This window comes from Streptomyces sp. JHA26 (assembly GCF_002005565.1).
In the GTDB taxonomy this organism is placed as follows: domain Bacteria; phylum Actinomycetota; class Actinomycetes; order Streptomycetales; family Streptomycetaceae; genus Streptomyces.
The window spans coordinates 54569-111250 of the sequence record NZ_BDJC01000009.1 but is presented as its reverse complement, the minus strand read 5'-3'; the positions used below and the strand labels follow the sequence as shown (position 1 = coordinate 111250).

The 56682-nt window shown below is 73.7% G+C and carries 51 protein-coding genes and 1 pseudogene (2 of these 52 only partly in view); 26 read left to right on the top strand and 26 right to left on the bottom strand.

The genetic code is table 11. The annotated features are described in order from the left end of the window. A protein-coding gene (locus JHAT_RS08245; protein ID WP_077797397.1) for a lycopene cyclase family protein crosses the window boundary here: on the bottom strand, positions 1-209 show its beginning. The gene continues 994 nt to the left of window position 1, outside the view; 209 of the gene's 1203 nt are visible here — the first part of the coding sequence; the start codon lies at positions 207-209; its stop codon lies beyond the left edge, outside the window. Positions 210-611: 402 nt separating this feature from the next. On the opposite strand from JHAT_RS08245, the gene crtI reads away from it, so the two are divergent. Genes crtI through JHAT_RS08225 form a run of 4 tightly spaced genes read left to right on the top strand, consistent with a single transcriptional unit; the run spans position 612 to position 4611 of the window. Beyond that, positions 612-2114, top strand: a complete 1503-nt coding sequence (gene crtI, locus JHAT_RS08240) for a phytoene desaturase family protein (RefSeq protein WP_077797396.1) — start codon at positions 612-614, stop codon at positions 2112-2114. Beyond that, positions 2111-3103: a phytoene/squalene synthase family protein gene (locus JHAT_RS08235; RefSeq protein ID WP_077797395.1), complete on the top strand. Its 993-nt coding sequence runs from the start codon at positions 2111-2113 to the stop codon at positions 3101-3103. The genes crtI and JHAT_RS08235 overlap by 4 nt, the downstream gene beginning before the upstream one ends. Next, complete coding sequence (locus tag JHAT_RS08230; RefSeq protein ID WP_077797394.1) at positions 3100-4110, top strand: DUF5914 domain-containing protein; 1011 nt, start codon at positions 3100-3102, stop codon at positions 4108-4110. Before JHAT_RS08235 ends, JHAT_RS08230 begins: the two co-directional genes overlap by 4 nt. A gap of 18 nt (positions 4111-4128) precedes the next feature. Beyond that, on the top strand, positions 4129-4611 hold the full coding sequence (locus JHAT_RS08225) for an MSMEG_6728 family protein (RefSeq protein ID WP_077797393.1): 483 nt from the start codon (positions 4129-4131) through the stop codon (positions 4609-4611). A 55-nt stretch (positions 4612-4666) separates the two neighbouring features. Here the strand turns inward: JHAT_RS08225 and JHAT_RS08220 are convergent, their stop codons facing one another. From JHAT_RS08220 to JHAT_RS08200, 5 genes are all read right to left on the bottom strand, one after another. Next, a complete protein-coding gene (locus JHAT_RS08220; protein ID WP_171990804.1) occupies positions 4667-6154 on the bottom strand; it encodes an MFS transporter in 1488 nt (495 codons plus the stop codon). 479 nt (positions 6155-6633) lie between these two features. Continuing rightward, positions 6634-8703 (bottom strand): iron ABC transporter permease, encoded by a 2070-nt coding sequence (locus JHAT_RS08215; protein ID WP_077797391.1) that lies wholly within the window; start codon positions 8701-8703, stop codon positions 6634-6636. Between the two features lie 7 nt (positions 8704-8710). After that, on the bottom strand, positions 8711-9691 hold the full coding sequence (locus tag JHAT_RS08210) for an iron-siderophore ABC transporter substrate-binding protein (protein WP_077797390.1): 981 nt from the start codon (positions 9689-9691) through the stop codon (positions 8711-8713). After that, the gene (locus tag JHAT_RS08205) at positions 9688-10548 is read right to left on the bottom strand and encodes an ABC transporter ATP-binding protein (protein ID WP_077797389.1); all 861 of its coding nucleotides are present in this window, start codon (positions 10546-10548) and stop codon (positions 9688-9690) included. The genes JHAT_RS08210 and JHAT_RS08205 overlap by 4 nt, the downstream gene beginning before the upstream one ends. A gap of 77 nt (positions 10549-10625) precedes the next feature. Beyond that, positions 10626-11816, bottom strand: a complete 1191-nt coding sequence (locus tag JHAT_RS08200; protein ID WP_077797388.1) for a spore photoproduct lyase family protein — start codon at positions 11814-11816, stop codon at positions 10626-10628. Positions 11817-11996: 180 nt separating this feature from the next. Here JHAT_RS08200 and JHAT_RS08195 point away from each other — a divergent pair, with 180 nt between their 5' ends. Next, positions 11997-12173: a hypothetical protein gene (locus tag JHAT_RS08195; protein ID WP_171990795.1), complete on the top strand. Its 177-nt coding sequence runs from the start codon at positions 11997-11999 to the stop codon at positions 12171-12173. 175 nt (positions 12174-12348) lie between these two features. On the opposite strand, the gene JHAT_RS08190 is transcribed toward JHAT_RS08195, so the two are convergent. From JHAT_RS08190 to JHAT_RS08170, 5 genes are all read right to left on the bottom strand, one after another. Further along, positions 12349-14388, bottom strand: a complete 2040-nt coding sequence (locus tag JHAT_RS08190; protein WP_077797386.1) for an RICIN domain-containing protein — start codon at positions 14386-14388, stop codon at positions 12349-12351. Between the two features lie 127 nt (positions 14389-14515). Further along, positions 14516-16561, bottom strand: a complete 2046-nt coding sequence (locus JHAT_RS08185) for a beta-galactosidase (protein ID WP_077797385.1) — start codon at positions 16559-16561, stop codon at positions 14516-14518. Between the two features lie 88 nt (positions 16562-16649). Beyond that, complete coding sequence (locus JHAT_RS08180; RefSeq protein WP_077797384.1) at positions 16650-17990, bottom strand: ABC transporter substrate-binding protein; 1341 nt, start codon at positions 17988-17990, stop codon at positions 16650-16652. A gap of 96 nt (positions 17991-18086) precedes the next feature. Continuing rightward, the gene (locus JHAT_RS08175) at positions 18087-19031 is read right to left on the bottom strand and encodes a carbohydrate ABC transporter permease (protein WP_077797383.1); all 945 of its coding nucleotides are present in this window, start codon (positions 19029-19031) and stop codon (positions 18087-18089) included. A gap of 7 nt (positions 19032-19038) precedes the next feature. Next, positions 19039-19965: a carbohydrate ABC transporter permease gene (locus JHAT_RS08170; RefSeq protein WP_077797382.1), complete on the bottom strand. Its 927-nt coding sequence runs from the start codon at positions 19963-19965 to the stop codon at positions 19039-19041. A gap of 191 nt (positions 19966-20156) precedes the next feature. Here JHAT_RS08170 and JHAT_RS08165 point away from each other — a divergent pair, with 191 nt between their 5' ends. The 3 genes from JHAT_RS08165 (at position 20157) to JHAT_RS08155 (ending at position 24285) form a co-directional block, all read left to right on the top strand. Continuing rightward, the gene (locus tag JHAT_RS08165; RefSeq protein WP_077797381.1) at positions 20157-21224 is read left to right on the top strand and encodes a LacI family DNA-binding transcriptional regulator; all 1068 of its coding nucleotides are present in this window, start codon (positions 20157-20159) and stop codon (positions 21222-21224) included. A 110-nt stretch (positions 21225-21334) separates the two neighbouring features. Beyond that, positions 21335-23137 (top strand): thiamine pyrophosphate-requiring protein, encoded by a 1803-nt coding sequence (locus JHAT_RS08160; protein WP_077797380.1) that lies wholly within the window; start codon positions 21335-21337, stop codon positions 23135-23137. Further along, positions 23134-24285 carry an SDR family oxidoreductase gene (locus JHAT_RS08155; protein WP_077797379.1) on the top strand — a complete coding sequence of 384 codons (1152 nt, stop codon included), beginning with the start codon at positions 23134-23136 and terminating at the stop codon, positions 24283-24285. Before JHAT_RS08160 ends, JHAT_RS08155 begins: the two co-directional genes overlap by 4 nt. A gap of 78 nt (positions 24286-24363) precedes the next feature. Here the strand turns inward: JHAT_RS08155 and JHAT_RS08150 are convergent, their stop codons facing one another. Beyond that, positions 24364-25164, bottom strand: coding sequence for a ribonuclease BN (locus JHAT_RS08150; RefSeq protein ID WP_077797378.1), 801 nt, complete (start codon positions 25162-25164; stop codon positions 24364-24366). 364 nt (positions 25165-25528) lie between these two features. Here JHAT_RS08150 and JHAT_RS35835 point away from each other — a divergent pair, with 364 nt between their 5' ends. Together JHAT_RS35835 and JHAT_RS08140 are read left to right on the top strand one after the other, a co-directional pair. Further along, on the top strand, positions 25529-25906 hold the full coding sequence (locus JHAT_RS35835; protein WP_077797377.1) for a thiamine pyrophosphate-binding protein: 378 nt from the start codon (positions 25529-25531) through the stop codon (positions 25904-25906). After that, positions 25906-27048 (top strand): enolase C-terminal domain-like protein, encoded by a 1143-nt coding sequence (locus tag JHAT_RS08140; protein WP_077797376.1) that lies wholly within the window; start codon positions 25906-25908, stop codon positions 27046-27048. The genes JHAT_RS35835 and JHAT_RS08140 overlap by 1 nt, the downstream gene beginning before the upstream one ends. Before the next feature lie 33 nt (positions 27049-27081). Here JHAT_RS08140 and JHAT_RS08135 read toward each other — a convergent pair whose 3' ends face one another. Next, the gene (locus tag JHAT_RS08135) at positions 27082-27486 is read right to left on the bottom strand and encodes a hypothetical protein (RefSeq protein WP_077797375.1); all 405 of its coding nucleotides are present in this window, start codon (positions 27484-27486) and stop codon (positions 27082-27084) included. Positions 27487-27772: 286 nt separating this feature from the next. Between JHAT_RS08135 and JHAT_RS08130 the strand changes: the two are divergent. Beyond that, positions 27773-28647, top strand: a pseudogene (locus tag JHAT_RS08130) (universal stress protein); the annotation flags it as partial. An 11-nt stretch (positions 28648-28658) separates the two neighbouring features. Here the strand turns inward: JHAT_RS08130 and JHAT_RS08125 are convergent. Continuing rightward, on the bottom strand, positions 28659-29303 hold the full coding sequence (locus JHAT_RS08125; protein WP_077797374.1) for a response regulator transcription factor: 645 nt from the start codon (positions 29301-29303) through the stop codon (positions 28659-28661). Next, positions 29300-30466: a sensor histidine kinase gene (locus tag JHAT_RS08120; protein ID WP_077797442.1), complete on the bottom strand. Its 1167-nt coding sequence runs from the start codon at positions 30464-30466 to the stop codon at positions 29300-29302. Before JHAT_RS08120 ends, JHAT_RS08125 begins: the two co-directional genes overlap by 4 nt. 245 nt (positions 30467-30711) lie before the next feature. Between JHAT_RS08120 and JHAT_RS08115 the strand changes: the two genes are divergently transcribed. Next, the gene (locus JHAT_RS08115) at positions 30712-31797 is read left to right on the top strand and encodes an ABC transporter permease (protein WP_077797373.1); all 1086 of its coding nucleotides are present in this window, start codon (positions 30712-30714) and stop codon (positions 31795-31797) included. Beyond that, a complete protein-coding gene (locus JHAT_RS08110) occupies positions 31794-32477 on the top strand; it encodes an ABC transporter ATP-binding protein (protein WP_077797372.1) in 684 nt (227 codons plus the stop codon). Before JHAT_RS08115 ends, JHAT_RS08110 begins: the two co-directional genes overlap by 4 nt. A 12-nt stretch (positions 32478-32489) precedes the next feature. Here the strand turns inward: JHAT_RS08110 and JHAT_RS08105 are convergent, their stop codons facing one another. Further along, positions 32490-32921: a hypothetical protein gene (locus tag JHAT_RS08105; RefSeq protein WP_077797371.1), complete on the bottom strand. Its 432-nt coding sequence runs from the start codon at positions 32919-32921 to the stop codon at positions 32490-32492. Positions 32922-33070: 149 nt separating this feature from the next. On the opposite strand from JHAT_RS08105, the gene nsrR reads away from it, so the two are divergent. Both nsrR and JHAT_RS08095 read left to right on the top strand, forming a co-directional pair. Continuing rightward, on the top strand, positions 33071-33517 hold the full coding sequence (nsrR, locus tag JHAT_RS08100; protein WP_077797370.1) for a nitric oxide-sensing transcriptional repressor NsrR: 447 nt from the start codon (positions 33071-33073) through the stop codon (positions 33515-33517). A gap of 72 nt (positions 33518-33589) precedes the next feature. Then, positions 33590-34786 carry a globin domain-containing protein gene (locus tag JHAT_RS08095; RefSeq protein ID WP_077797369.1) on the top strand — a complete coding sequence of 399 codons (1197 nt, stop codon included), beginning with the start codon at positions 33590-33592 and terminating at the stop codon, positions 34784-34786. 86 nt (positions 34787-34872) lie between these two features. Here the strand turns inward: JHAT_RS08095 and JHAT_RS08090 are convergent, their stop codons facing one another. Further along, on the bottom strand, positions 34873-35223 hold the full coding sequence (locus JHAT_RS08090) for a hypothetical protein (protein WP_077797368.1): 351 nt from the start codon (positions 35221-35223) through the stop codon (positions 34873-34875). A gap of 308 nt (positions 35224-35531) precedes the next feature. On the opposite strand from JHAT_RS08090, the gene JHAT_RS08085 reads away from it, so the two are divergent. Further along, positions 35532-36155, top strand: coding sequence for an adenosylcobinamide amidohydrolase (locus JHAT_RS08085; protein ID WP_375603554.1), 624 nt, complete (start codon positions 35532-35534; stop codon positions 36153-36155). 70 nt (positions 36156-36225) lie between these two features. On the opposite strand, the gene JHAT_RS08080 is transcribed toward JHAT_RS08085, so the two are convergent. Both JHAT_RS08080 and snpA read right to left on the bottom strand, forming a co-directional pair. Further along, positions 36226-36486: a hypothetical protein gene (locus JHAT_RS08080; RefSeq protein WP_077797366.1), complete on the bottom strand. Its 261-nt coding sequence runs from the start codon at positions 36484-36486 to the stop codon at positions 36226-36228. A gap of 141 nt (positions 36487-36627) precedes the next feature. Further along, positions 36628-37311 (bottom strand): snapalysin, encoded by a 684-nt coding sequence (snpA, locus tag JHAT_RS08075; RefSeq protein ID WP_077797365.1) that lies wholly within the window; start codon positions 37309-37311, stop codon positions 36628-36630. Between the two features lie 195 nt (positions 37312-37506). On the opposite strand from snpA, the gene JHAT_RS08070 reads away from it, so the two are divergent. Together JHAT_RS08070 and JHAT_RS08065 are read left to right on the top strand one after the other, a co-directional pair. Next, a complete protein-coding gene (locus JHAT_RS08070) occupies positions 37507-38496 on the top strand; it encodes a LysR family transcriptional regulator (RefSeq protein ID WP_077797364.1) in 990 nt (329 codons plus the stop codon). A gap of 78 nt (positions 38497-38574) precedes the next feature. Continuing rightward, a complete protein-coding gene (locus JHAT_RS08065; RefSeq protein WP_077797363.1) occupies positions 38575-39327 on the top strand; it encodes a PepSY domain-containing protein in 753 nt (250 codons plus the stop codon). A gap of 87 nt (positions 39328-39414) precedes the next feature. On the opposite strand, the gene JHAT_RS08060 is transcribed toward JHAT_RS08065, so the two are convergent. The 3 genes from JHAT_RS08060 to mdlC all read right to left on the bottom strand — a co-directional run bounded on the left by JHAT_RS08060 (position 39415) and on the right by mdlC (position 43847). Continuing rightward, positions 39415-40668: an aromatic acid/H+ symport family MFS transporter gene (locus JHAT_RS08060; RefSeq protein ID WP_077797362.1), complete on the bottom strand. Its 1254-nt coding sequence runs from the start codon at positions 40666-40668 to the stop codon at positions 39415-39417. Between the two features lie 61 nt (positions 40669-40729). Further along, positions 40730-42184 (bottom strand): benzaldehyde dehydrogenase, encoded by a 1455-nt coding sequence (locus JHAT_RS08055; RefSeq protein ID WP_077797361.1) that lies wholly within the window; start codon positions 42182-42184, stop codon positions 40730-40732. A gap of 82 nt (positions 42185-42266) precedes the next feature. Beyond that, on the bottom strand, positions 42267-43847 hold the full coding sequence (gene mdlC, locus JHAT_RS08050) for a benzoylformate decarboxylase (protein ID WP_077797360.1): 1581 nt from the start codon (positions 43845-43847) through the stop codon (positions 42267-42269). A gap of 94 nt (positions 43848-43941) precedes the next feature. Here mdlC and JHAT_RS08045 point away from each other — a divergent pair, with 94 nt between their 5' ends. Continuing rightward, a complete protein-coding gene (locus JHAT_RS08045; protein ID WP_077797359.1) occupies positions 43942-44880 on the top strand; it encodes a LysR family transcriptional regulator in 939 nt (312 codons plus the stop codon). A 101-nt stretch (positions 44881-44981) separates the two neighbouring features. On the opposite strand, the gene JHAT_RS08040 is transcribed toward JHAT_RS08045, so the two are convergent. Further along, positions 44982-45722: an SDR family oxidoreductase gene (locus JHAT_RS08040; RefSeq protein ID WP_077797358.1), complete on the bottom strand. Its 741-nt coding sequence runs from the start codon at positions 45720-45722 to the stop codon at positions 44982-44984. Positions 45723-45877: 155 nt separating this feature from the next. On the opposite strand from JHAT_RS08040, the gene JHAT_RS08035 reads away from it, so the two are divergent. The 3 genes from JHAT_RS08035 to JHAT_RS08025 all read left to right on the top strand — a co-directional run bounded on the left by JHAT_RS08035 (position 45878) and on the right by JHAT_RS08025 (position 49173). Next, positions 45878-46306, top strand: coding sequence for a hypothetical protein (locus JHAT_RS08035; protein ID WP_077797357.1), 429 nt, complete (start codon positions 45878-45880; stop codon positions 46304-46306). A 236-nt stretch (positions 46307-46542) separates the two neighbouring features. Continuing rightward, on the top strand, positions 46543-48183 hold the full coding sequence (gene pgm, locus JHAT_RS08030) for a phosphoglucomutase (alpha-D-glucose-1,6-bisphosphate-dependent) (protein ID WP_077797356.1): 1641 nt from the start codon (positions 46543-46545) through the stop codon (positions 48181-48183). A 549-nt stretch (positions 48184-48732) separates the two neighbouring features. Then, a complete protein-coding gene (locus JHAT_RS08025) occupies positions 48733-49173 on the top strand; it encodes an ATP-binding protein (RefSeq protein WP_077797355.1) in 441 nt (146 codons plus the stop codon). A 62-nt stretch (positions 49174-49235) separates the two neighbouring features. Here the strand turns inward: JHAT_RS08025 and JHAT_RS08020 are convergent, their stop codons facing one another. Next, a complete protein-coding gene (locus JHAT_RS08020) occupies positions 49236-49787 on the bottom strand; it encodes a GNAT family N-acetyltransferase (protein ID WP_077797354.1) in 552 nt (183 codons plus the stop codon). A 166-nt stretch (positions 49788-49953) separates the two neighbouring features. On the opposite strand from JHAT_RS08020, the gene JHAT_RS08015 reads away from it, so the two are divergent. The 4 genes from JHAT_RS08015 to JHAT_RS08000 all read left to right on the top strand — a co-directional run bounded on the left by JHAT_RS08015 (position 49954) and on the right by JHAT_RS08000 (position 55096). Next, the gene (locus tag JHAT_RS08015; RefSeq protein ID WP_171990794.1) at positions 49954-51849 is read left to right on the top strand and encodes a SpoIIE family protein phosphatase; all 1896 of its coding nucleotides are present in this window, start codon (positions 49954-49956) and stop codon (positions 51847-51849) included. A gap of 402 nt (positions 51850-52251) precedes the next feature. Continuing rightward, entirely contained in the window at positions 52252-52959 is a 708-nt protein-coding gene (locus JHAT_RS08010) for a hypothetical protein (protein ID WP_077797352.1), read from the top strand. A gap of 106 nt (positions 52960-53065) precedes the next feature. Further along, positions 53066-53788 (top strand): class F sortase, encoded by a 723-nt coding sequence (locus JHAT_RS08005; RefSeq protein WP_171990793.1) that lies wholly within the window; start codon positions 53066-53068, stop codon positions 53786-53788. 147 nt (positions 53789-53935) lie between these two features. Beyond that, positions 53936-55096, top strand: a complete 1161-nt coding sequence (locus tag JHAT_RS08000) for a SchA/CurD-like domain-containing protein (protein WP_077797350.1) — start codon at positions 53936-53938, stop codon at positions 55094-55096. An 81-nt stretch (positions 55097-55177) separates the two neighbouring features. Here JHAT_RS08000 and JHAT_RS07995 read toward each other — a convergent pair whose 3' ends face one another. Next, entirely contained in the window at positions 55178-56209 is a 1032-nt protein-coding gene (locus tag JHAT_RS07995) for a methyltransferase (protein WP_077797349.1), read from the bottom strand. Between the two features lie 49 nt (positions 56210-56258). Next, a protein-coding gene (locus tag JHAT_RS07990) for a nitrous oxide reductase family maturation protein NosD (protein WP_077797348.1) crosses the window boundary here: on the bottom strand, positions 56259-56682 show its 3' end. Its footprint extends 653 nt past the window's final position; 424 of the gene's 1077 nt are visible here — the last part of the coding sequence; its start codon lies beyond the right edge, outside the window; the stop codon is at positions 56259-56261.

The window sequence follows — 56682 nt, the reverse complement described above, 5'->3', positions numbered from 1 at the left end:
TCCCACGACGCCGTCACCGCCCGGTCGAAGCGGCCGGGGCCCGTCTCCCAGAAGCACCAGGTGCGCCGCGGCGGTCGCAGCGCACCGGCGGGCGGCTCGATCAGGACGACGGAGGGCGCCGGACGGCGGTGCGTGCCCGCCGGGAGCCGGTGCGCCAGGGACAGGCCCGCCGCCCCGGCCCCGACCACGACGATGTCCGCGTCGACCACGGCGCCTCCCTTCCGTCCGCCCCGCCTGCCGGCCGCCCACCGCCCGCCTGTCCGCCGCCCGTGTCTCCGGCGTGCGGGGCGGCGGGGACGTGACGGCAGGGCCCCGGCGGAGTATCCCGCCTGCGCGCCGCCGAGTGAAGCGCGGCGCGCGGGGCACCCGGTGCGGGTGCCCGCCGGGCGGGTGACCGCCGTACGTGAACGGACCAAGGCGGCATCGTGCCGGGCCCGGCGGGGGAAGGCATGACGCCGTGTCACGCCCCGGCCGGACCCGCGGGAGCCGCCGAGGCGGCCGGCGGGACCCGCCGGCGGAACCGACGAGGAGAGGACCCGGATGCGCGTCAGCACGGCCGGCGACGGCAGACGAGGGCTCTGGGGCCCGCCGCCCACCGGGGAGGGGCGCCGGTGACGCGCACGGTGCCCGGCCGCACCGGCCACGTGGTGGTCGTCGGGGCCGGACTCGCGGGCCTGTCCGCCGCCCTGCACCTGCTGGGCACGGGACGGCGGGTGACGGTCGTGGAACGCGACCCGCTGCCCGGCGGCCGTGCCGGACGGCGCGAGCTCGGCGGCTACCACCTCGACACCGGCCCGACCGTCCTGACCATGCCCCACCTGGCCGACGAGGCGTTCGCGGCCGTCGGCGAGCGGCTGCGCGACCACGTGGACCTCCTGCCCCTGCACCCCGCCTACCGGGCGTGCTTCGCCGACGGCACCGCACTGGACGTGCACACCGACGCCGCCGCGATGGAGGCGGAGGTGGAACGCTTCGCCGGACCCAGGGAGGCGGCCGGGTACCGGCGGCTGCGCACCTGGCTCCAGCGGCTGTACGCCGTGCAGATGCGCCGGTTCATCGACGCCAACTTCGACTCGCCGCTCGGCCTGCTCACCCCCGACCTCGCCCGGCTCGCCGCCCTCGGCGGGTTCGGCCGGCTGGACGCGCGCATCGGCCGCTTCCTCACGGACGAGCGCCTCAAGCGCGTGTTCTCCTTCCAGGCCCTGTACGCCGGTGTCGCACCGGCCCGCGCCCTGGCCGCCTACGCCGTCATCGCCTACATGGACACGGTGGCCGGCGTGTACTTCCCGCGCGGCGGCATGCACGCCCTGCCCCGCGCCATGGCCGCCGCCGCCACCGCCGCCGGGGCCGACCTGCTCCTCGGACGGGACGTCACCAGCCTGGAACGGTCCGGCAGCCGCGTCACCGCGGTCGTCACCGCCCACGAGCGCATCCCCTGCGACGCCGTCGTCCTCACCCCCGACCTGCCCGTCGTCCACCGGCTGCTGGGCCGCCGCCCGCGCCGCCCACTGCGGCTGCGCCACGCGCCGTCCGCCGTCGTCCTGCACGCCGGCACCACCCGCACCTGGCCGCACCTCGCCCACCACACGCTCTCCTTCGGCGCCGCCTGGCGCCGGACCTTCGACGAACTGACCCGCACCGGCGCCCTGATGACCGACCCCTCCCTGCTCATCACCCGGCCCACCGCCGGCGACCCCGCCCTCGCCCCCGCCGGCCGCCACCTCCACTACGTCCTCGCCCCCTGCCCCAACACCGACATCGGCCCGGGCGCCGAGGCCTGGAGCGACCTCGCGCCCCGCTACCGCGACCGGCTGCTCGCCACCCTCGAACGCCGGGGACTGACCGGGATCGCCGCCGCAGTCGAGGCGGAGTGCCTGGTGACGCCCGCCGACTGGACCGCCCAGGGCCACGCCGCGGGCACGCCGTTCTCCGTCGCCCACACCTTCGCCCAGACCGGGCCCTTCCGGCCCCGCAACCTAGTGCGCGGCACGGACAACGCGGTCCTCGCCGGCTGCGGCACCACCCCGGGCGTCGGCGTGCCGACCGTGCTGATCTCGGGGAAGCTCGCCGCCGCCCGCATCACCGGCACGGCCCCGGGGGGCGGACGCCGATGACCCGCCGCGAACTGGACGCCGCCGGCATCACCGACCCGGCGCTGCGCGCCGCCTACACCCGGTGCCGGAGCCTCAACGCCCGCCACGGGCGCACCTACTTCCTGGCGACCCGCCTGCTGCCCGCCGACCGCAGGCCGGCCGTTCACGCGCTGTACGGCTTCGCGCGGTGGGCCGACGACATCGTCGACGACCTGGGAGCCGGCGCGGCACCCGCCGAGCGGGCCGCCGCGCTGACCCGCCTCGAGGAACGCCTGCGGCACGCCCTGGACGGCGGCCGGGCCGACGGGGAGCCCGTGGTCCTCGCCGTGGCCGACACCGCCGCCCGCCACGCCATCGACCCGGCGTACTTCACCGCCTTCATGGCCTCCATGCGCAGTGACCTCACCGTCACCGACTACGCCACCTACGACGACCTGCGCGCCTACATGCACGGCTCGGCCGCGGTGATCGGCCTGCAGATGCTGCCCGTGCTCGGCACCGTGACCCCGCGCGAGGAGGCCGCCCCGCACGCCGCCGCGCTGGGCGTCGCCTTCCAGCTGACCAACTTCCTGCGGGACGTCGGGGAGGACCTCGACCGGGGCCGCGTCTACCTTCCCGCCGACCTGCTCGCCGCCCACGGCGTGGACCGCTCCCTGCTGCACTGGAGCCGGCGCACCGGCCGCCACGACCGGCGGATCACCGCGGCGCTGCGGACCGCCGAGGACCTCACCCGGGCCGTGTACCGCGACGCGGCGCCGGGCCTCGCGATGCTGGACCCCGTCGCCCGGCCCTGCATCCGCACCGCGTACGTGCTCTACCGCGCCATCCTCGACGCCGTCGCGGACGGCGGGTACGCGGTACTGCACCGGCGCGCGGTGGTCTCCCGCGGACGGCGAGCGGCCGTAGCCGCCGACGGACTCGCCCGGGTGCTGGCCGCGCGGCTCGGATCCCGGGGGACGTCCCCGGCACGACCGCCGACGGCGCCCCACGAGGCGGAGGAGGTCCGATGAGCCAGGAATCCCGGCCCCGCCGGGGCCGGTACCCCCTGCGGCTGCGCCGCCGCCCCGTCCCCTGGTCCCGGCAGCGCCCCACCTGGCGCGAGGCCCGGCCGGCCGTCATCGCCGGGGCCCTCGCACGCGCCCTGGCGCGGCCCTCGGGCAACTGGTACGTCGTCGGCGCCACCACCGGCGTCCGCCCCGACCGTCCGCTGGCCGCCACGGTCGCCGGCGTCGAGGTCGTCCTCTGGCGGGACGCGCACGGCCGCCTGGTGGGCGGCCCCGGTGCCTGCCCCCATCTCGGCGCCCCGCTGGCCGACGGCCCGGTGCGGTGCGGCACGCTCGTGTGCCGCTGGCACGGACTCGCCCTGGACGGCACCCCGTTCGCCGGCTGGGAACCCTTCCCGGTGCACGACGACGGCGTCCTGGTGTGGGCACGACTGGACGCCGTGGGGCAGGAACCGCCGACCCCGGCCCCCGCGGTGCCCGACAGACCGGACCCGGCGACGGCGCTGACATCGGTCTGGCGCGGCACCGGCGCCTGCGAGCCGGAGGACGTCGTCGCCAACCGCCTCGACCCGTGGCACGGCGCCTGGTTCCACCCGTACTCCTTCGTGGACCTCACCGTCGTACGGGCCCCGGACGGCACCGACGCCGACGACCGCTTCCTCGTGGACGTCTCCTTCCGGCTCACCGGGCGCCTCGTCGTCCCCGTGCGGGCCGAGTTCACCGCCCCCGGACCGCGCACCGTCGTCATGCGCATCACGGACGGCGAGGGCGCCGGGTCGGTCGTGGAGAGCCACGCCACGCCGCTGGCCCCCGACGGCCTCGGCCGGCCGCGCACCGCGGTCACCGAGGCCGTGCTCGCCACCTCGGACCGGTCCGGGTTCCTCGTGGCCCGCCGCCTGGCACCGGCCCTGCGCCCGCTGATGCGCGCCGCCGCCGGCCGCCTGTGGCGCGACGACCTCGCCTACGCCGAACGGCGCCGGGACCTGCGCCGGCGCGGCGTGTTCCCCGGCTGACCGGAGGAGGACACCCCCGTGCAGACCTTCCTGCCCCACCCCGGCTTCCGGGAGACGGCGCTCGTCCTGGACCGCCGCCGGCTGGGCAAACAGCGGGTCGAGGCGCTCCAGGTGCTGCGCGGCCTCACCGTCCCCGGCTACGGCTGGCGCCGGCACCCCGCGGTGCGCATGTGGACCGGCTACGAGGAGGCACTCGTCCGCTACGGCCTGGAGATCTGCCGGGTCTGGCGCGACCGGGGACACCAGGACAGCTGTGCCGCCCAGCTCGTCGCCCAGCTCGCCGCCTCCCGTCCCGGCGTCCCCGTGCGCGACCAGCCGGAGCTCGCCCGGGCCGGGGAGCTGCCGCCCTGGATCGGGGACGACGCCTTCCATCGCAGCCACCGGTCGGCGCTGGTGCGCAAGGACCCGGACACGTACGCCGGGCTGTTCCCCGGGGTCCCGGACGACCTGCCCTACGTGTGGCCGGCCTCGGACCGCGAGCCGGAGGGAACGGGAACGTGACGGCAGGGCCCGGGGCCGTCGGGACGCCCGGCCGCACCGGGGCCGGTGCGGCCGGTCACCGGCTCGCCGGGCGCTCCTCGGAGAAGGCGTAGAGGTCGGCGGACGTGCTGATCAGCTCCCGCTGCTCGCTCCGGGAACCGACCATGGGCTGCGAGCCGCGCAGCGGCACCTGGGCGCTCTCCGGCAGGAACCTGACCGTCACCAGCCCGATGGCGCCGGCCACCATCAGGTAGTAGGCCGGCATCAGGTCGTCGCCGGTGACGCTCACCAGCGCCTCGGCGACCAGCGGCGTGGTGCCGCCGAAGGCGGCGACGGCGAAGTTGAAGCCGATGCCCATGGCCGCGTAGCGCACGGCGGTCGGGAACAGGGCGGGCAGGGTGGCCGCGCTCGGGGCGGCGAAGCAGGCCAGCAGCGTGGACAGGATCAGAATCCCGAGGACGGGCGCCACGGTGCCGTCCGACCTGAGCAGCAGGAACGCCGGTACCGAGAAGACGATCATGGCTGCCGCGCCGACGGCGTAGAGCGGACGGCGGCCGACGCGGTCGCTGAGCCGGCCGAGGAAGGTGATCAGGACGACGATCCACAGCATGCCGATCAGCACCAGCACGTCGGCGGAACCGCTGGAGCGGCCCAGGGTCTCGGTCTGGTACGTCGGCAGGTAGCCGGTGACCATGTAGTTGGTGACGTTGTAGAGCAGCACGATGCCCATGCACAGGACCAGCGGGCGCCGGTGCTCCTTGACGATGGTCCTGAACTCGGTGCCCGCCGACTCCTGGGCGAGGCTCTTCTCGTGCTCGTCGAGCTGCTGCTGGAAGGCGGGGGACTCCTCCAGCCTGAGCCGCATGTACAGGCCGATGACGCCGAGCGGACCGGCGATCAGGAACGGCAGCCGCCAGCCCCAGGAGAGCATCTGGGCGTCGGTCAGCCACAGGTTCAGGCCGGTGACCAGGGCCGAGCCGAGGGCGTAGCCGACGAAGGTGCCGAAGTCGAGCCAGCTGGACAGGAAGCCGCGCCGCCGGTCGGGTGAGTACTCGGCGACGAAGGTGGTGGCCCCGCCGTACTCGCCTCCGGTGGAGAAGCCCTGGACCATCCTGGCGAGCAGCAGCAGGATCGGCGCGGCGATGCCGATGGTGTCGAAGCTGGGGATCAGGCCGATGCAGAAGGTGCCGGCCGCCATCATGATCATGGTGGTGGCGAGCACCTTCTGCCGGCCGACGCGGTCCCCGAGGGGGCCGAGGACGAGGCCGCCGAGGGGGCGCACCACGAACGCGGCGGCGAAGGTGGCGAACGACGAGATGACCTGGGCGGCCGGGGAGGCGCCGGGGAAGAACACCTTGCCGATGGTGGCCGCCAGGTAGCTGTAGACGCCGAAGTCGAACCACTCCATGCAGTTGCCCAGCGCCGATGCCCCGACCGCGCGTTTGAGCAGGGGCTTCTCGACGACCTGGACGTCCTCCTCGCGGAAGGCCCGCTTGTTGCGGCGGAGCCGGTGGGCCAGTTCCTCCCGTACCTGCCGCGGCAGGGCCGCGACCGTGCTCGGCATCTTGACCCGGCCGTGGGGGCCGGACCGGCCGTCAGGCTTCGCGTCCGTCACGCTGCTGCCTTTCTGTTGCTTCACCACGTTTCGCCTGAGCGAATTCTGCGCCGCAGTGATCGTCCGGCGCATGTCAGGGCTGCTGCCCGGGTTCGCGCGGGTCACACCGGCGGACCGGACGGATCCGGGACGCCGGGGGCCGTGGAGACGACCGTGTCGCTTTGCGGATCCGAACTCATGGGTGCACGCGGGGTGCGAGGCCGCTCGGGGCCGTGCGGGCACGGTCCGGCAGGGGGAACCGGCCGTCCAGCCGGCCGGTGAGCCGGGAGACGGCGGCGCCCCGGTCGGTGAGCGGCGGGGCGGCGTGGTCGAGCGGGCCGCTGCCGACGCCGGGCGGGCTCGGCGCGGGCGGAGCGGTTCGCCGCGGACCGGGGCGCCGTCGGCGCCGTTCGGCGGGCCGTCGTGGTCCCCGGCGAGTGCCCGGCCGGCTACCGCCTGCTGCGTACCAGCAGGTACAGGAAGTACGGCGTTCCGATCACCGCCGTCATGAGGCCCGCGCCGAGCTGGGCCGGGGCGATCACCGTGCGGCCCAGCAGATCGGCCGTGCAGACGAGCGCGGCACCCAGCAGCATCGCCACCGGGACGACCCGCACGTGCCGCCGGCCCACCAGGGCGCGTGCCGCGTGCGGGGCCACCAGGCCCACGAAGCCGATGGTGCCCGCACAGGCCACGGCGGTCGCGCTGAGCAGGACGCTCAGGGCGAGGAAGCCGAGGCGGCCGGGGCCCAACGGCAGGCCGAGCAGACGGGGCGTGTCCTCGTCCAGGGAGAGTAGGTCCAGCTCCGTGCGCCGGGCCACCGCCACGGCCGTGCCGACGGCCAGCACCAGGGCGACGGGCAGCACGTCCGGCAGGGTGCGCCCGTACGTGGAACCGGACAGCCAGGTCAGCGCCTTGGTGGCGTTGAACGGGTCGGTGAGCACGATCAGCAGGCTGATCAGCGCCGTCGTCGCGGCGGCGACGCCGATGCCGACGAGGACCAGCCGGTTCTGCCGGAAACCGCCCCGCGCGGCGAGCCCGAAGACGACGACCGCGGTGACACCGGCCCCCGCGAACGCGGCACCGGCGACGGCCCACCCGGCGGCGACGGGCGCGGTCGTCACCAGGAGCACGGCACCCAGCGCGGCCCCGCCGGAGACCCCCAGGACGCTCGGTTCCGCCAGCGGGTTGCGGGTGACGGCCTGCACCAGCGTGCCGGACAGGGCGAGTGCCGCACCCGCGCACAGCGCGGCGAGCACCCGCGGCACCCGGGTGTCCAGGACGAAGGAGACGGTCCGCCCGGCCCTCCCCTGCGCCCAGTTGGCGACGTCACCGAGCAGCAGCTTGCTGTCGCCCACCAGCACGGCGGCGACGACCAGGCCGGCCAGGACGGCCACGAGGACGCCCACCGTGGCCAGGAACACCGCCCGGCTCGGGATGCGCAGCCGGTCCGGCGCGTCCGCCCCCGCGGTGTCCCGCAGCCGCAGTGCCGTCACGACCAGGAACACGGCGCCGACCAGGCTCGTGACCACCCCCGTGGGCACGGCCACCGACAGGTCGTCCGGCACCAGCGCCCGCAGCAGCACGTCCGACCCGAGCACCAGGGCCGCGCCGGCGAGCGCGGCGGCGGGCAGGGCCGCGCGGGAGCGCGCGTACCCGCGGTACCGGCGGGCGAGCGGGCGCACCAGGGCGGGTGCGGACAGGCCGACGAAGCCGAGGGGACCGGCCAGCGTGACCGCGGCGGCGGACAGCAGCGCCGCCAGGACGACGACCGTGACGCGGGTGGCCCGCACCGGGACGCCCACCCCGCGTGCCGCGTCGTCGCCGAGGGCGAGCGCGTCGACGCGACGGGCGGTCAGCAGCAGCCCCACGAGGCCGATCAGGGCGATCGGGAGCATCTGCAGGACACCGCCGAAGCCGTTCTGGGCGATGCTGCCCTGGTTCCACCGGTAAAGGCCTTCCGTCTCCTGGGGGAACAGCAGGAGCAGCCCCTCGGTCACGGAGTTCAGGCCCAGCATCAGCGCGGTGCCGGCCAGGACGAGCCGGACGGTGCCGGTGCCCGGGCCGGACAGGCCGAGCACGACGGCCGCCGCCGCCAGGCCGCCGGCGAAGGCGACACCGGACGAGGCGATCATCGGCAGCGAGACGCCGGCGGCGCCGACGAGCCCGAGCGCCAGGTAGGAACCCGCGTTCACCGCGAGGGTGTCGGGGGAGGCCAGCACGTTGCGGCTGACCGCCTGGAGCACGGCGCCGGCCGTGCCGAGCACGGCGCCGACCAGGAGGCCGGCGGTCGTGCGGGGCAGCCGGGAGGCGACGACGACGGACGCGTCGCCGGGGTCGGCCCGCCCGGTCAGGGCCTTGAACACCTCGGACGACCCGACGGCGGCGGTGCCCTGGGTGATGTCGACGACCGCGAGGACGGCGACCAGGAGGACGAGGCCGGCCGTCACCGCGGCCGCCCCCGACCGGGGCGCGGGAGCCGACGACGGACGGACGGCGGGCTCGGGCGCGGTGACGGCCATGACCCCGCTACTTCGTCAGCGCGCCGACGACGGCGTCGACGTACGCGGACATGGACGCCGGGCCGCCGAACATCCAGATGCCGTCGTCCAGCCGGTGCACGTCGCCCGCCTTCACGAACGGCAGGGACTTCCACACCGGGTTCCGGGCCAGCGCGCCGGTGAACGGGGTGGCGTTCGGGTCCTCGTCGTTGCCGATGTAGGCGAACCGGACACCCTTCGGCAGGGCGGTCAGGCCCTCGACGTCGGTGGAGCCCAGGCCGTAGGCCTCGTCGCCCGTCACCTTCCAGGCGTTGTTCAGGCCGATCGCCTCGTTGACCTCGCCGATCAGCGACGTCGCCGTGTACGGACGGACGGAGACCTGGTTGGAGGTGACGTAGCCGTCGGCGAAGGCGATCTCCTGGCCGGCCATCCCCGCGCCGGCCAGGGCCTTCCTGCCCTCGTCGAGCTTCGCCTCGAAGTCCTCGCGGACCGTCTTCGCCCTGTCCGTGGTGCCGGTGGCCCTGGCGATCAGGTCGACGTTCTCCAGCATCCGGTCGATCTGGTGGGCGCCGTCGGCGGACGTGACCTCCAGCACCGGGGCGACCTCGCGCAGCTGCTTCACCGCGGCCGGCGGCAGGTCGGTGGTGGCGACGATCAGGTCGGGGGCGAGCGAGGCGATGGTGTCCATGCTCGGCTCGCCGCGCGTGCCGATGTCCGCGGGCTCGTTCTTCAGCGGGGCGGAGGCGTCCCAGGTCCGGTAGCCCTTGACGTCGGCGACGCCGACCGGGTCGACACCGAGCGAGACGAGGCTCTCGACGACGTTCCACTCGGTGGCGACGACCTTGGTGGCCGGCCCGTCGAGCTTCACCTCGGTGCCCTTGCCGTCCTTCAGGGTGATCGCCTCGGAGGTCTTCTTCTCCGTCTTGTCGGCGGCCGGTTCGGTGGTGCCGCAGGCGGCCAGGGTGAGCGCCGCGGCGGTGGCGGCCGCGGTGAGCAGGAGGCGTCTCATGAGGTGGTGCCGAGCCTTTCGGTTCGCATGTGGTGGCGGCCGATCGGGCGGGTGCGCAGCCGGCCGGTCAGGGGGTCGGTGTCGACGTCGATCCGGATGCCGTAGACGGCGGTCAGCCGCTCCGGCGTCAGCACCTCCGCGGGCGGGCCGTCGGCGACGACGCGGCCCGCTTCGAGCAGCGTGATCCGGTCGGCGACGGCCGCCGCCTGGTCGAGGTCGTGCAGGACGACGCCGACGGCGATGCCGTGGTCGTCCGCCAGGTCGCGGACGAGGTCGAGGAGTTCGACCTGGTGGCGCAGGTCGAGGTAGGTCGTGGGTTCGTCCAGGAGCAGGACACCGGTCTCCTGGGCGAGGCAGCTCGCGAGCCAGACCCGCTGCAACTGTCCGCCGGAGAGGTGGTCGGCGCCGCGGTCGGCGAGGCCGTCGACCCCGGTGAGCGCGAGCGCCCGGTCGACGGCGGCCGGACCGTCCGGATCGGGCCGGCCCCAGCGGCCCCGGTACGGATAGCGGCCGAACTCGACGACGTCCCGTACGGTCAGCCCGCCGGGCGTCGGCCTTCCCTGCGTCAGCAGCGCGACGTACCGAGAGAACTGACGGACCGTCAGTGACATGCCGTCGATGTCGCCGTCGATGCCGAGCGTGGCACGGCGGGCCCGCTGCAGCCGGGCGATCGTCCGCAGCAGCGTCGACTTCCCGCTGCCGTTCGGGCCCACCAGGACGGTCACTTCACCGGGCCTGAGCCCGACCGTCGCGTCGTGCACGACGTCGACCTCGTCGTACGACACGGTCACGCCCGTGGCCGACAGCTCGTGGCCCCGCAGGCGCGGGGTGCCGGCTGCGTCTTCACCAGATCTCACACAACGAAGGTTAGCCTAACCTAAGAAGCGCTGGTGGCCGGCGTCGGGTACACCGGCCACCTGACCGGCCGGGGGCGTCAGAAGGCGTACCGGATGCGCAGCCAGGGTGCGTGCGCGTCGACCAGCGCACGGAGCCGGGCGAGGGCGTCGGCCTTGACGCCGTTGCGGTAGCGCACGTTGAGCGCCCCGTTCTCGGAGCGCTTGGCCTGCTGGAGGTCCGGCCGCCACAGGGTCTCCTCCGCCCGCGGATGCCAGCCGCGGTTGACCTCGTGCAGCTCCCGGTTGTGCGTCAGCATGATCACCTCGGCGGCCGCCTGCCGTTTCACCCGCTCCGGCAGGACGTCGTCGAGATGCCGCAGCAACTCCGCCCACGCCTCCTCCCAGCCCGGTCGCACGACCACGGGGGACAGGTTGAAGTGCACCTCGTATCCGGCGTCCAGGAAGTCGCCCGCCGCGGCGATGCGCTCGGCGACCGGGGAGGTGCGCAGGTCCAGCAGCCGTGAGTCGTCCGGCGGCATCAGCGAGAAGCGGATCCGGGTCCGGCCCCGCGGGTCGAGGGCGAGCAGGTCCGGATTGACGAACTTGGTGGCGAAGGACGCCTTGGCCGTCGGCCACTGCCGGAAGGCGTGCACCAGGTCCGCGGTGTTGTCGCAGATCAGGGCGTCCACCGAGCAGTCGCCGTTCTCGCCGATGTCGTACACCCAGGCCTCGGGGTCGCACTGGTTCGGCTCGGTCTTGGGCCCCTGGCGGGCGATGTGCCGGCCGAGGTGGGCGATGATCGGGTCGATGTTGGTGAAGACCGTGACGGGGTTGGCGTACCCCTTGCGCCGGGGCACGTAGCAGTAGGCGCAGGCCATCGCGCAGCCGTTGGAGGCACCCGGCGCGATCCAGTCCGCGGAGCGGCCGTTGGGACGCATGGTCAGCGTCTTCTTCTCGCCCAGCACGAGCGTCTCGCCCTTGACCCGCACCCAGCGCTCGACGTTGCCCTCGTTGCCGTGCAGGCCGGGGACGCGCCAGTGGGAGTCGACCTCGATCAGACGGGCCTCGGGGAACCGGGCGACGACCTGGCGGCCGCGCGGGGACGCCGCGGCGGCCGGCTCGGCGTGGATCTCGCGCACGGGCAGCAGCCGGCGGGCCGCGGCCGAGTCCCGGAAGAGCGGAGCGGGGGCAGGGGCGGGGGGTCCGGAGGCCGGGGAGGCGGGCGACAGGGCGTCGAGGCCGAACAGGGTGCCGGAGCCGTCGTCCGGTGCGGTGGACGGGTCGTGCATGAGAGCTCCGGTGCGCGAGTGCCAGGACGGACCGTTCCCGGCCTCGGCGTGCCGCGGACGGTCCCGGTCCCTCCACTGTACGAAAGCGCGCGGCGCCGTCCGCCGTGTCATGCGTCCCGTCGGGGGCATACGCGTGACACGGCACCGGCCCGGTGCCGCCGATCCGAAGGGGTGTGCACCGTGCTCGCCATCATCGCGGCGGTTCTGTTCCTCCTCGCCTGGCTGATCAACGTGGCGGAGATCTCGACCAACGACGTCTTCACCTCGACCGACGTCATGCTCATCGGCCTCGCCCTGCTGGCCCTGCACGTCGCCGGCATCGGCGGCGGCCGGACGGCGCGCGGACGCCGCCGCTGAGCCACCGCCCCGCGCCCCGGGGCCGGGGGGCGCGCGCCACGTCCGCGTGGACGCCGCCCTCCTCCGGTTCGCGCGCGTCGGCCCGGATGTGGTCCGCGGCCCCGTCCGCACCGCCGCGGCCCCGTCCGCACCGCCGGAGGCCGTGCGGGCGGGGCCGTTCGCGCAGGGGGAGGGATCAGCCGGCGGACACGTCCGTCACCGTCCACCGCTGGTTGGCGCCGGAGTTGGGCGGCCACGTCGTGACGGCCGCGCCCTCGTGCGTCGCCTGGCCGCCGACCTCCAGCAGGCGTCCGGTGGCGGCGTTGACCAGCGTCCAGGTGCCGTCGCCGGTGGTCGACAGGAGCCATTCGGCGGCCGCGTCGCGCCTGCCGGTGTCGGGTTCGGCCACCGGGACGTCGTCGCGCACGGCCAGCCGCGTGCCGCCCCGCGGGTTCGTGAACACGTAGCGGTCGCGGACCCCGCTGTCGGGGCGCACCGCGCTCAGCCGCCACTGCTGGGCCTGCGTGCCGGTCCCGGAGCCGAGGACCAGGCTCGTGCCGTCGCCGGCGACGGTGACGGCCTTGCCGCTCTGCACGCCGGTCAGCGTGTAGGTGTGGCCCTTGCGGAGCGCCGGGGCGTCCTTCGCGACCCCGGAGACACCCTTGATCTCGAAGGACGTCACGGACTGCGCGGGCACGGTGAAGGTGGCCGCGCGGTCGTCGACCCGGATCGGGTCCTGCTTCGCGAGCCTGCCGTCGGCGCTGGTCACGACCGGGGTGACGGTGGCCCTGCGACTGACGTCGCGGAACTTCGACAGGTCGATGGTGACCGTGCGCGGCGCGGTGGTGCGGTTGACGTGGACGAGCGAGGCGCCCTTGCCGTCGCGGGTGACGGCGGCGACGCTGGAGGTGTCGTCCGTCGTGACGAGCCGGTCGCCGGGCTTGATGAAGTGGGTGAAGTTGCGCGCCGTGTCGAACTTGGTGTTCGTCCGGATCGGACAGGTCTCCAGGGTGTCCCCGGCGGTGCAGTCGAACGGTATCTGGATGCTGCCCCAGTTGCCGCCCTCGGCGGACTCCCCGCCCGGCTTCATGTTGTCGTAGTCCTCGACGGGCTGCCAGAACACCCAGGCGCGGGGCTCCAGTTCGCGCAGGTCGTCGACGATCTGCTGGGCGAGGCCGAGACCGGGCCGCATGTCCTCGAAGTCCTGCCCGTCGCCCCAGTCGCCGCCGACCTCGCTCATCCACAGCGGCTTGTCCGCCGCCTTGGCGAGGTCGCGCACGGTGGTGCGCTGACCGGTGCCGTAGGTGTGGACGTTCATCTGGCCGACGAGGTCGCGGTCGGCCGGGGAGTACGCGCTCCAGTTCTTGGCGTAGGTGCCCGGGTTGGTCTCGTCCATCGCCGAGATGTCCGCCCGGACCTTCGCCTTCTTCAGGGCGGGGGCCAGGGCCCGGAGGACCTCGCGCTGGAGCTCGGGACCCATGTGGGCCCCTTCCTGACGGCCGCCGACGGGCTCACCGTCACTGCCCAACTGCGTCCCCCAATAAGGGGTGTTCGGCTCGTTGAACGGGTCGACGGTGTCGACCTCGATGCCCTCGGCCCGCTCCAGCCGCCTGGTCGCGCCCGCCAGGTAGGCGGCGAAGTCGTCGACCGAGTCGGTCCTCAGCTGGTCGGCTGAGGAGTCGAAGCCGCCGGAGACGTAGCCGCTGACGGTCATGAACCACGGCGGCGAGTTGCTGAACGTCTCCCAGTGGTCGATGTCGTCCTTGATGCGCTCGACCCACCAGCGCTGGGTGGCGTCGGCGTCCTCGTTCCAGTCCGCCGGGTCGTCGGCGCTCCACCAGTCGGTGTCGTCGCGGGTGGTGCCCGCGGGCGCCTTCCACCAGCCCTCGACGGCGCCGCCGGGGCGCAGGTAGTCCTCGACGTCCGGAGCGTTGCCGCCGCCGATGTTGTAGCGGGCGATGTTCAGCCCGAGGCCGTCGTCGTCGAACAGGAGCCGGGCCAGCTCCTCGCGGATCTCGGGCGGGTAGTCGCCGGTGGCGTTGGCGAACCAGACCAGACTGGTGCCCCAGCCCTCGAACGCCTCCTGCTGGTACGACGGGTCCGGCCGCACGGTGACGGAGGCGGCGGCCGCGGCGGGCTCGGCCTGTGCGGGGACGCCGGTCAGTGCGGCCCCGGTGGCCAGGGCGGTGAACGCAGCGACCCCGAGGAGGCGTCTGCTGCGGGTACGTCGTGCCATCGTGTGCTCCCAACGGGAAGGTGTGGTCGCTGCGGTGGCCCCTCCCGCCCGTGGGCGGGCAGGAGGGGGCGCCCCGGAGCAGGTGCGTGCCGCTCCGGGGAGTCGTGGTGGTGCGCGGTGGGGAGGGTCAGGCGGCGGGCGTGCGCAGGACGGCGACGCCCCTGGGGCCGAGGACGACGGCGCCGGCCCCGTCGGTGGCGCCGACCAGTACCTCTCCGGGCAGGTCCGGGACGGTGACCGCGTCGTCGGTCCGGTTGACCAGGAACACGAACCGGCCGCCGGGACCGCGGCGCACGGTCGCCTCGACCAGGCCGCGCACCTCGGCGGGCAGCTCGCTCGCCACGCCGGCCGGTTCCAGCAGTCGCGGCAGCAGCGAGGCCAGCCCGTCGGCACCGAGCCGGGTGGAGACGTACGCGGCCGAGCCGCTGCCCGCCGGACGCCGGGTGACGGCCGGGCGTCCCGCGTGCGTGCCGGTGCGGTAGCGGGCGAGGACCTCCGTCTCGGGCGCGGTGACGGTGATCTGGTCGGTCCACAGGCCGCCGGCGGTCGCGTCGTCCAGCTCCACGGTCTGCCCGGCGGGCAGGGGGCCGAACTCCTCGACGCGGATGCCCAGCAGGTCCCGCAGGGCGCCCGGGTAGCCGCCGAGCCAGACGTGGTCGTTCTCGTCCACGACGCCGGAGAAGTACGTGGTGACCAGGTGCCCGCCCTGCTCGGCGTACCGGGTGAGCTCCTTGGCGAGATCGGCGGGGACCAGGTGCAGCACCGGCGCGATCAGCACCCGGTGGCGGCTCAGGTCGGCGCCGGTGGTGACCACGTCGGCGCGGATGCCGAGGGAGAGGAGCGCGGAGTACCAGTCGAGCGCCTCCCGGTGGTAGTCGAGCAGCGAGGTGGGGTGCGAGTCCTGCTCGCTCGCCCACCACGACTCCCAGTCGAAGAGGATGCCGACCCCGGCGGGCTCCCGCTCGCTCCCGGCGACCGGCGCCAGCGTCCTCAGCGTGTCGCCGAGCGCGGTGACCGCGCGGAACAGGTCGCTGTCGGCGCCGGCGTGCGGCACCATCGCCGAGTGGTACTTCTCGGCGCCGGCCGCCGACTGGCGCCACTGGAAGAAGCAGACCGCGTCGGCACCGTGCGCCACGTGGGTCAGCGAGTCCCGGGCCAGGTCGCCCGGCCGCTTCGCCAGGTTGACGGGCTGCCAGTTCACGGCGCTGGTGGAGTGCTCCATCAGGAACCAGGGCCGGCCGCCCGCGATGCCGCTGGTGAGGTTCGCCGAGAAGGACAGCTCGTCACGGTCCTGCGGGTGCGGGACGACGTAGTGGTCGTTGGCGACGAAGTCCACCTCGCCCGCCCAGTCCGCGTAGTTCATGCCCTTGGTGCCCGGCATCACCATGAAGTTGGTGGTGACCGGGACGTCCGGCGTGAGGTCCCGCAGCACCTCGCGCTCGGCCCGCAGGTGGTCCTTCAGGGCGTCCGACGAGAAACGCTTGAAGTCCAGCTGCTGCGTCGGGTTGGGGTGGGAGGCGGCGAGCCGCGGCGGCAGGATCTGCTCCCAGTCGCTGTAGCGCTGCGACCAGAACGCCGTGCCCCAGGCGTGGTTGAGGGCGTCCAGCGTGGTGTACCGGGCGCGCAGCCAGTTCCGGAAGGCACGGGCCGCGTCGTCCGAGTAGTCGTAGACGTTGTGGCACCCGAGCTCGTTGTTGACGTGCCAGGCGACCAGGGCCGGGTGACCGGCGTAGCGGGACGCCATCTCGCGCACCAGGCGCAGGGCGTGCTCGCGGAAGACGGGGGAGGTGGGGCGCCAGTGCTGGCGCGCTCCCGGCCACAGCGTCTCCCCGCGGTCGGTGACCGGGAGGATCTCCGGGTGCGCGGTGGTCAGCCAGGGCGGCGGGGACGCGGTGGCGGTGGCCAGGTCGACGCCGACGCCGTTCTCGTGCAGCAGGTCCATGACCTCGTCGAGCCAGGCGAAGTCCCAGGTGTCCGGGCCCGGTTGGATCCGGGCCCAGGAGAAGATGCCGACGGAGACGATGTTGACGCCGGCCTCGCGCATCAGCCGTACGTCCTCCTCCCACACCTCCCGGGGCCACTGCTCGGGGTTGTAGTCCGCGCCGAAGGCGAGACGGGGGGCGGGCGCGCCGTCCGGTCCGCGCTGCAGGCGGGACAGGAGGGTGGAGATCATGGCGGTCCTTCCGGTGGGATGCGTGCGGCGCGGGAGGCGGCGCGGGTGCCGCGCCGCCCCGTGCGGGCCGCCGCGTCGCGTGCTGGTGCTACTGCTCGACGGTGAAGCCCTGCTCGGTGCCGTACTCGACCGAGGCGTCCTGCCAGGCCTTCAGGCCCTCGGCCAGCGTGGTGCCGGAGACGTAGGCCTTGCCGACGGTGTCGTTGAAGATCGAGTTCGCGTACACCTGGTAGGGCAGGTACGACCAGTCGCCGGCGACGTTCCCGGCCGCCTCGGCGAAGATCTTGTTGGCCTGCTGGCCGCCGAAGTACGGGAACTTCGTCTCCTGGAACGTGCTGGACTGCAGGTCCGCGGTGGTCGCCGGGAAGGCTCCGTTCTCCAGACGGGTCTGCACGCCCTTGCCGGCGTTGGCGTACTCGACGAAGGCGTACGCCAGCGCCTCGTTCTTGCCGAGCTCCGGCAGGGCGAGCGCGCTGCCGCCGTTCTCGGCGCCGGCCTTGTCGCCCGCGGACCACTGCGGCAGCGGGGCGACCCGCCAGTCGCCGGAGGCGTTCTTGACGCCCGACTCCAGGTTGGCGGGCATCCAGGCGCCGGTGGCCAGGGTGGCGATGCTGCCGTCGCCGAGGCCCTTGTACCACTCGTCGGACCAGCTGGTGACGGGGGCGAGGAGCTTCTCGTCGATGAGCTTCTGCCAGACGCCGGTGAACTTCCCGGCGCCCTTGTCGGAGAAGTCGATCTTCACCTCGGTGCCGTTCACCGTGTAGGGGCGCGAACCGGCCTGCCAGAGCATGCTGGTGGTGAAGCCGGCCTCTCCGGTGTCGGCGGTGATGTACGCCTCCGGGTTCTTCCTGTGCAGGTCGCGGGCGGCGGTGAGGTACTCGTCCCAGGTGGTGGGCACCTTGATGCCGTACCGGTCGAAGACCTTCTTGTTGTAGAACAGCGCCATCGGGCCGGAGTCCATCGGCAGGGCGTAGACGCCGTCGCCGCCGGCCTTCACGCCGTTCCAGGTACCGGGCGAGTAACGGGTGGCGAGCTTCTCGGCGCCGAAGCCCTTGAGATCGGTGAGCTGCTCGGTCAGCGCGAACTGGCCCATCGCGTAGTACTCGATCTGGGCGACGTCGGGTACGCCCTTCTTCGCCGACATGGCGTTCTGCAGGGCCGTGTACTGGTCTTTGTTGGTGCCCGCGTTGACCAGGTTCACCTTGACGCCGGGGTGTTCCTTCTCGAAGCCGGCGGCCACCTGCTTCAGCGTGGGCTCCCACGCCCAGACGGTGATGGTGCCGCCCTTCTCCAGAGCGGCCCGGACGTCCGCCTGGGAGACGGACTTCCCGCTCGATCCACCGTCCTCGTCGCCGCAGGCGGTCGCTCCCAGGGCGAGGGCGCAGACGAGACCGATGCCGCGCAGCAGACGGCGCGATTGCTTGTGCATGGGTGAGCTTCCACTTCTTCGTGGCCGGTGACCGGCACAGTCGGGGATCGGGAGGAACGTGGGGGAGGGGGAGCGTGGGGGAGGGGGCCGTCCGGGCTATTCCTTGACGCTTCCGGCGGCCAGTCCGGACTGCCAGTACCTCTGCAGCAGCAGGAACGCGGCGATCAGCGGCAGGATCGTGACGAGGGATCCGGTGACGACCAGGTTGAAGACGGCCTCGCCGCCGGCGGTCTGGGCCTGCTGGTTCCAGCTGTTCAGACCCAGGGTCAGCGGATACCAGTCCGGGTCCTTGAGCATGATCAGCGGCAGGAAGTAGTTGTTCCAGGTCGCGACCATGGTGAACAGCAGGACGGTGACGATGCCGGGCGCCAGCAGTGGCAGCGCGACCCGGAAGAAGGTGCGCACCTCGCCGGCGCCGTCGATGCGCGCGGCCTCCATCAGCTCGGTCGGAACGGCCTCGCTCGCGAACACCCACATCAGGTACAGGCCGAACGGCGAGATCAACGACGGGACGATCACCGCCCAGGGTGTGTCGGTGAGTCCCATCTTGCTGAACATCAGGAAGGTCGGCACCGCCAGCGCCGTACCCGGCACCGCCACCGCGCCGATGACGACGGCGAAGACCCCGCGCCGGCCGGGGAAGTCGAACTTGGCGAGCGCGTAACCGCCGAGGACGGCGAGGAAGGTGGCGCCGCCCGCGCCCAGCCCCACGTACAGCAGGGTGTTGAGCAGCCAGCGGGTGAACACGCCGTCGTCGTAGGTGAACGTCTGCGTGAGGTTGTCCCACAGGGCGAAGTCCCCGTCGAACCACAGGCCGAAGGAGTCCGACAGGCCCTCCTGCGTCTTGGTGGCGCCGACGACCAGCCAGAGCAGCGGCACCAGGCTGTAGAGCACCACCAGTCCGGTGAGCACGGTCAGCAGGACGCTGCGCCGGGGCCTGCCCGGGGTGTGCGGGCGGCGGGGGGCGCGCAGCCGGGGCGCGGTGCCGGGGGCGCCGGAGGGCGCGGGACGGTCGGAGACGGTGACGACAGGACTGGTCATCGCTGCTTCACACTCCCTTGCGCATGCCGCGCAGCTGGACGACGTAGGCGACGACCATGGTGATCAGCCCCATGACGATGGCGACCGTCGCGGAGTAGTTGTGCTGCTGCCCGTTGAAGGACAGCGAGTACGTGTAGAAGTTCGGCGTGTAGTCGGTGGTGATGGCGTTGGGCGCCAGCGGCCGGAGGATGTTCGGCTCGTTGAAGAGCTGGAAGCTGCCGATGATCGAGAAGATCGTCGCGATGACCAGCGCCCCGCGGATGGCCGGCAGCTTGATGGCGGTGATCACGCGGAACTGCCCGGCCCCGTCGATCTCGGCGGCCTCGTACAGCGAGTGCGGGACCACGCGCAGCGCCGCGTAGAAGATCAGCATGTTGTAGCCGACGAACTCCCAGGTCACGATGTTGCCGATGGAGGCCAGCACCAGATCGGCGGAGAGCGGGTCGGGCAGCGAGACGCCCAGCGCGTCGTTGATGTCGCCGACCAGCCCGAAGCGGGTGCCGTACATGAAGCCCCACATCAGGGTGGCCACCACGGCGGGCACGGCGTACGGCAGGAAGATCGAGATCCGGAAGAAGTCCCGTCCGTAGAGGCGGCCGCTGTCCAGGGCCAGCGCCACCAGCAGCGCGATGCCGAGCATGACCGGCACCTGGACGGCCAGGAAGAGCGCGACCCGGCCGAGCGAGGCCCAGAACCGGTCGTCATGGAGGGCCTGCGCGTAGTTGTCCAGGCCGACGAAGGTGGTCCCGCCGACGAGCTGGTCGCGGAAGAGGCTGAGGTACACCGAGTAGGCGATCGGGGCGAGGAAGACCAGGGCGAACACGATCACGAACGGACCGAGGAAGCCCCACCCCGTCCAGGAGCGGCGGTCCCGTCGCGCCGGTGGCGGTGCCGGCCGCGGCTCGGCGGCGGCCGGCGGTTGCAGCGTCGTCATGTCGTTCCTCGCTCGTCCATGTCCTGGGACCTCGCGATGTTTACGCAAACACCGGCCACCGCGAAAAGGTGTCCGGGCTGTTATGTTTACGTAAACATCTGATGGCGGCATGTCTACACTGCCCCGATGACGACGGTCAAGGGTCCTTTCGCACCGGGGCCCGACAGCGACAGAGAGGTGGCTGACGCCGAGTGAGCACGGCTGAGGAAGTCCCGACGGGCGCACCCGCCCGCTCCCGGCGCGGCCGGGAGCGCACGGCCTCCATGGCGGACGTGGCCCGGCTGGCCGGGGTCTCCTCACAGACCGTCTCCCGCGTCTCCAACGGATACGCCGGGGTGACCGAGGAGACCCGGCGGCAGGTCCTGGCGGCCATGAAGGAGCTCGGGTACCGCCCCAACAGCGCCGCCCGGGCGCTCAAACGCGGTGAGTTCCGCACCATCGGCGTCATCACCTTCTCGCTGTCCACCACGGGCAACGTGCGCACCCTGGAGGCCATCGCGACCTCCGCGGCGAGCGAGGGGTACGCGGTGACGCTGCTGCCGGTGGCCGTGCCCACGCAGGACGAGGTGCAGGGCGCGTTCTCCCGGCTGGAGGAGCTCGCCGTCGACGCGGTGATCGTCATCATGGAGGTCCACCTCCTGGACGCGGCCACCGTCACGCTGCCGCCCCACGTCCAGGTCGTGGTGGTCGACTCCGACGCCGGCGACCACTACACGGTCGTCGACACCGACCAGGCCGGCGGCACCCGCGCCGCCGTGCGGCACCTGCTCGACCTCGGTCACGACACCGTGTGGCACCTGGCCGGGCCGGAGGACTCCTTCGCCGCCCAGCGCCGCGCGGACGCCTGGCGCCGGACGCTCGCCGAGGCCGGCCGCACCCCGCCGCCCCTCGTCCGGGGCGACTGGTCCGCGGAGTCCGGTCACCGGGCCGGCCTCGAACTCGCCGGCCGCGAGGGCTGCACGGCCGTCTTCGCGGCCAACGACCAGATGGCCCTGGGACTGCTGCGCGCCCTGCACGAACGCGGTCGGCGCGTCCCGCAGGACGTCAGCGTCATCGGGTTCGACGACATCCCGGAGGCCGGTTCCTTCCTGCCGCCGCTGACCACGGTGCACCAGGACTTCGCCGAGGTGGGACGGCTCTGCGTGCGGGCCGTGCTGCGCAAGATGCGCCAGGACGGCCCGGAGCGGGGGACGACGCTCGTGCCGACCCGGCTGGTGACCCGCGCGAGCACCGCACCGCCCCCGGCGCGCGGACGCTGAGGGCGCGCATCCGGCACGGGTGGCCGAACGGGTGGGCGCCGCCCGGTTTACGAACCGCAGGGGAAGGCACTCCACAACCCACTGTTCTTCACGCGTGCGCAGGAGAGCCCATGACTCAAGTCGCCGACTACGTACTTCAGCGCCTGGCCGAATGGGGCGTCGAAAGGGTCTACGGCTACCCGGGCGACGGCATCAACGGTCTGCTCGGTGCGTTCGACCGGGCGGGGGGCAGTCCGGAGTTCATTCAGGCGCGGCATGAGGAGATGGCCGCGTTCATGGCGTGCGCGCACGCGAAGTTCACCGGCGAGGTGGGCTGCTGCGTGGCGACCTCGGGTCCGGGTGCGGTGCATCTGCTGAACGGCCTGTACGACGCGAAGCTCGATCATCAGCCGGTGGTGGCGGTGGTGGGCCAGCAGAAGCGGTTGTCGCTGGGCGCCCACTACCAGCAGGAGATCGCTCTGGACCGGTTGTTCGCGGACGTGTCGGAGTTCTGCCAGATGGTGGTGCATCCGGGGCAGGTCCGGCACGTGATCGACCGGGCGTTCAAGACGGCGCTGACCACGCGGGGCGTGGCCACGGTCATCATCCCGAACGACGTGCAGGAGGAGGACGCGGTGCCGTCCCCGCCGAAGGAGCACGGTTCGGTCTTCTCCAGCGTCGGCTGGAGCCGCCCCCGGGTCCTCCCCGACCCCGACGAGCTGCGCAGGGCCGCCGACGTGCTCAACGCGGGCGAGAAGGTCGCCATGCTGGTCGGCCAGGGCGCCGCGGCCGCCGAGGCCGAGGTGATCGAGGTGGCCGAACTGCTGGGGGCCGGGGTGGCCAAGGCCCTGCTGGGCCGTGAGGTGCTCCCCGACGACCTGCCGTTCGTGACGGGGCCGATCGGTCTGCTGGGCAGCAAGGCCAGTGACGACATGATGCGGGAGTGCGACACCCTGCTGATGGTCGGCACGAGTTTCCCGTACGCGGAGTGGCTGCCGGACGAGGGGCAGGCCCGAGGCGTGGAGATCGACATCGACGGCCGCATGATCGGCATCCGCTACCCGATGGAGGCCCACCTCGTCGGCGATGCGAAGGAGACGCTGAGGGCGCTGGTCCCGCTGCTGAAGCGGAAGAAGGCCGGCCGCTGGCGGAAGAAGATCGAGAAGGACGTCCGCGAGTGGAACGACCTGTGCGACCGCTGGGCGGACCAGCACTTCGGCGGCCGGATCAATCCGCAGGCGGTGGCCGCCGAACTGTCGCCGAGGCTGCCGGACGGGGTGATCCTGACGGCGGACTCCGGCTCCGGCACCAACTGGTGGGCCCGGCACCTGAAACTCCGTGACGGCATGCGCGCGTCGCTGTCCGGGACGCTGGCGACGATGGGCCCCGGTACGCCGTACGCGATCGCGGCGCGGTTCGCGTACCCGGACCGCCCGGTGATCGCCTTCGTGGGTGACGGTGCGTTCCAGATGAACGGCATGAACGAGATGATCACCGTCAAGCGGTACCTGGACCGGCTCTCCGGGCCGGCTCCGCTGGTCTTCTGCGTGTTCAACAACCAGGACCTCAACCAGGTCACCTGGGAGCAGCGCGCGATGGCCGGTGACCCCAAGTACCCCGGTTCCCAGGACATTCCCGACGTCCCCTACGCCGCCTACGCCGAACTGCTCGGCCTGAAGGGCATCGTCTGCGACAAGCCCAGGAAGGTCGGCGCCGCCTGGGACGAGGCGCTGGCCTCGGACCGGCCGGTGGTGCTGGAGTTCAAGGTGGACGCGGAGATCGCACCGATCCCGCCGCACATCACGACGGAGCAGGGCAAGAAGGCCGCCCAGGCCGCCGTGCACGACCCGGAGCGGGCCGGCATCGCCGCCAAGGGCGTCCGCCAGAAACTCACCGAGTACGCCGGGCACCTCCCCGGCCGGGGCAAGAAGTGACCGGCGCGGGACGGTACGGGCGCGGCGGGCGGCACCGCCGGAAGGACGGCCCCGAGGTGGTGGTCGTGACCGGCGCCACCGCCGGCGTCGGCCGGGCCACGGCCCGCGCCTTCGGCGCACGCGGTGCCGCCGTGGCGCTCCTCGCGCGCGGCGAGCACGCGCTCGAACGGACGGCCGAGGAGGTCAGGAAGGCCGGCGGGCGCGCCCTGCCCCTGGTGGTGGACGTCTCCGACGCCGAGGCGGTGGACGCCGCCGCGACCCGGATCGAGGACGAGCTCGGCCCGATCGACGTCTGGGTGAACGCCGCCTTCACGACCGTCTTCGCCCCCGCCATGGAGGTCCGGCCCGAGGAGCTGAGGCGGGCCACCGAGGTGACCTACTTCGGCTTCGTCCACGGCACCCAGGCCGCGCTCCGGCGGATGGTGCCCCGTGACCGGGGCACCGTCGTGCAGGTCGGCTCGGCCCTCGCCGAGCGCAGTGTGCCCCTGCAGTCGGTGTACTGCGGTGCCAAGCACGCCATCCAGGGCTTCACCGAGTCCCTGCGGTGCGAACTGCTGCACGACCGCAGCGGCGTGCGGGTCACCATGGTGCAGATGCCCGGCCTGAACACGCCCCAGTTCAGCTGGGTCCTCACCCGGCTGCCCCGGCACCCGCGCCCGGTCGCCCCCGTCTACCAGCCCGAGGTCGCCGCCGAGGCCGTCCTGCACGCGGCCGACCATCCGGGCAGGCGCGTGTACTGGGTCGGCGGTTCCACCGTCGCGACCCTCCTCGGCCAGCGGGTCGCCCCGGGCCTGCTCGACCGCTACCTGGCCCGCACCGGCTACGACTCGCAGCAGACCGACGACCCCGTCGACCCGTCCCGGCCGGTCAACCTCTACGAGCCGGTGGACGACGCCGCGCCCGTCGACTACGGCGCCCACGGCCTCTTCGACGACGAGTCGCACCCGCGGAGCCTCCAGTTCTGGTTCTCACGCCACCGCCGCCCGCTCGCGCTGGCCGTGGCGGCCGCCGGAGCCGTCACCGCGACACTGGCCGCCGGGGCGGGCGGACGTGCTCACGCCGGCGGGACCGGGGCGGCGTGGAGGCGGGTCGCACACACCTGCCGGAGCGCGGGTGCGAAGGGCCGGGGCGGGACGCCGCGCGGCTGACGCCGTCGTGCGCCCCGCCTCCCCGGGGAAGCGCCCGGACGGGCCACCGGCCGTCCGGGCGCGTTCGACCGCACCGGATCACCGCTCCCGATCGATGGTCCGCGTCCACCAGTGGTGCTCGCAGAACCAGTGGCCGACCATCGCACCGCCGAAGACGACGAACCCGACCCCGATGAGCCAGGACTCCACCACGAGCACGATGCCGACCGCGCCGTAACTGATCGCGTTGTCGAGGATCAGCGGGGTGAAGACGAGGTAGGAGAAACCGCGCAGGCCGACCAGGCCCACCATGGTGGCCAGCGCCCCCGGCAGCAGGTCCCGCCAGCGGATCTGCCCGCCCAGCAGGAAGTGCTGCCCCCACCAGAAGAAGAGCATGCCGACCGATGTGGAGAGACCGATCCGCACCGAGCCGTGCAGAGCGGTACGGGTCTGCACCTCCTGGTACAGGTACGCGGTCAGGGCGATCACCCAGGTCAGCTGTCGCCAGACCCGGTGCCAGGGGCCGGACGGCAGACCCCAGATGCGTTCGTAGCCGTTCTGCACGCTCGCCGCGAAGGACACGCCGAAGACGGCGAGGGCGATACCGCCCCACACGCTCGTGGTGCCGACCACCTTGGTCGGCGGGCTGATGATGTCCGTCAGCACCTTCGCGGACCGGCCGGACAGTCCCATGCCGTCGGCCAGCCACGACGCGAAGCCACCGTGTCCCAGGGGATCGGCGGCGGCCACCACGATCAGCAGCGGCGCCAGCGTGACCAGGGCCAGCGTGGCGAAGCCCATCGCCCGGTGCATCAGCTCCAGGTCCCGTCCGCGCCGGACCAGCGCGGACGCGGCCAACCGGTCCCACAGACGAAGGAAGGGGCGCCGGTACCGGTTCACGGGTGCTCCTCGGGCGGTCCTCGGACTGGCTCGCCGATGGGGGACTGAGTGACCCGGGGGCCGCGGGACAAACGCGACGCCCGTACGCGCACCCGTCCGCACAGCCCGGAGCCGCGGAAGGAAGGACCTCCGTGGAGAGGCCTCCGTACGGGCGGAACGGACCGGGAGACCCGGTCCGGGGCGGCGAGCCGCAGAACCCGGACGACATCAGGACAGTGATCAGGCTGGACGACGACGCGCTCCGACGCCACCGCACGACCGGCACGCGTGGTGGTTCCCCTCCCCTGTTCACCCTGTTTACGCGTCCCGCCCGTGGGTCACCCGCTGGAGGGGGGCGGCGGGAGTGCCGCCGAAGGAGTACGTGATGACGCTGGTGGCCGACCACGTTCCGCAGCGCCCGGCCGAGTGGGGCGCCGGAAGGGCCCACGGCCGTCCGGGTGACGGCGCCGACGGTCCGCCTGGTGCGTTCGACCGGGCGAGGGGCGGCCCGGAGTCCGTTCAGGGGCGGTACGAGGGGACGGCCGCGTTCCCGGCGTGCGCGCACGCGAGGTCCACCGGTGCGGCGGGTCGCTGTGCGGCGGCCTCGGGTGCGGGTGCGGTGCGTCCGCCGAACGGCCCGTACGACGCGAAGCCCGACCATCGGCCGGTGGTGGGCCGACGGGAGCGGTCGTCGCTCGTCGCCGCCGCGGGCGTCCGCCCAGGACCCGCCGGGGTCACGGAACGCCTCCCCGGGCGCCACTGATGCCGGACGACACGGCGGGACTGGGCGGCTGCACCATCGACACGGTCGACGTCCACGCCTTCGAGGTCCCCACCGACGGGCCGGAGGGCAGGGAGCAGGACGGCACGCTCGAATGGGACTCCACCACCCTGGTCCTGGTCCGGGTGCACGCCGGCGGACGGACCGGGCTGGGGTACACCTACGGGGACACGTCGGTCGCCGCGTTCGTGCGCTCGCAACTGGCGCCGGTGATCGGGGGAGGCCCCGTCTCCTCGCCGCCGGCACTGTGGGAGCGGATGGGCGCACGGATCCGCAACGCCGGTCGTCCCGGTGTCGGGACCATGGCCCTGTCCGCCGTCGACGTGGCGCTGTGGGACCTCAAGGCGAGGCTGCTGGACCTTCCGCTGGTGCACCTCCTGCCGGCCTGCCACGACCGCGTGCCCGTCTACGGCAGCGGCGGCTTCACCAACTACTCGCCGGACCGCCTCGCCGGCCAGCTCGCCGGCTGGGTGGAGCAGGGCATCGGGCGGGTGAAGCTGAAGACCTCGCGGGAGCCGGAGGCCGACCCGCGGCGCCTGACCGCCGCACGCGAGGCGGTCGGCGACGGGACCGAACTGTTCACCGACGCCAACGGCGCGCTCGGCCGCAAGGAGGCCCTGTACTGGGCGCGCAGGTTCCACGACGAGTGGGACGTGCGCTGGTTCGAGGAACCCGTCACCTCCGCCGACCTGGAGGGGCTGCGGATGCTGCGCGACCGGGGACCGGAGCGCCTGGAGATCGCGGCGGGGGAGTACGCCTTCACCGCGCAGGACTTCGTCGGCCTCGTCGACGGCCCCGCCGTGGACTGCCTCCAGGCCGACGTCACCCGGTGCGGGGGCATCACGGGCGTGCTGGAGGTCGCCGGGTTGTCCGCCGCCCGGCACCTCGACCTGTCCGCGCACTGCGCCCCGGCGGTCTCCGCCCACGCCTTCTGCGCCGTACGCAGACTGCGGCACCTGGAGTACTTCCACGACCACGTGCGCGTCGAGCGCCTGCTGTTCGACGGCACCCTGCCGCCCGTCGGCGGGACCCTGCGGCCCGACACCGGACGGCCGGGACTCGGTCTGGACGTCAAGTGGGCCGACGCGGAGCCCTACCGGGTCCACGGCACGCGGCCGTCCTGACCGGCGGGTGCGGAAGGGGCGGCCGCGTCCGGTTCAGGGGTCCGTGCGCTGCCTCTGTCGCATCTGCTCGTTGTGCCAGGCGATCGCGCGGCGGATCTGCGGTTCGCGCAGACCCGTCCGGCACGCGAGCTGGTCCATGGAGAGCGTCGGCGGCCCCGTGGCCAGCGCGCGGGTCAGTTTCGCCGCCCAGAGTTCCTCCTGCACGAAGGGCCGGTCCTGGTAACCGTCCTTGACCATGTCGAAGTGGTCGTCGCAGCACGCGGTGATGAGCCGCAGTCCGTCGAACCACTCGTCGGTCGCGTGCGCGGAGGAGGAGTCCGGCACGTATCCGCGCACGGCCTCGTCCTCGGGGAACACCTTGGCGCACAGATCGCACAGCTCCACGGGAACGGCCCGTGCGGCCCGGCGGCCCTTCCTGTGCCTGCGGTTCCACCACATCGCGCCTCCTGGAATCACCGTCCAGCAGCGTCGACGCCGTATGCCGTGTCGGGTCGGCGTCCGGAATTCCGGAGTTACCCGACGAGAAAGGGGCAAACGCCCCACTCGTCCCGCACGTCCCGCCCGAGTCGGGTGGGCCGGCGGCTCGAGGAGGTCGTTCCGCGTGACCACCGGCCTGCGGCTCAGCTCGGGCACCGGCGCCGAAGCGCGACCATCTTGTTTCGTACTACATCTAGATGCATCATGCGCTCATGGACATGCCCGCCGCGGGCTCCGCGACCGCCACCTCGGCATCGTCATGGCGGTCATCGCGGCCGGCGTCACCGACCCGACCACGGTCATCGTCGCGGTCGTCGTCAGCGGCGCCTTCATCGGCATCAACAACACCCTGACCACGCAGGCCGTCATGCTCGTGCCGCCGGTCGAGCGCCCCCGTGGCGTCCTTTGCGTACGGCTTCCTCCGCCTCATCGGCGGCGGCCTCGCCCCCTACGTCGCCGGAAGGCTCGCCGCCGTCACCGGCCTGAGCGTCCCCTTCTACCTCGGTGCCGCCACCTTCGTCCTCGCCGTCCCCGTCCTGGCCGGCGGCCACCGCCTGCTCCGCCGGGCCGAGACCGGCACCGCCGACGGCGAGCCCGCGACGCCGACGTTCACCGCCGTCGGCACCCCGGCCACGACCGGCGTACCGCCCGTCGTCGTCGCCGTGGGCGCCCACGACCGGGCCGCCTCCATCGTGGACACGGCGGCGCGTCTCGCCCGCGACACCGGCAACCCCCTCGAAGTGGTCCACGTCCGGCGGACCGCCGTGGTCGAGGAACAGGCCGTCGACACCGAGACCGACGCCGAGGCCCGCCGGGCGGTCACCGCGCACCTCGAGCGGCTGACCGGCCTCGGCATCGCCGCCACCGGCCAGATCCTCACCGGCGTCGGCGACCACGCCGCGGCCGGACGGGCGCTGGCCCGGCACGCCGCCGAGGTGCGGGCCCGCACGGTCGCCGTCGGCCGGTCCCCGCGCGGCCCCGTCGCGCAGTTCGCCGACGGCAGCTTCACCAGCGCGCTCACCCACGCCGCCGATTGCACCGTCGTCCTCGTCGACCCGGACGACGCCCCCCCTTCCCCTGACCGCCGCCGCACTGCCGGGCCTGCGCACCGAGGCGCGCTGAACCGGCCCGGCTCAGCGCCGGATGAGACCGAGGCCGGTGGCGGCGGCGACCGCGGCCGTGCGGGAGTCGACGCCCAGTTTGGCGTAGACGCGGGCCAGATGGGACTTCACCGTGCCCTCGGTCAGGTGCAGCCGGTCCGCGACATGCTGGTTGGACAGCCCCTCGGCGACCAGCGCGAGGACCTCCGTCTCACGACGGGTCAGCGAGGTGTGCGGCTCGCGCAGCCGGGTCATGAGCCGGTCCGCGACGGCGGGGGCGAGCGTGGTCCGGCCCGTCGCGGCGGTGCGCACGGCGGCGGCCAGCTCCTCCGGCGGCGCGTCCTTGAGCAGGTACCCGGTGGCGCCGGCCTCGATGGCGGGCAGCGTGTCGGCGTCGGTGTCGTACGTCGTGACGATCAGGACGCGCGGGGCGCCCGGACGCGCGGTGATGGCGGCCGTGGCCTCGGCGCCGTTCATGCCCTTGCCGAACTGGAGATCCATCAGGACGACGTCGACGTCACCGGGGCCGGCCCGGACGACGGCCTCCTCCGCGGTCGCCGCCTCCGCGACCACGGTGATGCCCTCCTCGGTCTCCAGCACCGCGCGCAGCCCCGCCCGGACGACGGGGTGGTCGTCGGCGAGCAGCAGCCGGATGGGCGTCGGGGCGGTCTCGGTCACGGCCGGTCCTCCGGATCGTCGTCGGTGGGGGTGGAGGGAAGCCGGGCGGACAGCGCGGTGCCCTGCCCGGGGGCGGACTCGACGGTGAGCGTGCCGCCGACGGCGCGTACGCGGGCCCGCATGGCGGCCAGCCCGAACCCGCCACCGCCGTCCGCGCCGGGCACCCGCACGGTGGCCGGGTCGAAGCCCACGCCGTCGTCCACGACACCGAGGACGACCGCGTCGCCGAGATAGCTCAGGGTGACCTCGGCCGTGCCGGCCCGTGCGTGCCCCACCGTGTTGGCCAGGCCCGACTGGGCGACGCGCAGCAGGGCGACCTCCTGCGCCGTCGGCAGCGGGCGGGGCGGGCCGGCGAGGCGGAACCGCACGTCGAGCCGGTGCCGGTCGGCGGTGGTGGCGCACAGCCGCTCCAGCGCGCCGGCCAGGGGAGTGTCGTCCAGCGCGGGCGGGGAGAGGGCGGCGACGAAGCGACGGGCCTCGGCGAGATTGTCCAGCGCGGCCTGTCGGGCCTGGCCCACGTAGGTGACGGCGGGCTCCGGCCGGCCGGGCAGGGCCCGCTCGGCGGCGCGCAGCAGCAGCTGGATGCTCGACAGTCCCTGGGCGAGGGTGTCGTGGATCTCCCGGGCCAGACGCTCGCGTTCCTCGAGGACGCCCGCGGCACGCTGGGCGTCGGCCAGGTCGGCACGGGTGACGGTGAGCTCCTCGATCAGCCGGCGGCGCTGCTCGCTCTCCCGGTACAGCGCCTGGTAGCCCCACACCACCGCCACGGCGACGGCGGCGCCGAGGACCGGGCCGATCGCGGTGGCCGCGGTGAAGGTGCCCGCGTGGACGGAGAAGGCGGTGATCGCCGCGACGGCCGTGCCCAGCACCGCGGCCAGCCCGGCCCGGCGCGGCAGCAGATGGAGCTGGACGAAGTACAGCGGGAACGCCAGCCACACGGCCTCGGCGGACAGGGCCAGCAGCACGAGCCACACCACGCCCACGGCCGCCAGCCACAGGGCCGCAGCGCGGCGGGAGGCGCTGACCGCGGGGAGGGTGGGGCCCACGGCGTACACCGCGCCCAGCACCGCGGCGACGGCGACGGCGGCGGGCGCGTGCGGCCGGCCGTCCGCCACCGCGCGCAGCGCCACCAGGGCGAGCAGGCCGGCCACGAGCAGGTGCATGGCCCAGGCCAGGGAGCGGGGGGTGGGAGTCAGCGCGTTCACGATCGTCCCAGCCTACGGACCTCCCGGCGGGCCGGGCATCTGCCGAAAGTGAGAGGCCGGCCCGCATCCTTCGGCCCGCGAAGTGCCCGCTCAGGACCGATGCCCGACCGGCCCCGGACGACGACGGTGGGGGTGTCGCCGATTCCGCGGCGACACCCCCCTTGTTTCCTCCACCACGCCGCTTCGAAAGGCCGGGCGAAGACGTGTTTGTCGCCTCGAGAGACCTGATGTTCGCCAAGGGCCGGTTCGCCCTGATGGGAACCGTCGTCGTACTGATCACCCTGCTGGTCGGGCTGCTGTCCGGACTGACCGAGGGCCTGGCCCGGGAGAACGTCTCCGCCGTCGCGTCCCTGCCCGCCGACCGGATCGCCTTCGCCGCTCCGAGCGGCGGCCAGGACCTGTCGTACGCCGACTCCGCCGTCACCGAGGCGCAGTGGCGCCGGTGGGCGGGCGCCCCCGGTGTCCGCGGCGCCGAGCCGCTCGGCATCACCACCACCCGGGCCCGCGCGGGCGACCGGAGCACCGGCGTGTCCGTCTTCGGCGTCCGGCCCGGCTCCCCGCTCGCGCCCGGCGGCGACCGGATCGACGACCGTACGGCGGTGCTGTCCGTCGCCGTCGCCGACGAACTCGGCGTCCGGGCGGGCGGCACCGTCACCGTCGCCGGCCGGCGGCTGACCGTGGCCGCGACCGAGGGCGACGCCTCCTTCAGCCACACCCCGGTGGTGTGGACGAGCCTGCGGACCTGGCAGGCGGTCGCCCCGCCCGCCGGCGCCGCGGACGGGCCCGTCGCGACGGTGATCGCCCTGGACACCGGCCCCGGCGCCGACCTCGCGGCCACGGACCGGGCGGCGGGCACCGTGACCGTCACCAAGGACGAATCCCTGTCCGCGATCGGCTCCTATTCTTCCGAGAACGGCTCCCTGCAACTGATGCGCGGCTTCCTGTTCGTCATCTCCGCCCTGGTCGTCGGAGCCTTCTTCACCGTGTGGACCATCCAGCGCAGCGGCGACACCGCCGTCCTGAAGGCCCTGGGCGCCTCCACCGCCGGGCTGCTGCGCGACGCGCTCGGCCAGGCCGTCGTCCTGCTGGCCGGCGGCACCCTCGCCGGCACCGCCGCCGCCGTCGCGGTCGGCGCCGCGGTCTCCGGCTCGGTGCCGTTCGTCCTGGCACCCGCCACCGTCCTCGTCCCGGCCGCCGTGATGATCCTGCTCGGCGGGCTCGGCGCGGCGCTCGCCGTCCGCCGCATCACGTCCGTCGATCCGCTGACCGCCCTGGGGAGCGCCCGATGAGCCTGCACCTGACCGGCATCACCCTGACCTACCCCGACGGCGACGGCCGTCTCACCGCCCTGGACCGCGTCACCCTGGAGGTGCCGCGCGGCAGCCTCACCGCCGTCGTCGGCCCCTCCGGATCGGGCAAGTCCAGCCTGCTGGCCGTCGCCGCGACCCTCATCACCCCTGATGCCGGCTCGGTCGCCGTCGACGGCGCCGACACCGGTGGGATGAGCCGCGGCGAGCTGGCCGACCTGCGCCGGCGCCGCATCGGGATCGTCTTCCAGCAGCCCAACCTCCTGCCGTCCCTCACCGCGGCCGAGCAGCTCCAGGCCATGGCCCACATCGACGGCCGCAGCCCCCGCGCCGCCCGGGAGCGCGCGCTGGACCTGCTCGGCGCCGTCGGCCTCGCGGACCGGGCCGACCGCCGCCCCCACCAGCTCTCCGGCGGCCAGCGCCAGCGCGTCAACATCGCCCGCGCCCTGATGAACGACCCCGGGGTGCTGCTGGTCGACGAGCCCACCAGCGCCCTCGACCACGAGCGGGGCGCCGCCGTCGTCGGCCTGATCACCCGCCTCACCCGCGAGCGGGACACGGCCACCGTGCTGGTCACCCACGACCACGCCCATCTGGCCGCGGCCGACCGTGTCGCCGAGATGAGGGACGGACACCTGAGCGTGTCCGTGCCGGCCCGCTGACCGGGCCGCCGTTCAGGCGCCGCCGGGACGGAGCCGGTCGGCGGCACCGGGCGGCTGGATCCGCATGCCGGGCCGGCGCCGGTGGACCGTCAGATACGTCACCCCGTCGGGCCCGGCCTGGACGGCGCGCGTCGAACCGTGCGGCAGCCAGGTCAGCAGCCCCGGCCGCAGCGGGCGGTCGCCGTCGGCGCAGACGAGGGTGGCCGCCCCGTCGAGGACGAGCAGCAGGACGTCGAGGTCGGGCTCGGTGTGCGTGCCGACCCGTCCGGACGCGGGGACGCGGACGACGTTGGCGTCCAGCTGCCGTCCCGGTTCGGCGAGCCGCCACAGGGCGCCGCCCCCCGCGTCCTCGGCACGGGCCAGGAGCTCCGCGGTGTCGCACAGGACCCGGGGGAGAGGAGCCTCCTCGACCGGGGCGCAGGAGCCGCCGTCTTCCGCTGTCATCGGATGTCACCGTCCGCCGTGTCCCACCGCGGTCGCCCGCCGCCCCGTTGGGCGGCCGTCCCGGCGCGGCCCCGTCGAGTGACGCACTCCACAGGTCCCCGACCGCAGGTAAAGGCGAATCTAACATGCGTATTTGTTAGGGTCCGGGTGTGCGGCTGACGAAGTTCACCGACCTGGCGCTGCGTTCCGTGATGCGACTGGCGGTCCTGAAGGACGGCGACGACCCCCTCGCCACCCGCGAGGTGGCCGAGGCCGTCGGCGTGCCGTACACGCACGCCGCGAAGGCCATCACCCGCCTCCAGCACCTCGGTGTGGTGGAGGCCAGGCGCGGCCGCGGCGGCGGACTGACGCTGACCGACCTGGGGCGGCACGCCTCGGTCGGCTGGCTGGTCCGGGAACTGGAGGGCGACGGCGAGGTCGTCGCCTGCGAGGGCGACACGCCGTGCCCGCTGCGCGGTGCCTGCCGGCTGCGGGGCGCCCTGCGCGCCGCCCAGGAGGCGTTCTACGGCGCGCTCGACCCGCTGACCGTCACCGACCTGGTGGCCTCGCCGACCGGTCCGGTCCTGGTCGGTCTGACGGCTCGTCCACCCGGCTGACGGGCGGGCGGCGCGGCACGTGCCGGCCTGTGACTCAAAACACGAAAATCATCTGCCGATCAAGGAGTCGCTGTGCTCTCCGAACAGTCCGTTCCCGTGGTCCGGGCCACCCTCCCCGCGGTCGGAGCGGCCATCGGTGACATCACCGAGCTGTTCTACCGCAAGCTGTTCGACGCCCACCCCGAGCTGCTGAGGGACCTGTTCAACCGGGGCAACCAGGCCAACGGAGAGCAGCAGAAGGCCCTGGCCGGGTCCATCGCGGCGTTCGCCGGCATGCTGCTGGAGCGTCCCGACGCCCGCCCCGACGCGATGCTCTCCCGGATCGCGCACAAGCACGCCTCCCTCGGCGTCACCTCCGACCAGTACAAGATCGTCCACCATCACCTGTTCGCGGCGATCGCGGAGGTCCTCGGCGACGCCGTCACCCCGGAGGTCGCCGCCGCCTGGGACGAGGTCTACTGGCTGATGGCCAACGCGCTCATCGCCGTCGAGGCCCGCCTCTACCAGGAGGCCGAGGTCGCCGAGGGGCAGGTCTGGCGCCGCACGGAGATCGTCGAGCGGCGCGAGGAGAGCCCCGACGCCGTCTCCTTCGTGCTGCGGCCGGCCGACGACCGCCCCGTGCGGCCGTTCCGCCCGGGCCAGTACGTCAGCGTCCGGTCCGAACTGCCCGACGGCTCGCACCAGATCCGCCAGTACAGCCTGTCCGCCGCACCCGGCCGGTCCGACCGGCGGATCACCGTCAAGCGCGTCCAGGGCGGCGGCCGGCCGGACGGCGAGGTCTCGTCCTGGCTCCACGCCACCGCGCGCGAGGGTGATGTGCTCACCGTCTCCGAGCCGTTCGGCGACCTCGCGCTGACCGAGGGCGACGGCCCGCTGCTGCTGGTCTCCGCCGGAATCGGCGTCACCCCCATGCTGGCCATGCTGGACCACCTGGCCGCCACCGGCAGCAGCCGTCCGGTCACCGTCGTCCACGCCGACCGCACCCCCGCCGACCACGCCCACCGGCAGGAGCAGCTCGACCTGATAGGCGCGCTCCCGGACGCCCGGCTCCACCTCTGGTACGAGGAGCCCGGCGACCAGGCGCCCCGGGCGTCGGCCGGACTCGTCGACGTCGACGTCCTGGACCTGCCCGAGGGGCTCACGGTCTACCTGTGCGGCCCGGTGCCCTTCATGCGCGCCGTCCGCGGCGACCTGCTGCGCCGCGGAGTGCCCGCCGAGGCCGTCCACTACGAGGTCTTCGGCCCCGACCTCTGGCTCGGACAGCAGTAGAACCGGCGCCGGAACCGTGCACCGGCCGGCGGCACCCGGTGCCGCCGGCCGGACCCCGCCGTCGCCGCGCGCCTTCCGACACGGCGTTAGGCCGCTGCGGTGAAGGCGGTGGTGATGGCCGTGTCGATCCGGGCGTGCACGACCAGGCGGGGACCGGACGTGTCGGCGTTGTCCTCCAGCAGCCGCCGGACCGGGGCGCTGTGGGTGACCACGCTCATCAGGACACCGAGGCGACCGCACCACTGATGGGCCCGGAGCACGGCACTGACCGCGGCACCACTGGAGGCCTTCTCGGTCAGCACGATGACGACCGGGGCCGGCCGATGGGCGTCGACGAGATGGCTGATGTGCGTGGACAGCGCGGCCCGCCCGTCGACTCCCGGATCCTGATCCACCGTGATGACGAGGACTCCGTGCTCCAGGGTGTGGGACAGCATCGTGGTGGCCTCCGATCTGACGCCTGACGGCGAAGTGCCTTCAGTGAAAGTGTCCCGGACCCGGTCCGCAATGCGCGGCGACGGCGACGCCGTGAACGGCGCGGCCCCGGCGTCCCCGTACCGCGGCACCGGGTGCCGACGGGGCGGGGGCGAACCCGTTCCCCCAAGGGCCCGGCGGGCCTTCGCGCCTTCGCCGCGTACCATCGTCCGGTCCGTCCCCGAACCGGCAAGGAGCCCCGACCGGTGCCCGCCCTCCTCCCCTCCCCCGAACCGGGCCCCGTCTGCTGGACCTGGAGCGTCTGGCCCGCGTGGAGGACGGCGAACGGCTGCACGCCCTGCTGTGGCGCCCCGGGCCGGGCTGGCGGATGGCCGGCAGCGCCGTGCTCGGCGGCGGTATCGCCGACTGCGCATGGGTCCTCAACGCCCAGGTGGCGCACGGCTACCGACGCACCGACCCCGCCCGGCACCTCGCCGACCTGGCCCGCGCCGTCGGAGCCGAGGGCCGGGGCATGGGTCTGATGACCGCCGCCGACGTCCGCGACCCCGGCCGCGCGCGGGACGGCGGCGCGGAAGCCGTCGTCACCGCGGGCGTCTCCGTGCGCGGGTGGGCGGCGGCACCGCGGGAGGACGGCGCGGGGGCGCCCGGGCCGGGCACCATCAACATCCTCGCCGCCCTGCCGGTGGTCCTGAGCGACGCCGCCCTGGTCAACGCGGTCATCACGGCGACCGAGGCCAAGGTGCAGGCACTGGTCGAAGCGGGCCTCGACTGCTCCGGAACCCCCACCGACGCCGTGTGCGTCGCCGCCCGCGCGCCGCGTCCCGGCACGGAGGTCCACGCCTTCGCCGGCCCCCGCTCCGAGTGGGGCGCCCGGCTGGCGCGGGCCGTGCACCGCGCCGTGCTGGACGCGCTGCCCGCCGCCGCACACGGCTGAGCTGCCGCGCCCCGGGCCCAAGTCCCCCCGGCCGCAGCTCACTTCCGCGGCCGACGGCCGGCCCGGGCGGTCACAGGGAGGTCCTGCGCCGGATCGCCGCCGCGCGCAGGGCCAGCGCCGCGGCCAGCAGCACCCAGGCCACGGCGCAGTACGCCCACGCCGTCGCACCCCGGGCCACCCCCACGGCGCTCCAGACGGCCCACAGCGCGAGCACCACGCACAACGCCGTCCACGAGATGTCGGCCACGCGGACACGCAACTGCGCGCGCTGCCGCGTGCCGGGTTCCAGATCGCCGAGACCGCCGTCGGCGGGTGCCTTCCGGTCGTCCACGTGGGGCTCCTTCGCTGGAGTGCTCACCAGTGGGCGTCGGGTACCCCCTCGGAAGTCCCGCAAGCGGTCCGGGCGCACGTGCGTGGGGACGGCCCGGGCGGGCCGTCCCCACAACTGTCCTCACGTACCGCTACGTACCGCTCAGCGCTGCCCGCTCTTCTCCAGCGCCTTGTCCAGGGCGGCCGCGAACCCGTACGCCCACAGCTGGTTCACCCGGCTGCGCTCGGTGGCGTTGGGGTACGGGTTGGTGCAGGACGGGCCGGGGCCGCCGCCCGACATCAGCTCGCTGCACGGACCCGAGTAGTGGTCGGGCAGACCGAGCACGTGCCCCGTCTCGTGCGCGGTCACACGGGTGGAGTCGTACTGCCGGTTCTGCGTGTAGTCGAGGAAGATGTAGCCGCTGCCGTGCCCGTCGGTGGAGGCGTACGAGCCGCGTGAGTCGTTGCCCTCGTAGTACGAGAAGTCGGCGCCGGAACTGCTCTCCGCGAGGCGCACGTTGGACACCGAGCTGTTCCAGATCTGGGCGCTGCGGGATATCTGGGTGCGGAAGCTGGGCGCGTTTCTCGTGCTGTAGTACACGGTGACGGCGGCTGTCGAGGACGGGTTGGCCGCCCGCTTCTCGGCGACGGACCTGACGACCGCCTCGAAGAACGCCTGGTTGGCGCGGGCGTCCTCGGCCGAGCCGGCCGAGGGCTGGTAACCGGCCCGGGCCACGGGGGCCTGGGGCTGGGGAGCGGCGGCCGTCACGGCCGGGCCGGTGCCGAGCACGGCGGCGGTCAGGCCGAGGCCGACCGCGGTGGACAGCAGGGGCAGGGTGATGCGCATCGATGACTCCTTGCGTGGGGGAGTGGGGAGAAGTCGTCACCGGTGAGTGTGAGGCGCCCATGAGTCCGCTGTGATGATGGCAACAGGCGATAGGACCGGGCTATCACCCAGGTTCGACGGGAGTGCTGAACTCGCCCTGTTCCGCCGCGTTTTGTTCACCTGGCGCAACCAACTGTTCCGCTCTACGCTCCCTGCATGGAGCTCGAGGTGAGGCATCTTCGCGCGCTGTGCGCCATAGCCGACGCCGGCAGCCTGCACCGGGCGGCACGTCAACTCGGCGTCGCCCAGCCCACGTTGAGCACCCAGTTGAGCCGCATCGAACAGGCCCTGGGCGGGCAGCTGTTCGTCCGGGAACGCAGCGGCTGCCGCCCCACCCCGCTCGGCCGCACCGTCCTCGGCCGGGCCCGCCCGCTGCTGGCCGACATGCGCACCCTCGTCCGCGAGGCCCGCGCCGCCGCGGCCGGCGGCGACAGCCGGCTGCGCGTCGGCTCCACCGCGAGCCGTGCCCTCGCCGGCTGGCTGCGCCGGCTCAGACGCCCCGGCCTGGAACCGACGCTCCAGATGGACGTCTCCGCCAACGCCCTGCTGCGCAGGGTCTGCGACGGCCAGCTCGACGTCGCCTTCGTGCACGAGGTGGAGGGCTGTCCGCTGCACGTCCCCGAGGGCCTGCGGCTGCGGGTCCTGATCGAGCGCGAACCGCAGTTCGTCATGCTGCCCGCCGACCATCCGGCGGCGGCCCGCCCCGTCGTCCACCTCACCGACCTCGCCGACGACCGGTGGATGGTCGACCCCACCGTCGACGGCGAGTGGGACGGCGTGCACCGCATGCTGCGCGCCGTCGGCCTCGACCCGCGCGTCCTGCACGGCGACTACCACACCGCCGCGTCCCTCGTCGCGACCGGCGAGGTCGTCACCGTCTGCCAGCCCAGCTCCCAGTCCCGCCCCGACACGGCGGTACGGCGCCTGCACGGAGACCCCCTCGGCGTGCGCCTGCTGCTGGCCGCGCGCACCCGGGCCGAACTGGACGCGGTCTACCCCGCGCTGGAGGAGGCGTACTGGGAGGTGGCCCGCCAGTCCTCCGCGTACCGGGAGTGGCTGGAGGGCCGCCGGCCGCACGCCGTGGCCCCGTGCTCACCGGTGACCGGCGCGGGCACCGACCGGGCGGAGTTCGTCCCCGTCCGCTGAAACGGACTATCCGCCCATTCGGGTGCTTTCTCTCGCGAACCGGTATGACAACAGGGCCAAACGGTTACGGAGAGGGGCATGAGCTCTGTGCGACGACTTCCCCTGCGTTCGATGGCCGTGACGTGCGCCCTCGGCAGCTCCGTCCTGCTGATGACGGCCTGTACCAACGCCGATACGACACGCTCGAGTGTCGCCGAGGCGGCACCGACCGGATCCCCCTCCGGTTCCGCCTCCGTCTCCGAATCCGCCTCCCCTTCCTCCGCCTCTCCCTCGGCCTCGATGAACGAGGACCAGGCCGAGCGCAGGACCCTGGTCACGATGGCCAAGGTGACCTGGGACAAGGCCGCCGACACCGCCGTCAAGGAGGTGTCCGGCAGCAAGCTCGTCGACCTCGAACTGAAGAAGACCTCGACCGAGGCGACCTCGTCCACGGGCTCGCCGATGCCGAGCACCCCGAACCCCGCCCCCAGCCAGGGCGCCCCCGAGTGGGAGGCCAAGGTCGCCACCTCCGACGGCACCGTGCACCGTGTCGACATCGACGCGGTCAGCGGCAAGTTCTTCCACACCCAGGCCGATGCCGACCAGGACGCCGACGACAAGAAGGAGATGGCCGACCGGCTGAAGAAGGCCACCCAGACCCCGCAGCAGGCGGTGCAGGCGGCCATGGACACGACCAAGGGCACCGTCACCGGTGTCGAACTCGACGAGAACGACGACCAGCAGGTCATGTGGGCCGTCGACGTCGTGAACACCGACAACTGGAACAAGACGACCCTCGACGTCGACGCCACGAACGGCAAGATCCTGGGCCAGCACGTCGACAGCGACTGAGCACCGGCCCGACGAGCACTCCGGGAGCAGCGGGCCGTACCGCCCGGCTGCTCCCTTTTTCCGTGCCGTTCCTCGTGCCGTCCGGTGTCAGGCGGCGGCCTCGACGGCCTGTCCCCCCTCGCCCCGCATCCGGCCCGGCAGGGTCAGCACGGCCAGGAAGCCGCAGACCGCGACCGCGGCGAAGAAGTAGAAGCCCCACGGGTGGCCGATCCCCGAGGAGACCAGGGCGCCGGTGATCGACGGGCCGACGATCGAACCGATCCGGCCGATGCCGGACGCCGAGCCGAGCGCCGTGCCACGCACGGAGGCCGGATAGAAGTTCGTCACGTAGGCGTAGACGAGGACCTGCGCGGAGAAGACGAACACGCCGGTGAGGAAGACGACCGCGTTGAGCAGCAGGTCGCTGTCCATCTTGACGCTCAGGCAGGCCAGCATGAGCACCGACACCGCGAACCAGCCCATCGTGGTGACCTTGATGCCCCGCCGGTCGGCGACCCACCCGCCGAGGACCAGGCCGACGACGCCGCCGACGTTGAGCACGAGGAGCTGGGTGACGGCCGTGGGGACGGGGTAGCCGGCGTCGTTCATCAGCTTCGGCAGCCACGTGTTGAGGCCGTAGACCAGCAGCAGTCCCATGAACGAGGCGACCCAGATGCCGATGCCCGCGCGCAGGTAGGCCGGCTTCAGCAGCTCCGTGAACGGCACCCGCGCGGCCCCGTCCCGCCGGGCCCGCACGAAGGCCTCCGACTCCGGCAGCTTGAACCACTGGACGGCGGCGACGACGAGGCCGACGACGCCGAGCACGTAGAAGAGGATCTTCCAGTCGTCGGTGACCTGAAGGGCCAGCAGCGAGGTGATGACGGCGCCGGTGTGGTATCCGGTCATCGTCAGGGTGCTGGCCCGGGCCCGGCGGCCGGCCGGCATGTGCTCGGCCATCATCGTCAGCGAGACCGGCATGCAGGCGCCGAGGCCCAGACCGGCGGCGAGACGGAGCGCGGCGAACATCGTCACGGAGTTCGCCAGCGGCACCACGAGGGTGAAGACCGAGAAGACCACCACCGAGCCGATGAGCAGGCGACGGCGCCCCAGCCGGTCGGCGAGCGGGCCGACGCAGACCGCGCCGATGGCCACGCCGACGAGCGAGAGCGTCGCGACGGTGGTCGCGTCACCCGCGGTCATGCCGAGGTGGTGGGTCTTGAGCAGGGTGGGGATGATGGCGCCGAGGACGACGAGGTCGTAGCCCTCGAGTAGAACGGTGATCCAGCACAGGAGCACGGTCCATCTGCTGTTCCCGGTGGCGCCGGTGCGGGCCGGCGCGTCGGACGTGGTGGCGGAGGCCATGGTGACATTCCCCCCAGGGGACGGGAGTGGGCGGGCGGACGGGGAGGAGCGGGGAGCCGGCTCAGAACGGGTAGTCGGCGATGTCCGGACGGACCGTGACCCACTGGGTCTCGGTGAACGCCTCGACGTTGGCCGCGGCGCCCCCGAAACGGGAGCCGGTGCCCGAGGCCTTGACCCCGCCGAAGGGGGCGTTGGGTTCGTCGCCCACGGTCTGCTCGTTGATGTGGATCTTGCCGGAGTCGATCCGGTCGGCGAGCTTCATCGCCGTGCCGACGTCGCCGAGGATGCCGACGGACAGCCCGTACTCGCAGTCGTCGACGATCCGCGCGGCCTCCTCCAGCGTGGAGAAGGAGATGACGGGGGCGACGGGGCCGAAGATCTCCTCGCGCCAGGCGGGCATGTCGGTGGTGAGACCGGAGAGCACGGTGGCGCGGTAGCAGGCGCCGACGATCTCGCCGCCCGCGGCGACCTTCGCGCCCGCCGCGACGGAGTCGGTGACGATGCCGTGCACCCGCTCCAGCTGACGGCGGTCGATGATCGGGCCGAGCGCCACGTCCTCGCGCGCCGGGTCGCCGACGGCGAGCGCCTCGGCCTTCGCGGCGAGCACGGCGGTGTACTCCTCCACCAGCGACTCGTGGACGATGTGCCGGCCGGTCGTCATGCAGATCTGGCCCTGGTGCAGGTAGGAGCCGAACGCCCCCGCCGAGGCCGCCCTGTGCACGTCCGCACCGGGCAGCACGACCAGCGCGTTGTTGCCGCCCAGCTCCAGGTGGGCCCGCTTCAGCAGCCGGCCGGCCTGCTCGCCGATCGCCCGGCCCACCGGGGTCGAGCCGGTGAAGGAGACGACCCGGACCTCGGGGGCCTCGACGACCGCCTGGCCGACCGAGCCGTCGCCCGGCAGCAGGTGGAGGACACCGGCGGGGAGCCCGGCCTCCTCGAGGATCCGGGCGATGACGACACCGCCGCTCACCGCGGTGCGCGGATCCGGCTTCAGCAGCACCGCGTTGCCGAGGGCGAGGGCGGGGGCCACCGAGCGCAGGCCGAGGATGAGCGGGAAGTTGAAGGGCGCGATCACGCTGACGACACCGGCCGGACGGCGGCGGGCGAACGACCAGCGGGCCTCCTCGGAGGTGAGCACCTCGCCCTGCGGATGCGTCGGCAGGCCCGCGCACTCGAAGCACTCGCCGATCGCGAGCCCCACCTCGAAGCCGGCCTTGGACCGCACCGAGCCGGCCTCGCGCACCAGCCAGTCCTCCACCTCGGCGGCGTGCTCGGTGAACAGCTTACCCGCCCGGCGCAGGACGGCGGCCCGCTGCTGCGGGGAGACCGCCGCCCACTCGCGCTGGGCCCGTGCGGCCCGGGCCGCGGCGCGCCCCGCGTCCTCGGCCGTGGCCAGGCCCACCGTGCCCAGCCGGTCGCCGGTGGCCGGTTCGACGACCGGCTGCTCGGCGGGGGCGTTCTGCCAGCCGTCGCTGAAGAACTTCCCGCCCCAGACGTCGCTGTCCAGGAATGTCATCGTTCTCCCCTTCGTCGGGATCTTCGGTGCCGGGCGCCTCGGCGGCTCCGCGCGCCCGGCGGGTCGTTGCGTCCGGTACGGATCAGGACGGCGTGGTGAGCGCCGTGTCCACCTGGATCAGCCGCGGACCGTCGGACCGCTCGGCGAGCGCGGCGCGCAACTCCTCCACGCCGCCGACGTGCCGGGCGCGCACCCCGTAGCCCTCCGCGATGCGGGTGAAGTCCAGCCCGGGGATGTCCAGTCCGGGAGCGTCCGGCACACCGAGCAGGCCGCCGAACCACCGCAGCGCCCCGTACGTGCCGTTGCGCAGCAGTACGACGGTCAGCGGGACCCGGTGCTGGGCGGCCGTCCACAGGGCGGTGATGCCGTAGTTGGCCGAGCCGTCGCCGACGACGCCGACGACCGGGCGGCCGGGCTGCCCCATGGCGACGCCCACCGCGCCGGGCAGTCCGAAGCCGAGGCCGCCGGCCGCCGGGAAGTAGTAGGAGCCGGGACGGCGCAGGTCCATCTGGCGCCACCACGCGGCGTTGGTCGAGGTCGACTCGACGACGTACGCGGTGTCCTCGGGCAGTTCGTCGCGCAGCGCGGCGAAGACCTGCTCGGGGTGGAGCGCCGATCCCTCGGCGGTGAGCGGCTCGGGCACCGGCCGGTGGGGACCGGCCGGCTCGGCGGGAGCCTCCAGGGCCTTCAGGAGCAGGTCGATGACCGCCCCCGGGTCGGCCACCAGCGCCTCGCCCATCGGAGCCCGCGCGGCGGCCGAGGCGTCCTCGGTCACCTGGACGAGCCGGGTGCCCTCCGGCAGGTACCGGCCGGGCAGGTACTCGTGGTAGCGGAACACCGGGGCGCCCAGCACGAGCACCAGGTCGTGGCCCTCGAACGCCTGCGAGATCGGCGCGATCCCGGCGGGCAGCACGCCCCGGAACAGCGGGTGCCGGTTCGGGAACGGCAGCCGGAACTGCGACGGGGCCGCCCACACCGGCCCGCCCAGGCGCTCGGCCAGCCGGACGGCGTCGTCGAACAGGCCCGCGGAGTCGATGTCCCCGCCCAGCACCAGCGCGGGCCGCCGGGCGGCGGTGACCCGCTCGGTGAGCCAGCGGCTCTGCTCCCCGTCGGGCACGGAGGCCCGCAGCACCCGCCGGTCGAGGACGGCCAGGCTGTTGTCGCCGGCCTCGGCGGCCCAGTCGTCGTAGGGAACGGACAGGTACGTCGGCCGCCGCTGGAGCCGCGCCTCGAAGACGGCCTGGGCGAGAGCCCGCGGCACGTCCTCGGCGCACGCCGGCTCGGCCGCCCAGCCGACCAGCGGCTTCATCAGGGCCGGGGCGTCGACGCTGGCCAGGTTGGCCTCGGGCCCGACGGCGGGCCGCACCTGCTGGCCGGCGACGACCACGAGCGGGGTGCGGGAGGCCACGGCGTTCGTCAGGGCGCCCATCGCGTTGCCGGAGCCGGAGGCGGCGTGCAGGTTGACCAGTACCGGACGGCCGGTCGCCTGGGCGTACCCGTCGGCCATGCCGACGACGGCACCCTCGTGCAGACCGAGGACGTAGCGGAAGCCCTCGGGCAGACCGGCGAGGAAGGGCAGCTCGTTGGAGCCGGGATTGCCGAAGACGGTGGTGAGGCCCTGGCGCTCCAGGAACTCGTGGCAGACACGACGCACGGATGACACGGACGTTCCTTTCGAAGTGACGTCCGACACGCTAGGCACACCGCGACATGGGCACCAATAGATGTTTCGGCAGCGCGATATAGAGTCCTTCGATATGGGCACCTTCGATCTCAACCTGGCCCGGGTCTTCGTCCTGCTGTACGAGACCGGCAGCGTCACGGCCACCGCGGAGACGCTCCACGTCACGCAGCCCACCGTCAGCTACAGCCTGGGCAAGCTGCGGCGGCACTTCGACGACGAGCTGTTCCGCCGCAACGGGCGCGGCCTGACACCCACGGCCGGCGCCCGCCGGCTGTACGAGCCGCTGCAGCGTGCCCTCGCGGACATCGACGGGACGGTCCGGCAGGCCGACACCTTCGATCCCGTCACCATGGCGGGCCGCTTCACCATCGCCCTGTCGGACCTCGGCGAGGCCACCCTCCTGCCGAGGCTCCTCGCCGCGGCCCGCGAGCGGGCACCGGGGGTGTCGTTCACCGTGCGGCCGTTCGACGTGGAGGACTCCGAGGGGCAACTGCGCCGCGGCGACCTCGACGTGTTCGTGGCCACCCCGGTGATCACCTCGCACCTGACCGCGCGCATCCCGCTCTTCCGGGAGCGCTACGTCCTGATGGTCGCCGCCGACCATCCGCGGGTACGGGGCGACGAGGTCACCCTGGCGGACCTCGCGGCCGAACACCACGCGACGGTCTTCGGGCCGAGCGGGCACGTCACGCCCCGGGCGGTGCTGGCCGCGCACGGGCTGCTGGAGCGGGTGGCCGTGGACGCCACCCGCTTCTCGATGCTGCCCTACCTGCTGGAGCAGACCGACCTGATCGCCATCGTCCCCGAGTACGTCGGGGAGGTCTTCACCGCCTCCCACCGGGTGCGCCTGGTGCGGCTGCCCTTCGAGACCGAGCCGATCGAGATCGCCCTGTACGCGCGGCACGAGTCCTCGCGCAGCCCGGCGCAGCGGTGGCTCGTGCGGTTCATGGCCCAGGTGCTGGGCGAGCAGGTCAGTCCCGCCCAGCTCCCGCCGACCGCGGCACCGGCGTAGCCGTCGGCGCCCGGGCCTCACGCCTTGCGGCCCACCTTGCCGAACGGGGCGACCTCGGCGGGGAGTTCGTCCTCGCCGGCGTCGGGGCGCCGCCGCCCCGATCAGCTCTGCTTCAGCCACTCCTCGTACCGCGTCGCGGCCGTCTCCACGGTGTCGCCCCCGGTCAGGACGCCGTCCGGGACACCGGCGAAGAGGCCCGCGTCCTCGTCGGTGACGACCGAGCGGCCGTCCGGACGGGCCGCGAGGGTGATCGCGCCGAGCCGGTCGAGCCGGTGGATCTCGGGGCCGGCGATCTCGCGGAAGCCCAGCAGCGGACCGCCCTGCGCCGCGTCGGCCACCGCGCGCGCGACGTCGGCGGAGGCGATCGGACGCAGTTGCGTCGAGGGCAGGTGCACCTCCGTGCCCTCGGTGCCCATGTCCATGACCGGGCCGACGAACTCGAAGAACTGGGCGGCCCGCACGACGCTGTACGGCACACCGCCCTCGCGCAGGACCTCCTCCTGGGCGACCTTCGCCCGGTAGTAACCGATCCCGGGCAGCCGGTCGATGCCGATGATCGACAGGGCCACGTGGTGGCGGACTCCCGTCTCCCTCCCGGCGGCGACCTGGTTCCGCGTCGACCGGACGAAGAAGTCCCGGGCGACGTCCTCCTCGAAGGAGGGGGAGTTGGTCACGTCCACGACGACGTCCGCGCCCCGCAACGCCTCGCCCAGCCCCCGGCCGGTGAGCGTGTCGACGCCCGTGCTGGGCGAGGCGGTCACGGCCTCGTGTCCGCCGTCGCCGAGAAGGCGCACCACCTGCGTTCCGATCAGCCCCGTACCGCCGATGACCACGATCCTCATCGTTCTCTCCGTCTCGTTCCGTTTCCCGAGGGGCGACGGCGTTCGCCGGCCCCGGCGCACCGAGGCGCACAGCGACAGGACAAGGCGGCGTCCGGGTCCGTGACGGCCGGGCGCGACGCGTGTTTGCCGCCGGAGTGACAGGCAAAGCGGAGTCCATGAGCGATCCGAACCAGGACACGAACCAGAAGCCCGACACCACCCGGACGGCCGGGTCCAAGGCGCGCGGTGCCGCGGACCGGGCGGCCGCTCCCGCCTCGCGCGCCGCAAAGACGGCCGCGGGGAAGGCCGCTGACGCGGGGTCAGCGGCCAAGGACGGAGCCGGACGTTCGGCACAGGCCGCGACCGGGGCGATGCAGACGGCCGCCAAGGGCGTCGAGGCCGGCCGCCAGGCCGTCATCACCACCTCGGGCCATGTCGCCACCACGGCGAGGACGGCATGGACGGTCATCTCCCAGCGCCGGCTCGTCGCGGCCGGCGTGGGCGCCGGCCTGACCGCGCTGAGCGCCGCCTCGTACGCGATGGGACGCCGCGCGGGACGCCACACGCACGGCCCCCTCACCCGGCTCACCGGCGGCCGCATCTGACGCCCGCCGCCCGGCGAAGCCGCCGTGGCGGGTCCGCCCGCGGGGCCGGCCGCGCCCCTGCCGGCGCCGGGCGCCACGGCCGGCGTGTCCCGGCGGAAGGCGGGGACACGGTCGGCCGGGCGCCGCCGTCCGCCACCCGCACGGTCATGACGTGCGCCGAGGTCCGTTCGCGCTCCCCGTTCGGGGGAAGATGGATACATCGAGCGAATGTCCGACCGATGCGGAGGAATGGGCGCATGCAGCACGAGAGAGCCGGCAAGCCGGCCGGCCCCGAGGACCTGATCGACGTCGCCAGGCTGGTGACGTCCTACTACGCCCTGCGCCCGGACCCCGCCGAGCCCGCGCAGCGCGTGGCCTTCGGCACGTCCGGACATCGCGGATCGTCCCTCGCGGCGGCCTTCAACGAGGACCACATCGCCGCCACCAGCCAGGCCATCTGCGAGTACCGCGAGGCCCGGGGCACGACCGGCCCGCTCTTCCTCGGCGCCGACACCCACGCGCTGTCCGAGCCGGCGAGGACCACCGCACTGGAGGTGTTCGCGGCCAACGACGTCACCGTCCTCATCGACACCGCGGACGGCTACACCCCCACCCCGGCCGTCTCCCACGCCATCCTCACCCACAACCGGGGCCGCACCTCCGGTCTCGCCGACGGCGTGGTCGTGACCCCCTCGCACAACCCGCCGGCCGACGGGGGGTTCAAGTACAACCCGCCGAACGGCGGCCCCGCGGGCTCGGACGCGACCTCCTGGATCCAGGACCGGGCCAACGAGATCATCGCGGCCGGCCTGAAGGACGTCCGGCGCGTCCCCTACGCCCGGGCGCTCGCCGCGCCCGGCACCGGCCGCTACGACTTCCTCGACCGGTACGTCTCCGACCTGCCGAGCGTCCTGGACCTCGACGCGATCCGGGCCGCCGGGGTGCGCATCGGCGCCGACCCGCTGGGCGGCGCCTCGGTCGCGTACTGGGGACGGATCGCCGAGCAGCACCGTCTCGACCTGACCGTGGTCAATCCGCTGACCGACCCCACCTGGCGGTTCATGACGCTGGACTGGGACGGCAGGATCCGCATGGACTGCTCGTCGCCGCACGCGATGGCCTCCCTCATCGAGCAGCGCGACCGCTTCGCCGTCGCCACCGGCAACGACGCCGACGCCGACCGGCACGGCATCGTCACCCCCGACGCCGGTCTGATGAACCCCAACCACTACCTGGCCACCGCCATCGCCTACCTGTACGCCCACCGCACCGAGTGGCCCGCCGACGCGGGCGTGGGCAAGACGCTGGTGTCCTCCGGCATGATCGACCGGGTCGCGGCCGACCTCGGCAGGCGGCTGGTCGAGGTGCCCGTCGGGTTCAAGTGGTTCGTGGACGGACTGGTCGGCGGCACGCTCGGCTTCGGCGGCGAGGAGTCCGCCGGCGCCTCCTTCCTGCGCCGGGACGGTTCCGTGTGGACCACGGACAAGGACGGCATCATCCTGGCCCTGCTCGCCTCCGAGATCATCGCCGTCACCGGCAGGACCCCGTCCGAGCACTACGCCGCCCTCACCGCCCGCTTCGGCGAGCCCGCCTACGCCCGCATCGACGCCCCCGCGACCCGCGAGGAGAAGGCCCGCCTGGCCGAGCTGTCCCCGGCCCAGGTCACCGCCGACACCCTCGCCGGCGAACCGGTCACCGCCGTGCTCACCGAGGCGCCGGGCAACGGCGCGGCCATCGGCGGCATCAAGGTGACCACGGAGAACGCCTGGTTCGCCGCCCGTCCCTCGGGCACCGAGGACGTCTACAAGATCTACGGCGAGTCGTTCCTCGGCGCCGACCACCTCCGGCAGGTGCAGGAGGAGGCCAAGTCCGTCGTCCTCGGAGCCCTGAGCGGCTGACGCCCACGCCGGTGCTCCCCGGGCCGGCCGGTCACTCCCGGCCGGCCCGGGCGAGCGCCACGGTCAGTCCGCGGATCTCGTAGCCGCCGATCGCCTCCTGGACGCCGACGCGCGGCCGGCCGGGCACCCCGGCCGCTCCCTGCCCCGGTCGGCCTTGCGTGCGGATCCCGTCCCGTCGTGCACCGGCGGACACCCCCAAGTCCGTTGGCGGACCGCCTTGGTGACCGCCCGGCCCGACCGTCGTGGTCACACGATCGGGCACGCGCCGGTCCGTCGGCCACCCCCCGTCCGCGCCGAGGGCCGAACCCCAGAGCGGCGGCGGGGCCTCGTGGCGGGCCGGGTACCGGTCGGCGGACGCATCGGCACCCGCCGGGAACCCGACGACCACGGGTGGGCCCGGACCGGTTCGCCGGCCTCCCGGGCCCTGGACCGTCCCACCGGTCCGGACGGCGCCGCGGCGCTCGAACGACGACCGTGCCTGATGTTTCCCGGGGATCGGGGGTAGACGGGCTGGCGTGACGGTCGAGACTCAGGAAGGGGGCGGATCGGATGAACGGGGCTGCCCACCACGGGGACCGGCTCGCAAGGACGCCGGTCAGGGTCTCGGCGGAGTACGAGGGCATTCCCGGTGACATCGCCCGGGGCCGCGAGCTGGCCCGGGGGCTCCTGGCGCGTTCGCGCGCGGCCCACGGGACCGAGGTGTCCGACCGGGCGGTGGACGTGGTGCAGCTCGTGGTCAGCGAGCTGCTGACGAACGCCTGCAAGTACGCGCCCGGACCGTCCCTGGTCGACCTGGAGCTGGCCGAGGACCGGGTGGAGGTGTCCGTGTGGGACAGCGACCCGGTGCTGCCCGTGCCCGCGGCCTCGGATCCCGGACGGATCGGCCGGCACGGGCTGGAGATAGTCAGGGCCGTCTGCCAGACGTTCGAGGTGCACAGGGAAGCGGTCGGCAAGCGCACGACGGCCGTCGTGCGGCTCGCCGACGCGTGAGGAGCCGGCCCGGGAACGAGGGGCCGAACGGACCAGAACGGGCCGGCCCGGAACGCCCTCCGTCACCCTCCGGCGGGCCGCCCGCCGGGGCGCGGGAGCCGGTACAGCACGCTCCGGCGCAGGGGCCCCTCGGGCACGCCCGGGTCGTCGAAGTCGTCGGCCGGGTCGCGGGTCATGCCCAGGCGGCGCATCACGGCCCGCGAACGGCGATTGCCGGCCGCCGTGATCGCGAGGACCTCCTCCAGCCCCAGCTCCTCGAAGGCGAAGGCCGTCGCGGCACGGGCGGCCTCGGTGGCGTAGCCGTACCCCCAGGCGGGACGGGCCAGCCGCCAGCCGGCCTCGATCCCGGTGAACGGCATGCCGTCCTCGACCGGATCGAGCCCCGTGAACCCGATGAACTCTCCGGTGGCCGCGACCTCCACCGCCCACCATCCCCAGCCCCGCCGCTCGAGATCGGCCTGGAAACCGGCCGCGGACGCCTCGCTCTGCTCCCTGGTGAGCACCCCGGGGAAGTACGCGCGGACCACGGGATCGGCGTTCATGGCCGCCCACGGGGCCAGGTCGGACCTCCGCCACCCGCGCAGGACGAGACGATCGGTACGCAGCTCGGACATCACGCCACCCTAGGGGGGCCGCGCCGGCGCGGCGACCGGATTACGGCGCGCCCGCCTGCTGTCCGCCCCCGGGTGGTGCCCCCCCACCGGCCGCCTTCGGGGCGGTTCGTCCGCGCCCTGCGGGGGAACCTGGCGGGGTGGACGGCATCGGAAGGCTGTGAGGGTCGTGACGCCACGCTGGGCGGGCCACCGGGAGGGCGACGAACCAGGACACGACGGGGCGGACGGTGTCCTGGAGCCCGGCTTCGCCCGCGCCGTCCTCCGCCACCTCGGCGCCGGTGTCCTCACCCTCGACCCATCCGGCCGCATCACTTCGGTGAACCCGTGGGCCGAGCAGATGCTGGGGCGGTCGGCGGCGGAGATGATCGGGCAGGACGCGCACGACCTGCTGCACCGGTACGCCGACGGCAGCCCCGTCCCCCGGAACCGGTGCGCGCTGCGCGACCCCCTGCGCGGAGCGCTCGCCGAGGAGGGCGGCGAGGAGTACTTCCGGCGTTCCGACGGCAGCACGGTGCCGATCATCTGGGCGACCACCCCCCTGGTCGTGAACGGCCGTCGGGAAGGTCTGGTGCTCGTCTTCCACGACTTCAGCCTGCACCGCAGCGCCGCCGAGGAGGCGCAGGCACGCACCGCGGCCCTGGAGACCCTCACCGCCCAGCTGCACCTGGTGGCCGAGATCTCGACGGTGCTGGTCCCCACCGAACACATCTCCGTCACCATCCGCCGTCTCCTGCGGCTGCTGGTGCCGGAACTCGGCCAGTGGGCCGCCGTCGACGTCCACCCGGGACAGCAGGACGCCCTGGAACGGCTCGCCGTCCGCAGCAGCACCCACCCGCACCGGGCCCGGCGCCTGCGAGGGCCGCTGACCCCGCTGCCGGACCCGTCACGTGCGGCGCTGGCACGGCTGGTCAACGGCGACCGTCCCGTCGTCCTGACCGCCGAGGACCTGCTGCACGACCCGCGGGCCCCGCTCGCGGCCACCCACCGCGCGCTGTTCGAACAGCTGGGCGGCCACACCGCCGTCGTCGTCCCCCTCCGCACCCGGCAGCGGTCCTACGGAATCCTGACCGTGGCCCGCGCCGGGAACGCGCCCGCCCACACCGCGGCCGAGATCGCCCTGCTCGCCGACATCGGCCGCCGCGTCGGACTGGTCATGGACAACGCCCGCCTCTACCACGAGCAGCAGAACGTCGCCGAGACCATGCAACGCCAGCTGCTCACCCCCCTCCCACAGGTCGACCACGTCCGCATGGCCGCCCGCTACTGGCCCGCCGAGAGCGCCATGGAGATCGGCGGCGACTGGTACGACGCCTTCCTGCTCGCCGACGGGGTGATGGCCCTGGTCATCGGGGACGTCGTCGGGCACGACCTGCAGGCCGCCGCCCACATGGCGGAGGTGCGCAACATGCTCCGGGCCCTGGCCTGGGACCACCAGGAGCCGCCCAGCGTGATCATGCACCGTCTCGACGAGGCCGTCACCCACACCAGTGACGCCCCCATGGCCACGCTCGTCTTCGCCCGCGTCGAGGGCCCCGAGGGCGGACCCTGGCGGCTCCACTGGGTCAACGCCGGTCATCCGCCACCCCTGCTGATCACGTCGGACGGCGGGACCCGCTACCTGGAGGGCGGCCACGGCCCGCTGATCGGCATGAGCGAGGCCCTGCGCCTCGGCCTGGAATGGCCCGACGCCCGCGAGGAACTCCCGCCGGAGAGCATCCTCCTGCTCTACACCGACGGCCTGGTCGAAAGCCGTGAGCGCCCGATCGACCTCGGCATGGCCAAGCTCCGCCACCACGCAGGTGTCCTGGCCCGCCGGCTGGGGGAGCGGACCGTCGACGACTTCTGCGACGAGCTGCTGGCCCGCATCGCGCCCCGCGGCGACGACGTGGCCCTGCTCGCGCTGCGCCTGCCCGCCGCGGGCGTCGGCGCCGCCGAGGACACGGCACCGCCCCCACCACCCCAGTCCCCGCACAGCGAGGCCGCACCCGACCGCGCCGCCCCCGGCTCCCGCCGCGAGCACCCCGAGGTCACCGACCCGACCCACGACGACCCGGAGGGCTAGGGCCTTGTGAGGCCGGGGACGCGGTCGGCGGGCTGGTGGACGGCCGAGGCCACCTGACGCGGCGCCACGGACAGGAGCCGGCCGATGACGATCCACCAGGTGTGGCGTGTGTTCCGGCGCGCCATGCGCGCGGTCATCGAATCCATGCCGGAAAGCCTTTCCGGGCAAGGAAGTTGACGGTCAAAGACGTCCGGCCGTACCCGCCGCCCATCCAGCGGTGGACGGTGGCAGGAGGGAAGCCCTCGTGTCCGCCGTCCGCATGTCCCCGGCCGGCGGGGTTCACCCGGGTGAGCGCCTTGAGTGGTGGAAGCGCGACGGTTGGCTGACGGTAAATCACGTCAGGGCCGGGTCACATCAGCTGACGAAGCACCAGCTGCCCGGTCATGGCGGAAGGAAACTCAGATGCGATCTGCTCGCACTCTCCTGGCCACAGCGGCGGCTTCGACCGTCCTCGTCCTCGGTGCCCCCGGCGCCTACGCGGCCGGTGGTGACTGGGACCACGACGACTCTTCCTACAGCAAGGAGCAGGGCAACGGAAGCAAGCACGACGAGCCGCGAGGCGGGATGCACACGGGTGGCGGTGCGCTGACCTCGGTGAACGAGGGCGACTGGGGCGGTTCCGGCGACGACGGCGGTGAGCGGTCGCGCGGTGGCTCCGGTGACGACGGCGGTGAGCGGTCGCGCGGTGGCGGCAAGCACGACGAGCCGCGCGGCGGGATGCACACGGGTGGCGGTGCACTGGCCATGGTGAACGAGGGCGACTGGGGCGGCTCCGGCGACGACGGCGGTGAGCGGTCGCGCGGCGGCTCCGGTGACGACGGCGGTGAGCGGTCGCGCGGTGGCGACGAGCAGGACCGGCCCCGCGGCGGGATGCACACGGGTGGCGGTGCGCTGACCGTGGCGAACGAGGGCGACTGGGGCGGCTCCGGCGACAACGGCGGTGAGCGGTCCTGGCGCGGCGGCGAGGAGGAGAAGCCCCGCGGCGGGATGCACACCGGCGGCGGCGGGCTGGCCCAGCCGGGCGCGACCGCGGGCGGGCTGGCCGTCCTGGGCGTGGCCGCCGCGGGCCTGTACGCCGCGCGCCGCAGGAAGTCTCACGGAGCGGCCTGAGCCATGCCGGGCGTGATAGCAGTCGGGCCGCCACCCGCGCACCGCGTGGCGGCCCGGCTCGCCGCCCGTTCCCGCCCCGCTGCCGTGCCTAGTGAGGTGTTTTCCGATGGCAGTACCCCCTTCTTCTCCCGCCGGTGACGCACCGACCGCCTCCGGCTCCCGCGGGGGCCTGATGGTGCTGTGCGCCGTCGCCCTCCTGGTCCTGGCGATGAGCCTGCTCGGCGGTAACGACACGTCGGCCGACTCCTCCCGTCCGCCGCTCGCCCCGGGGGCCGGGGCGTCGGCCCCGGCGGTCGGCGGGCCGACGGCCGCCGCCGACCCGCCCGCCGAGGACCCGCCGACCGCGGACCCGACCGGCGCGGACCGCACGGCGGCCCTGCCCCGGTCGAGGCCGGTGCGCCTGCTGATCCCGGAGATCTCCGTCGACGCCCCCTTCACCGATCTCGCCATCGGTGAGAACAGGCAGCTCCAGCCTCCGCCCGCGAACGACACCAACCTCGTCGGCTGGTACGCCAAGGGCGTCTCCCCCGGCGAGACCGGCACCTCGATCATCGCCGGACACGTCGACACCAAGACGTCCGCGGCCGTCTTCGCCCGCCTCGACCAACTGGACGAGGGGGACGTCTTCCACGTCGAACGGGCCGACGGGCGCACGGCGTCCTTCGTCGTCGACAGCCTGGAGACCTTCGCCAAGGACGCCTTCCCCAGCAGCCGCGTGTACGGCGACGCGGACCGTCCGGAGGTACGGCTCATCACCTGTGCCGGTGACTACGACCGCAAGGTCAAGGACTACACGGACAACCTGGTGGTCTTCGCGCACCTCGTCTGAGGCCACCCGGACCTCCGCCCGCACCGGTCACCCGCGTAGTTCATACGACTCGCGCGCTCCCGGGGGCGGGCACAGGATCGAGGCGCCGACGTCGCATCACCGCGGCCGACGTCCGGTACCGCCCCCCGCGAAGGAGTTGTGCGCAGGATGACCACCATGTCCACCCCTGCTTCTGAACCGCTGACGCGACAGATGTCGCACCGTGTCTCCCAGTCCGTGTTCGACGGCTCCAGGCTTCGTGTCGTCCTGCTGGTGGACGTCAACGACGGAGCCCAGCAGCAGTTCCTCGAGACGTACGAGCAGTTGCGCAGCCACGTCGAGTCCGTACCCGGACACGTCAGTGAACAGCTGTGCCAGTCCATCGAGAACCCGTCCCAGTGGCTCATCACCAGCGAGTGGGAGAGCGCTCCGCCGTTCCTCGACTGGGTGAGCAGCGAGGAGCACGTGCGGATGGTGAAACCGCTGCACAGCTGCGTCCGGGACACCAGGTCGCTCCGCTTCCACGTCGTCCGCGAGACCGGTGCCCCCGCCGTGGACGCCGGGACCGGCAGGGGCAGCCTCCAGACGTCGCCCCGGGTGGGTGACGGCGTGATCCGCCACGCGCTCACCTTCACGGTCGAGCCGGGCAGCGAGGAGGCCGTCGCGAAGCTCCTCGCCGACTACGCCGCCCCCGAGCCGCAGGTCGACGTCAACACCCGACTGCTGCGCACCTCCCTGTTCATGCACGGCAACCGCGTGGTGCGGGCCATCGAGGTGCGGGGCGACCTGCTCGCGGCGCTGCGGCACGTGGCCCAGCAGCCGGAGGTGCGGGCCGTCGAGGAGGCCATCAACCCGTACCTGGAGCAGGACCGGGACCTGAGCGATCCCGAGTCGGCCCGGGTCTTCTACACCCGCGCCGCGCTGCCGGCCGTCCACCACGTGACGGCGGGGCAGGAGGAACCGGAGGCGGAACGGCACGCGCTGTCGTACCCGGCCCGCCCGGGGTGCGGCATGCGGCTGGCCCGGCTGCTGGCCCAGCGGGACGAGGCGGCGGCGGACGACCCGCGCAGCCCGGTCCTGTGCAGCACCATCTTCCAGCGCGACGACGTCGTGGTCCGGCTGATCGACGTACGCGGCGGTCTCGACGCCTGCGACCCGGCGATCGCCCTCGGCCTGCCCGACGCCAGCCAGGCGGCCGAACTCACGACGCTCCTCGACGGTCCCGCCGCCACGGAGGCCGCCGCCGGGGAAGGCGGCGACGACCTCGCCCGAGCCCTCCGGGGTGCCCGCATGGTCCCCGTCACCGACCGGCGCTCGCCCGGCGCCTGAGCCGGCACCGGGACACGGAACCGGCCGCCGGACCGCGACGTTCGCGGTCCGACGGCCGTTGTACCGGGTCCTGCAGCCGGCCTACCGGGCGGGCACGGTGCAGTCGAACGCGTGCAGGTAGGGGTTGACCGGGCGGATGTCGTCGATGACGAGGCCCGCGTCGGTCAGCCGGCCGACCATGCTGTCGGTGGTGTGCTTGGCGCCGCCGACGTTGAGCAGCAGCAGCAGGTCCATGGCGGTGCTGAACCGCATCGAGGGCGTGTCGTCGACGAGGTTCTCGATGACCACGACCCGGGCCCCGGGGCCGCCCGCCTCCATGACGTTGCGCAGGGCGCGGGCGGTGCTGTCGTCGTCCCACTCCAGGATGTTCTTGATGATGTACACGTCGGCCTGGACGGGAATGGCCTCGCGGCAGTCGCCCGGCACGATGCGCACGCGGTCCGCGAGCGCTCCCCCCGCGCGCAGCCGGGGGTCGGCGTTCTCGACGACGCGCGGGAGGTCGAGCAGGACGCCCTGCATCGACGGGTACTTCTCCAGCAGACTCGCCACCACGTGGCCCTGCCCGCCACCGATGTCGGCGACCGACCTGCTCCCCGACAGGTCGAGGAGGGCCGCGACGTCCTCGGCGGACTGCCGGCTGGACGTCGTCATGGCGCGGTTGAAGACCTCGGCCGACTCGGGTGCGTCCTCGTTGAGGTAGGTGAAGAACTCCTTGCCGTACAGGTCCTCGACGACGTTGCGGCCGGTCCGCACGGCCTCGTCCAGCCGGGGCCACGCGTCCCAGGTCCACGGCTCGGTGCACCACAGGGTGATGGAGCGCAGGCTGTGCGGGTCGTCCTCGCGCAGCAGCCGGGACATGCCGGTGTGGGCGAACGTCCCGTCCTCGTGCTCGGCGAAGACGCCGTAGCACGTCAGGGCGCGCAACAGCCGGCGCAGCGGCCGGGGTTCGGTCTTCACGGCGGCCGCGAGGTCCTCCACGGCCATGGGGTTCTCGCCGAGGGCGTCGGCGACGCCGAGGCGTGCGGCCGCGCGCAGGGCGGCGGCGCATGCCGCCCCGAACGCGAGCTCCCTCAGCCGCATCGGCGGGGGAGGGGCGGTCTGTACGGTCGTCATGTGCCGCTTTCCTTCCTTCTTCGGTCCACGGGGGGTTGCGGCCGGGCGGTCAGCACAGTCCCGCGGGCTTGGAGGCCCGGCACGAGTTGCCGCTGAACGTGTTGTTCCTGCCGGTCTCGGTGCTGACGAGGTCGGCGGGCGAGTTGTCGCGCAGCGTGTTGCGGCTGACCTCGTTCTTCTCGCCGGAGACGCCCACGAGGGACTTGAACAGGACGATGCCGCCCGACAGCGGGGAGGTGCCGGCGTGGCCCTCGACCGTGTTGGCCGTGACCAGGACCTTCTCGGTACCGGTCAGCACGATGCCGGAGCCCTGCAGGGCGGGCAGCCGCTCGGTCTTCGGGCACGACTTGTTGTTGCGGACGACGTGGTTGCCGCGCACCGCGAGGTGACCGGCCTTGGGGCTGTTCTCGTCGCCGACGACGAAGACGCCCGCGCAGTTGCCGGTGATGTGGTTGTCCGACACGGTGAGGTTG

Bases quoted from the DNA above. Each gene is read 5' to 3' on its own strand.
- JHAT_RS08235 (WP_077797395.1), top strand. From the start codon at position 2,111: ATGACCCGCCGCGAACTGGACGCCGCCGGCATCACCGACCCGGCGCTG.
- JHAT_RS08230 (WP_077797394.1), top strand. From the start codon at position 3,100: ATGAGCCAGGAATCCCGGCCCCGCCGGGGCCGGTACCCCCTGCGGCTG.
- JHAT_RS08220 (WP_171990804.1), bottom strand. From the start codon at position 6,154: ATGCCGAGCACGGTCGCGGCCCTGCCGCGGCAGGTACGGGAGGAACTG.
- JHAT_RS08215 (WP_077797391.1), bottom strand. From the start codon at position 8,703: ATGGCCGTCACCGCGCCCGAGCCCGCCGTCCGTCCGTCGTCGGCTCCC.
- JHAT_RS08210 (WP_077797390.1), bottom strand. From the start codon at position 9,691: ATGAGACGCCTCCTGCTCACCGCGGCCGCCACCGCCGCGGCGCTCACC.
- JHAT_RS08200 (WP_077797388.1), bottom strand. From the start codon at position 11,816: ATGCACGACCCGTCCACCGCACCGGACGACGGCTCCGGCACCCTGTTC.
- JHAT_RS08190 (WP_077797386.1), bottom strand. From the start codon at position 14,388: ATGGCACGACGTACCCGCAGCAGACGCCTCCTCGGGGTCGCTGCGTTC.
- JHAT_RS08185 (WP_077797385.1), bottom strand. From the start codon at position 16,561: ATGATCTCCACCCTCCTGTCCCGCCTGCAGCGCGGACCGGACGGCGCG.
- JHAT_RS08180 (WP_077797384.1), bottom strand. From the start codon at position 17,990: ATGCACAAGCAATCGCGCCGTCTGCTGCGCGGCATCGGTCTCGTCTGC.
- JHAT_RS08175 (WP_077797383.1), bottom strand. From the start codon at position 19,031: ATGACCAGTCCTGTCGTCACCGTCTCCGACCGTCCCGCGCCCTCCGGC.
- JHAT_RS08170 (WP_077797382.1), bottom strand. From the start codon at position 19,965: ATGACGACGCTGCAACCGCCGGCCGCCGCCGAGCCGCGGCCGGCACCG.
- JHAT_RS08160 (WP_077797380.1), top strand. From the start codon at position 21,335: ATGACTCAAGTCGCCGACTACGTACTTCAGCGCCTGGCCGAATGGGGC.
- JHAT_RS35835 (WP_077797377.1), top strand. From the start codon at position 25,529: ATGACGCTGGTGGCCGACCACGTTCCGCAGCGCCCGGCCGAGTGGGGC.
- JHAT_RS08140 (WP_077797376.1), top strand. From the start codon at position 25,906: ATGCCGGACGACACGGCGGGACTGGGCGGCTGCACCATCGACACGGTC.
- JHAT_RS08135 (WP_077797375.1), bottom strand. From the start codon at position 27,486: ATGTGGTGGAACCGCAGGCACAGGAAGGGCCGCCGGGCCGCACGGGCC.
- JHAT_RS08120 (WP_077797442.1), bottom strand. From the start codon at position 30,466: ATGCACCTGCTCGTGGCCGGCCTGCTCGCCCTGGTGGCGCTGCGCGCG.
- JHAT_RS08110 (WP_077797372.1), top strand. From the start codon at position 31,794: ATGAGCCTGCACCTGACCGGCATCACCCTGACCTACCCCGACGGCGAC.
- JHAT_RS08105 (WP_077797371.1), bottom strand. From the start codon at position 32,921: ATGACAGCGGAAGACGGCGGCTCCTGCGCCCCGGTCGAGGAGGCTCCT.
- JHAT_RS08090 (WP_077797368.1), bottom strand. From the start codon at position 35,223: ATGCTGTCCCACACCCTGGAGCACGGAGTCCTCGTCATCACGGTGGAT.
- snpA (WP_077797365.1), bottom strand. From the start codon at position 37,311: ATGCGCATCACCCTGCCCCTGCTGTCCACCGCGGTCGGCCTCGGCCTG.
- JHAT_RS08070 (WP_077797364.1), top strand. From the start codon at position 37,507: ATGGAGCTCGAGGTGAGGCATCTTCGCGCGCTGTGCGCCATAGCCGAC.
- JHAT_RS08065 (WP_077797363.1), top strand. From the start codon at position 38,575: ATGAGCTCTGTGCGACGACTTCCCCTGCGTTCGATGGCCGTGACGTGC.
- JHAT_RS08060 (WP_077797362.1), bottom strand. From the start codon at position 40,668: ATGGCCTCCGCCACCACGTCCGACGCGCCGGCCCGCACCGGCGCCACC.
- JHAT_RS08055 (WP_077797361.1), bottom strand. From the start codon at position 42,184: ATGACATTCCTGGACAGCGACGTCTGGGGCGGGAAGTTCTTCAGCGAC.
- JHAT_RS08045 (WP_077797359.1), top strand. From the start codon at position 43,942: ATGGGCACCTTCGATCTCAACCTGGCCCGGGTCTTCGTCCTGCTGTAC.
- JHAT_RS08040 (WP_077797358.1), bottom strand. From the start codon at position 45,722: ATGAGGATCGTGGTCATCGGCGGTACGGGGCTGATCGGAACGCAGGTG.
- JHAT_RS08035 (WP_077797357.1), top strand. From the start codon at position 45,878: ATGAGCGATCCGAACCAGGACACGAACCAGAAGCCCGACACCACCCGG.
- pgm (WP_077797356.1), top strand. From the start codon at position 46,543: ATGCAGCACGAGAGAGCCGGCAAGCCGGCCGGCCCCGAGGACCTGATC.
- JHAT_RS08025 (WP_077797355.1), top strand. From the start codon at position 48,733: ATGAACGGGGCTGCCCACCACGGGGACCGGCTCGCAAGGACGCCGGTC.
- JHAT_RS08020 (WP_077797354.1), bottom strand. From the start codon at position 49,787: ATGTCCGAGCTGCGTACCGATCGTCTCGTCCTGCGCGGGTGGCGGAGG.
- JHAT_RS08010 (WP_077797352.1), top strand. From the start codon at position 52,252: ATGCGATCTGCTCGCACTCTCCTGGCCACAGCGGCGGCTTCGACCGTC.
- JHAT_RS08005 (WP_171990793.1), top strand. From the start codon at position 53,066: ATGGCAGTACCCCCTTCTTCTCCCGCCGGTGACGCACCGACCGCCTCC.
- JHAT_RS08000 (WP_077797350.1), top strand. From the start codon at position 53,936: ATGACCACCATGTCCACCCCTGCTTCTGAACCGCTGACGCGACAGATG.
- JHAT_RS07995 (WP_077797349.1), bottom strand. From the start codon at position 56,209: ATGACGACCGTACAGACCGCCCCTCCCCCGCCGATGCGGCTGAGGGAG.